Origin of the sequence: Brenneria tiliae (assembly GCF_023347575.1) — a bacterium.
Taxonomy (GTDB): domain Bacteria; phylum Pseudomonadota; class Gammaproteobacteria; order Enterobacterales; family Enterobacteriaceae; genus Brenneria; species Brenneria corticis.
The window spans coordinates 114,890-160,980 of record NZ_JAKPCB010000089.1 but is presented as its reverse complement, the minus strand read 5'-3'; the positions used below and the strand labels follow the sequence as shown (position 1 = coordinate 160,980).

Here is a 46,091-nt window from a genome sequence, read left to right as displayed (position 1 = left end):
ATGGACAATGCCGCTCCAGAACTGGAATTTGACTTTGTCGCAGTTAGCCATTTATTTTGAGGGACGGCTGAATAACGTGATTACGCTATAACGATTTTATCGTGACACGGAATTCTGAACGCTCTCGCAAAATCAGGTGCCGGGATTGGAACCCCGATGAACCTCACTGGCGACGAGACGCCAACGCGTCTTTTTTTATGTCGCGCGTTTAGCTACACCCAAATTATGGTGGGCTGGGCGGGGGCACCGCAAGGTGCGCCGGTTTCAGTGAGGCCGGTAGTTCCAACCCCGTTCAGTCCACCACCCTGAGATTGGAACCTCTGGTGGTGGTTATAAGTTAACTTCTCACTGGAGGCTGCCATTATGGCTACAACCCTCAACCAGACTCACCCGTTACTTACCCACCCTTTTAATGCCGATACAGATTTTACCGTGCTGGCCGATCATTGTGAAAAGTGCGCAGATACTCAGGCGGAAAGCTACGATCCTGTACTGAAGATGGCTCTCTGCGGTCGGCTTGCCGCCGGTCTTGCGCTGCTGAAACCGGGCCTACGCGATCCCATTCCACCTCACCTGATAGACAGCCTGACCGTTGATACCTTGCCCACAAACTCTCCTCGTTTTGCCCCTGATGCGGATACGCTTTGCGATTACTGTTTTACCCTGACTCAGCTTCTGCTTTGCCGGATGTTTCCGCCACAAGCGGAAGAACAATTGCGCTGGCTATTAGCGGAACTGGTTGATTACTTTGCTTCTGAACTGAAAGCCCCGCGCTGGATACGTACCGCCGACGGTGTGAAATGTATTAATGAGGAGGCGGCATGAATCGACAGGATTGGCACCCCGCCGATATTATTGCGGCGTTGAAAAAGCAGGGGACTTCGCTGGCGGCGGTTTCACGTAACGCGGGGCTGGCCTCTTCCACGCTGGCGAATGCGCTGACAAAACACTGGCCCAAGGGAGAACGACTGATTGCGGAAGCGTTGGGTGTTGCGCCTGCGGAAATCTGGCCTTCCCGTTACCGCAAGCCAGAGGAGCACTAAAGTAAAACAATCTCTCCCGTCCCGTTATCGGTGAATGCGGATAACGGGACGGGAGAAGGCAAGCGAAGCGCGGCAGCTTGTTATTCATAAAATGACTAAAAAATCAACAAACAACTCTATAAAAGCAAAAAACAGTTTTCCCTTTCTGCCTTGTTGCCACGGGTGTAAGTTTTCGCCTGCACAAAATGCTTCACGACCTGATAGAAGCGCCTGATGAATCAGGATGGTCAATCCCTTACCGGCGGCTACCTTTGCAAACCGCCGGGCCATCCTACCGATGGTTAAGGTCATCCTTCACTCTCTGCTCCAATCTATAAACGGCGTGACGGGCTGCGGTCAGCCTTCGCTGCCGCGTGACCGCAATCCTGCACCAGAATTTCAATTTTTAATCACTGCGCCAGTCCAGTGCGTCACTTTAACCGCATCGAGCGGGAAAGTGACGCACCAGCGCCATGTTACTGCACCAGACAATTCCACTGCGCCAGCGTGTGGCGGGATTCTGACACCTTAATTCAACTCACTTTCACTCACAGGAGAACTTGAACCGATACCGGAGGGGGATCAGGACGATCCGGGGGATAACCCGCGCCAGCGGGCGGCTGCTCAGAGAGCACAACCGAAGCCCCACAACACCTCAACGGCTGCCGCCCCGGCGCTCAGGTATCGTTCGTAGCCAGACCCATCATTCAGGGCTATCGGCCTACGCGCCGGGGAAAAGTTGTATCAGATTTTGGAGTTGCGGCAATCATGAAAGGGGGAAATGAAAAAAATGAGTTTTCTGGAGCAGGAAATGAAAACGCTGGCGCGGCAGGGCGGGATGATGTTGGGTCACCACCGGGGTCACGACGCCATCCAAATCGTAAGCCGGATTATATTTGATTACGCCGTGCTGGACGGCGTGGCGCATGATTTTGGTCAGATGCTGACGCACCCGTCCGGCGACGTCATGCACGCCTTTATCGTCGATGGTTTTAACCAACTGCGCCAGATGTCGGGTCTCAACCTGCGCGATATCCATCGCACCGATCGCGGGGAAAACGTAGCGTTTCAGGCAGATGAGAATTTTATCGGCGTGCGCGTCTGACCAGAGCTTAAGGCTGCTGGTGTGCCACGCCTGAGCGACATACTGAAAGGTGCGGGATTCCTCAACGGCGGGATTGTTCGTTTTGCGAAGCTGAGAAGGGCTGATGCCGGATGCCAGCAACTTACGCGTTGCATCGCGCTTTTCGCGGGCTTCCGCCAGCGTAGTCTGAGGGTAGGGGCCAAAGGCTAGACGGCTTTCTTTACCGTCGAGGCGATAGCGGAAATACCATAACTTAGCGCCGCTGGCGGATACGGTCAGGTACAAGCCTTGCGAATCGGTAAGTTTGTAGGATTTTGCGCGGGATTTGGCAGCGCGGATTTTACTGTCATTCAGGGCCATGTGAGGGGCTCCTTCGTTCATCGAACTGAATGACCCGCAATCTGACCCCAAATTTTCCGGATACGAAGGGATAAATCAAAACGCATCGGGAAAGATTTTTACGCCAACCTATTGAATAGCAACAACATAGGAATTGATAGGGAAGCATAAAAAAGAATAATGGTGCCGGACTCGGAATCGAACATCATCTTATTCCTTTGTTTTGAATGACTAAAAGTGATATTTGGTAGTTTTTACCAACGTATTTTTACCAACAAATAATTGATGTTGTCAATTTAAATCAATAAGTTACGTTATTAGGCGTTAGTAGACATCAGCAGACATAAAGAACACCCTGCACTGGATATTCATGAGGTTTTGGGTTAACAGCATCATCCTACCGCTTTTAGTAAAGTTATGTCACCTTATGCCGATACTAATCATGAATGAGTGATTAAAGTGCAAACACTCTTATATATATGGAATAATATCTAATGAAGAGAATAATTTTAGCCACAATTTTAACTGCCATTTCATTTAGCTCATTTTCTTCTACAATATCGAAGGGCTTTTATTGTACCTCATTTGAAAACCTCATATATTTTATGTCAGCAGGTAAGGAAGAAGATGTAAAGTCAATCAATGACATGTTAGTTCAGAGAAAATGTACGTTAGTCAAGGAAACTACTCGTATTGTTTCACCAGAGGTTTTTAAAGAACATTATGTTATCATGCATACAGGCAGCAATGAACAGGCATTTACTCTGAAAGTATTTTTAGATAACTAATTAAACATTATCATCAATATGATATATAAGAGTATTTAATATACAAAAATGCCACAGGTTAAAATAACTATGTGGTATTTTTTTTGGGGATGTATTCAAACACCATTAGAAGGGCACATCTAACATCATCCATTCAGGCCATTTGGCTATGAATCCTGCCATACAAGAATAACCCCATGTGTCTTGATGAATACGGAATTCACTATGCATGCCTTGTAGAGATAACAGCACTTTTTGCTAAAAATAATAACTAATTGTTTTCAATTAACTTAGTTGTCTTTTCTAACTCAAGTTTCATAAAAAATCCAGTATTTTTTTAAAAATGTTGTTGATCGTCATAAGCGATATTCGAATAATACATTCTATCAAATAACAAAAGGAAAAATATATGAAAGAAAAAACAAAACTGATCCGCATTTCTGAAGTAGTCGATCGTACTGGATTTTGTAGAGCGTGGATTTATCGACTGATTAAAAATAATAGTTTCCCGGCTCCCGTAAAAACAGGTGAAAGGTCTATCGCATTCATTGAAAGTGAAGTTGATCAGTGGATTGGCAAAAAATTTAGTTGGAACACTATAAAAAGTAAGGTGAAATATGACAAAGATAGAGATGATGAACTCGTTAGAAGTTTCTCAGCAAGAAAAGATGATGAACCAAATAGTATTGGACGATCATCTATTGAATCAGATTTCAATGACGATAGAACCATTATCAGAAACGATGATGATATTATCAGAGTCAGTCAGTACGGCATTAAACCAGACACAACAGACACTGACAAGAGTGAACAACTCATTGGAAACAACAACAACCGCTTTAAACTCAGCGAAAAATATAATAGACCAACAAACAAAAAGATTGGAAGAGCAACACAAAAAGCTGCACAAATACTCAACAGAGTTAAAAAACAATACAATAAAAAATCAGACTATGATTATAATCAAGGTGGCTTCAATAGTGGGAGTTCTAAATTTAGCGGCGGTTCTATTGGTAGGATACTTGATCATGCAGAAACAGCAAACGCAGCCACCAATCAATTTAGACTCAAGAGCGGTAGCCGTTTCAATAGTAGAGCCGCTAAGATCGAAGGAGTAAGAGAAAAACTTGGAATAAAGAAACCTATTATTCAACCTAAAAAAAATAAAAAGTGATTAAAGAAGAAATAAAGAAAAAACCTGTATATATTGCTGAGTATGAAAATAGATTTAAATCTAAATTGAAATCAAACTTAAAAAAAGAAACATCAAAACAACAACAGCAGGAAGTAGATCAGTTTGTTAAATATCAAGCGTTTAAACCAAAATAAAAGAGGCTTGGAACCTCCTTTATTTTTTGGTATTTAATTGTTATATATCTACATGCTTAAAACAAAAAGAACAGGGTTTAATTTCCTTCAGTCCTGTAAGTTCTTTAGCTTTTTTATAAGCAGACTCCTCTGATAAAGAGCATATTTTTTGATACTGGCCTGTTGTAAATCCAGTTTTCTCTTTATCTGACACAAAAGGGTTTATAGAGTGGCAATTTGCTCGGTGGAGGCATGTGCTATTTATGTCGGATTTCCTTTCCGTACCTTTGGCAGTTTTTAGCAGGTTAATAACGTATCCTTCTGGATTATCGTTTAACCACTCTTTGTACGCATCTTCATTGTTATTGAAAATTAAAGTATCCATAAATCCCCCTATAATATTTTAGCGAAGTCAAACGGCATAATATGCCTTTCTTTGTTTGCGTCCAGATAATCAGCCCACCATTGAAGCATTAACCGCCTTTGGGTAATATGCTTGGCTTTATGAATATAAGCAGCACGAACATCATTTTGTTCTTTATGGCTCATTTGCCTTTCTATAGCGTCTTCAGTCCATATGCCGGATTCAACCAGACTACTACAAGCCATTGTGCGGAAACCGTGGCCGCAAACGTCCTTTTGAGTATCATAGCCCATTTGACGCAAAGCCTTATTTATGGTGTTTTCACTCATTGGTTTTTTGTAATCGTGGCAGCCAATGAAAATCAAACCCTGACCGTCAGAAACATCATGGCTAATCTCTTTCAGTTCTTCGAGTATATTAATGGCTTGATGACTCAAAGGTATATAATGAGGTATCTGCATTTTAGATCCTCGCTCAGAAAATCTAACATTCTCAATCTCATCTCTTTCTGGCGGAATAACCCATAACGCATTATCAAAATCTATTTCGGGCCAACGGGCAAACCTCAATTCACTTGAATGTATGAATACTAACAAAGTGAGTTTTAAAGCTAATACAGTTAATCTACGCCCATTATAAGCATCAATACGAGTAAGTAGATCGGGTATTTTATCAAGTTCAAGCGCTGGATAATGTGTTCTTTTCGGTGTGATTAATGTACCGTCAAGTTCATTAGCTGGATTTTGAGTAATGATATCTTCTTGTACAGCATAACGCATAATAGCTGTAATACGCTGTTTTAAACGTGAAGCGGTTTCGTGTTGGCCTTTCGTCTCAATTTTACGTAAGGGTAAAAGTAGATCACGAGTTTTCAGCGTCTTAATATCTCGTGAACCTATAGCAGGGAAAAGATGATTAATAAGGCTGTTTAGAATCCGTTCGCTGTGTTGAGGTATCCAACGCTCACTGACAGACATTTTTTGTGCCAGTCTCGCGCTACAGCTTCAAACGTAAAATCTCCGCGCTCCTCAGCTTTTACAGCCTTTTTTTGCTGGAGGGGGTCGATACCACTGGCTAACAGAGATTTCATTTCTAAGAGGCTTGTACGAGCTTCTGAGAGCGATACAGAAGGGTAGGTGCCAATCGAGAACACTTTCTGCTTACCATCATAGCGATAAGCCGCTTGCCAGTATTTGGAACCGTTGGGATGCACCAGCAGATAAAGCCCCTTACCATCAGATAGTTTGATCTGCTTGTCGGAAGGCCTGGCGTTTTTTACCGCCATATCAGTTAAGCGAATAGCTGGCCTCCGGTGCTAATGCTGGTAAAAAGCTCATCGAACCGAGTTTACCAACTTTTTTACCAACAAAAAGGGGGCGCTGCCAGTAGATTTTAACTAACGGTAGTAGACGTGGGGAGAGGGATAACTTATTGACTTTATAAAGCAAAACGGACGTCTGTAGACGTCCGTTTCTAAATTATGGTGCCCGGACTCGGAATCGAACCAAGGACACGAGGATTTTCAATCCTCTGCTCTACCGACTGAGCTATCCGGGCAACGGGGCGCATTAAACCGTATTGCCCGGGCGTCGTCAACGGGTTTCTGTCACAAAGCCATGTGCCTGCTCTATTTTCAGGCAATAATGGCGTCAGGTTTTGTTCGCCCGTTTGCCAATCGGCGCGGTTGTGGTTTTTCCCGGCAATGGCGCCTTTTGCCGTCATGCCCGGCTCGGGTGCAAAATTGGGGCCGGGCGTTTCTTGAATTTGGTGAAAAAGAATGCCAATATTGCGCGGTTTTTAACTTTCAGTTCATTTGAACGCGCTGTTCATCTGTGGTTAACGGGGGCTGCTGATATGTCGGATTCATTGCTCATGGTGCCGGGTTACCGCACCGGATCTTTGATGATGTCGCGCTATGCCGCCCGTTTCAGCCGCCTCTCTTCGTCTCTTCGATTATCCTCCTTCGCCACCATGCGGTGAGGCGTTCGTACGCTCACTGTTAGGCATGATTAAAAATAGAGTTTTACTCTGATTTTACTGATGTCTATCGGATGGTGCTGGCTCCAGTTTATCCATTCTTCACCTACAGTTATGGCTGTAGGGATCCTGCGCTTGGCGTTATTGATCGGGCATTGTGATTGGTCGGGATTGCTATCCCTGCGCCGTGTCTTCCGGGCACGTACACTCATCCTTAACCGTTTGGGTTTGGTTAAATGAAACAGTTAAAAATTGCGGCTAATGCGGCGCTTGCCGGCCGTTTAATCACGGGGCGTGAAATTGTTGCGCTAAGTCAGACCGACTTTACCGATGTGGCGGCCGTGGTGGTCTCTATTGAGGAAGCGCGCTGCGGGATCCTGTCGTTATTGCATCATACCGGGTTTACCATTCCGGCTTTCGTCGTACCGAATAATGAGGCGGACTCCCCGTCCGAGATGCTGCCGGCCGGCAGCGCGTGGTTGCCGCTGGACGAGGCCGGCGAGCACGCCGCGGTGCTGGAAAGCGCGGCGCAGGCGTATCAGGATAGGATGCTGCCGCCGTTTTTCGATACCCTGATCAAGTATGTCGATATGGAGAACACCACTTTCGCCTGCCCGGGGCATCAGGGCGGTCAGTTTTTCCGTAAGCACCCGGCGGGGCGGCAGTTTTTTGATTTTTACGGCGAAAATATTTTCCGTTCGGATATTTGCAATGCAGACGTCAAGCTGGGCGACCTGCTGATCCACGAGGGCGCCGCCAAGAAAGCGCAGAAATTCGCCGCCCGCGTGTTCAACGCGGATAAAACCTATTTTGTGCTTAACGGTACCTCCGCCGCCAATAAAGTGGTGACCAATGCGCTCCTGACCCGCGGCGATTTGGTGCTGTTCGATCGCAACAATCATAAATCCAATCACCACGGCGCGCTGATCCAGGCCGGGGCAACGCCGGTTTATCTGGAAACGGTGCGCAACCCGTTCGGCTTTATCGGCGGGATCGATGCGCACTGTTTCGATGAAGCTTATTTACGTCGGCTGGTGAGAGAAGTCGCGCCGCAACGCGCCGATGAGCCGCGTCCGTTTCGTCTGGCGGTGATCCAGCTCGGCACCTATGACGGTACCATCTATAACGCGCGTCAGGTGGTTGATAGCATCGGCCACCTGTGCGACTACATCCTGTTTGATTCCGCCTGGGTGGGGTACGAACAGTTTATTCCGATGATGGAGCAGTGCTCGCCGCTGTTGCTGGATCTGAATGAAAACGATCCGGGCATTTTTGTCACCCAATCGGTGCATAAACAGCAGGCGGGATTTTCGCAAACGTCGCAGATACATAAGAAAGATACCCACATCAAAGGGCAGCGGCGTTTCTGCAACCATAAGCGCTTTAACAATGCGTTTATGCTGCACGCCTCCACCAGTCCGTTCTATCCGCTGTTCGCCGCGCTGGATGTCAATGCCAAAATGCATGAGGGCACCAGCGGGCGCCGCCTGTGGCTGGAGTGTGTGAAAACCGGCATTGAGGCGCGTAAACAACTGCTGGCGCGCTGTGATTTGATTCAGCCGTTTGTGCCGCCCAGGGTAGCGGGCATACCGTGGCAGGATCACGACACGGACATTATTGCCCATGACGTGCGCTTCTTTAATTTTGAGCCGGGCGAAAGGTGGCACGCCTTTGACGGCTATGCCCAGGACCAGTATTTTATCGATCCCTGCAAACTGCTGTTAACCACGCCGGGCATTGACGCGGCCAGCGGCGAATATACCGACTTCGGCATTCCGGCGACCATTCTGGCGAACTACCTGCGCGAGCACGGTATCATCCCTGAAAAGTGCGATCTGAATTCGATCCTGTTCCTGCTGACGCCGGCGGAAGACAGCATCAAAATGCAGCGCCTGGTCGAGGCCATCGTCTATTTCGAGCAGCTTATCGCCCGGGACGCGCCCTTGAGCGAGGTTCTGCCGAGCCTGTATCAGAAATATGAACGGCGCTATCAGGGCTATACATTGCGTCGGCTGTGTCAGGAGATGCATGATTTTTACGCCGGCCACCAGGTAAAAGACCTGCAAAAAGCGATGTTCCGTAAAGACTCGTTCCCGACGGCGCAGATGCTGCCGCAGGAGGCAAACAGCGCCTTTGTGCGCGGCAATATTGAGCTGGTGCCGATAGCGGAAATTGCAGGCCGCATCGCGGCGGAAGGCGCCTTGCCTTATCCGCCGGGCGTGCTGTGCGTGGTGCCGGGAGAAGTGTGGGGCGGGGCGGTGCAGCGTTATTTTCTGGCGCTGGAAGCCGGGATCAACCTGCTGCCGGGGTTTTCGCCCGAACTGCAAGGGGTTTACAGCGTCGCGGAGGAAAACGGCGCTAAACGTCTTTATGGCTACGTGATCGAAAGGTAAAAGCAGCAGGCCCGGTTCCGGGCCTGCTGCTTTCCGCTGCGCCATCAGACGGCGGCCGACTCCTGTTCCTGCGCTTTCGCTTCGCGAGGTTGGCTTGCCTTCTGCTTGCGCAGTCCCAACCACCCGGCAGCCAGCATCAGTCCCAGAACGGGGAGGGAGGCGATAGTCCAGGTGCCGTTGGGGTAATCAAGCGCCATCAGCACCAGAACGCTAAGCAGAAACGCCAGCGTCAGCCACGAGGTTACCGGCGCGCCGGGCATTTTGAAGGAAACCGGCTGCGCCTTGCCCAGGCGGATCGCCTTACGCAGCCTCATCTGGCAGACGATGATAAAGCCCCACGAGGAGATAATGCCCAGCGAGGAGACGTTCAGCACAATTTCAAATACCTGAGACGGGACGATATAGTTCAGGAACACGCCGATAATATGAATGCTCACGGTGATTAAAATGCCGGCATAAGGCACGGACTGGGCGCTCATCCGGGTCAGAAACTTGGGGGCGGAGCCGCCCTGCGCCAGGGAGCGCAGGATCCTGCCGGTGGAATACAGGCCGGAGTTCAGGCTGGAGAGCGCCGCCGACAGCACCACAATGTTCATGATGGTGCCGATATAGGGAACGCCCAGCTTGCTGAAGAAGGTCACGAACGGGCTTTGCCCCGCCTGATAGGCATTCCACGGCAGCAGGCAGACCAGCAGCACAATCGAGCCGACATAAAACAGCCCGATGCGCCAAATAACGCTGTTTACCGCTTTCGGCAGCACCGTTTGCGGATTTTTACATTCACCTGCGGTAATGCCGATGATTTCAACCCCGGCGAAGGCAAAAATAACCCCCTGAATCAGCACCAGCGCGGGCAACAGGCCGTGGGGAAAGATGCCGCCGTTATCGGTGATCAGGTGGAAGCCCGTCGGGTTGCCGTCCAGCGGATTGCCCATCCCCAGGTAGACCGTACCGACAATCAGAAACAGGGAAATGGCCGCCACTTTAATCAGGGCGAACCAGAACTCCATTTCGGCAAACCATTTCACGCCGATCAGGTTCATCAGGGTGACAATGGATAAGGCGCCCAGCGCAAAGGTCCACTGCGGTACGTCGGCGAAGGTTCCCCAATAGTGCATGTAGAGCGCCACCGCGGTGATATCCACGATGCCCGCCATCGCCCAGTTGAGGAAATACATCCAGCCCGCCACGTAAGAGGCTTTTTCACCTAAAAATTCACGGGCATAGGAGACGAAGCTGCCGCTGGTGGGGCGATGGACGATCAGTTCGCCCAGCGCGCGCAGAATGAAAAAAGAGAAGATGCCGCAGGTCAGGTAGACCAGCGCCAGCGCCGGGCCCGCCATCTGTAACCGCGCGCCGGCGCCGAGAAAAAGACCGGTGCCGATGGAGCCGCCAATGGCGATCATCTGAACGTGACGATTGCCCAAGCTTTTGTTGTAACCCTTTTCGTGTGAATCCAGCCAACGTCTTTGATTTGTATCCTGTCCACTACCTGTTTTTTTGCTTTGCGTCATTACTTGCCTGTATCCCTGTCAGTCATTTATGCCGAGATGAATAAGTATTTTTGAACCTGAATAGACCATGTCATTTTTAGGGTTTTTTATAAATATAGTCAGCATGGCGTTAAAGGGCGGCAGTGATGCTACCTTTTATCGGCAAAGGTAGCAAAAAATGCGTTTATGGCCGGACGGAAAAGCGGGAAATCCTGAGGTGATTTTACGCGAGCGGGCAGCGGCCGGCGAGCGTCTGGCGCTCTCTGGCCGCTGCCTGTCGGTTTACTCGCTTTTATTTTGTCCGCCGGCGTCGGCCGCGGAGGCCGTCGCCAGCAGGGTTTCGATTTCCGCCAGGCCGGCGGCGTAGGGCGCGCGCATACGCAGATTGAATTCACCGCCCGGGCTCTGCACCACCACCGCCTTGGCATGGCTGAAACGACGGAAACCGTGGATGCCGTGGTAGGCGCCAATTCCCGATGCGCCCACGCCGCCGAATGGCACGCTCTCGACCGAGGCGTGGGTCATCACGTCGTTGATCACCAGCGCGCCGGAGGTGGTGCGTTCGCCGAACCGCCGTTGACGCAGCGGATCCTGACCGAAGTAATAGGCGGCCAGCGGACGCGGATGCGCATTGATATAGTCCAGCGCTTCGTCAACCTGGCGATAAGTCTTGATCGGCAGAACCGGACCGAAGATTTCCTCCTGCATCACCAGCATCTCGTCGGTGACGTCGAACACCAGCGTCGGCGCTATCTTGCGGGTTTGCGCATCGGCGTTGACTTCGTTTTCCGGCCCTAGCCCGATGACCGTGGCGCCCTTGGCGCGCGCGTCGTCCAGCAGACCCTGGAGGCGCTGGAAGTGGCGATCGCTAATGATAGCGGTGTAGTCCGGATTACCCTGTAGCGTCGGGAAGGTGCGGGCGATAAAACGGCGGGCGTGTTCCACAAAGGCATCGCGGGCGCCTTCAGGCAGCATGACGTAGTCGGGAGAAATACAGATCTGGCCGGCGTTAAAGGTCTTGATCGTCAGCACGCGCTCGGCGGCTACCTGCACATCGGCATCGGTATCGAGCACTACCGGCGACTTGCCGCCCAGCTCCAGCGTCACCGGCACCAGGTTTTCGGCCGCGGCGCGCATCACATGACGGCCGACGCCGGTGCTGCCGGTGAATACCAGATGGTCGAAAGCCTGCGCGCTGAAGGCCGCGCCCACGTCGGCATCGCCGAGCACGGTGGTCAGCTCCAGCGGATCGAAATAGCGGGCAATCAGTTCGGCCAGCAGTTCAGCGGTGCGCGGGGTCAGCTCGGACGGCTTGATCAACGCGCGGTTGCCGGCGGCAAATACCCCCGCCAGCGGGCTGAAAGCCAGATTGAGCGGGAAGTTCCACGGGCTGATGATGCCGACCACTCCCAGAGGCTGGTACTGCACGCGGGCCTGCATTCCTGGGGCCGGGGCCGGCTGTTCGTCGGCCTGCATCCATTGCTGCAGATTTTCCGCGGCGTACTGCAACGCAGCGACGGAGGACAGTACGTCGGCCAACAGGGTCTGATAGGGGCTGCGATGACCGTAGTCGGCGCCGATCGCCGCCGTCAGTTCCCGGTGGTGCCGGGTAAGCAGCCGCGCGGCGCGGGTCAGACGGTCGCAGCGTAACTCGGCGCTGGCCGGGCCATCCTGAATGTACGCCTGTTTCATCGTGGCGACGGTTGCGGCCAGCGTTGCCGCGATAACGGAAGCGTTCATCGGTGACTCCAAAAAGTATTGCATGGGGAAAGGGTCGCTCAAGACAGCTGTTTGATTAAGGCTTCGGCCACCGCGGCCGCAATGCGCGCCACCAGCCGCGTAAAAAGACGGCTAATCTCTGCTTACTTGTGCCGCCGCATCTTCTTCCGCCTGGCGTAAAATTGCTTTGGCGACCCATTGGGTTACGTCCTGAATGGCATCGTCATCCAGATCCCAGATATCTTTTAAAACCAGAAAGACCTCCGATCCGTAAATCAGAGACAAAGCATGAATAACACGCTGGCGGGACTCCGCGGGGATTTTCCCTTCCAGTGGTTCAGTGGCTATTTTTAGCAGACGTTTACGGTTGCCGCGCTGTAGCTTTTCGTCATGAGGGCTATTTGAACGACGATCGGCCCACTGTTGGAGAGAAAGCAGCAGCGCCGCACGTAAAGCGCCTTCATGTTCCAACATCCGCGGATAAGCAAATTGCAACAGTTCGGCAACCCGCTGTTTGGCATCTGGCTGCGTGGGATGCCACGCGAGTATTGGGCCAAGACTCTCGTCGACGACGGCAGAAACCAGAGCGCTTTGCGTCGGGAAATAACGGTAGGCCGTGGCGCGTGAAACCTGTGCCGTTGCGGCGACGTCGGTAATGGAAGGAAATATGCCCTGGTCAAACATTTTCATGGCGGTATCGATCAGTAGGCGCCGGGTTCGTGCCCGCGTTGATGTCAGTTGACTATCCCGTTCAATCACATAGACCTCATTATTGCATGTCGCTGGCTGGAAAGTTCCAGGCGTGGCTGCTGTTGCTGGAACTATAACAAAATGAGCAGTTCATGTGTTACGGCAAGATTTTTTCGCTTAGAGGCGGTGTGATTTGCATTATTATGAGACTTTCGTCTCATTTGATAATTTAATGATTTGCATTTTTGATACTATAGTCTCATTATGGTTGCAAGTTAATCTAATGGTGTCTATTTTTTCATAATTTATATTTATATCATCAGGTTAATATTGTCTGATAACGGAGAGGAACATACCTTATGGGAAAGGACGTCGGCAGTATTTATATTGCAACAACATCAGATACTAAAGGAAATGAGCAGATTTATGTTCGCGATCTGATCGCGGCAACCGGTCTGAAAACAGTTACGGTGGATCTGTCCACCAAGCCGCTTGCGACAAGTACGGCGGATATTCGCGCTGAAACCGTTGCAGCCTGTCATCCACAGGGGGCAACGGCGGTCTTTTGTGGAGACAGAGGGCGGGCTATCAATGCGATGGCCGTCGCGTTTGAGCATTTTATATTATCGCGTAATGATGTCGCCGCGCTGCTTGGACTGGGCGGCTCCGGCGGAACGGCGCTGATTACGCCCGCGATGCAGACGCTGCCGATTGGTTTACCTAAGCTGATGGTTTCCACGATGGCATCGGGCGATATTTCCGGCTACATCGGCGCCAGCGATATCAGCATGATGTATTCCGTTACCGATGTCGCCGGCCTGAACCGTATTTCCCGCCAGGTACTAGGCAATGCCGCTCATCAGATTGCCGGCGCCGTGAAGTTTCAGCTACGGGAAAGTCAGGATGACAAGCCTGCGATTGGCCTGACCATGTTTGGCGTTACCACGCCTTGTATTCAGGCGGTCAGCAAAGCGCTGGAAAATGAGTTCGATTGCCTGGTGTTTCATGCTACCGGTAGCGGCGGCAAGGCGATGGAAAAGTTAGTGGACAGCGGTTTGCTTGCCGGCGTGCTCGATCTGACCACTACCGAAGTGTGCGATCTGTTATTTGACGGCGTATTGGCCTGTGCTCCTGAGCGTTTCGATGCGATAGCCAAAACGCGGATTCCCTACGTGGTTTCCTGCGGGGCGTTGGATATGGTGAATTTTGGCGCGCCAGACAGCGTGCCGGAAAAGTATGCCGACCGTTTATTTTATAACCACAATGCGCAGGTCACGCTGATGCGTACCACGATTGAAGAAAATGTGGCGATGGCGCGGTGGATTGGTGAAAAGCTTAACCGTTGTGAAGGGGAGGTGCGGTTTTTAATTCCTGAGCAAGGGTTCTCCGCTCTGGATGCGCCAGACCAACTTTTCTGGTATCCGCAAGCGCGTGAGGCTTTTATACAGACGCTGGAAAGCGTGGTTCAGCAGACTGAAAAACGGCGGCTTATCCGTCTGCCATTCCATATTAACGATCCTTTATTCGCCTGCGCCGCCGTTGATGCGTTCAGGGCGATATTTAAATAACAGGGGAAAATTATGCCAGGTATTAGTCGCCAGCAACTGTTGGTGAAATTTCGAGACATGATCGCTCGCCGAGAACCGATTATTGGCGGCGGGGCAGGCACCGGACTTTCCGCGAAATGTGAAGAGGCCGGAGGGATCGATTTGATCGTGATTTACAATTCGGGGCGCTATCGTATGGCCGGGCGAGGTTCGCTGGCCGGGCTGCTGGCTTACGGTAATGCTAATGAGATTGTGGTCGATATGGCGAAGGAAGTGTTGCCGGTAGTAAAGCATACGCCAGTTCTGGCGGGGGTTAACGGTACGGACCCATTCTGCCAGTTCGATAAATTTCTGGACGATCTGAAAGCGTTGGGATTTTCCGGCGTACAGAACTTCCCGACCGTCGGTCTGATTGATGGTAACTTCCGCGCCAATCTGGAAGAAACCGGAATGGGATACGCGTTGGAAGTCGATATGATCCGTCTGGCGCATGAGAAAGATATGCTGACCACGCCCTACGTATTCAGCGCCGAAGACGCGGTAGCGATGACTAAAGCCGGTGCGGACATCATTGTTCCCCATATGGGGCTGACCACCGGCGGCAATATCGGTGCGGAAACCGCGCTTAAGCTGGCCGATTGCGTACCCTTGATCAATCAATGGGCGGAAGCCGCAAAAGCCGTGCGCAGCGATGTGATTGTATTGTGTCATGGCGGGCCGATTTCAACGCCGGAAGACGCTCAGTACATCATGGATCACTGTCCGCAATGTGATGGATTCTACGGAGCCAGCTCAATGGAGCGGTTGCCGACGGAAACGGCATTAACCGCAACAACTAAACAATTCAAAAATATCAAACGTTAACTTTTTGACACCTATTGGCGCCAATACCAGGGAAACACCAACTCGGCCAGCATCCTTGCTGGCCGTATTTTTCGTCATGCGGTTTGAACATCTGCTAGCGGCGATAATTTTTCTGCGCGGTATTCACTTTGTACAGATAACGCCGCGACTCGCCGGACGGATGTTTGGTGGTCAGCGTGTCGTATACCTCGCCCGGTGACATATTGTTGATAACGCTTACCGCGCGGCCTCTGTCGCTGGAGAACACCCGCAGCACGCTGCCCGCGCCCCCGTTATAGGCGGTGATCACCGCATAGCGGCGCGAGGTGGGGTCGTTGATGCCGGCCAGATAGCTGTTCTTCAGAATCGACAGATAGGCGGTGCCCGCATCGATGTTGTTTTCCGGATCGAACAGATAGCTGCGACTCGGCTGCCCCCATTTCCCTTTCATTTTGAACACGTCGCGGCCGGCGCTGTGCTGCACCACCTGCATCAGCCCCAGGGCGTCGGAACGGCTTACCGCGTAGGGGTTGAAGCTCGATTCCGTCTGCATGATGGCCAGGATCAGCGACTCTTCAATGCCATAGCGCTCGGCGGCCTTACGCACCAGCGGCAGGTATTTGTGCGCGCGTTGGTCCAGATGGTTGGGAACCAGCTGAATGGTGACGGACCAGATAACGTGCAGCCCGGAAGTGCGTCTCTGCAGCCGGTTTTGCAGCAGGTAATCGGCAAAGCTGGCGGCGCGTCCTTCCCAGCGGATGGCCTGGCCGGTATTGTCCAGCACCTGGCCGTACAGCATCGGCTCCCGGCTGATCTGGATGTCGTTGGCGTCGGAATAGAGGTCGGTGTTGCTGGCGTCGTCGCCCATCAGCAGGGTGGTGATAATCGCCTGGCGCAGGCTGGCGGTGGAGTCCGTCGGCGCAATGGTTTCAATGGTGATGGTGCCGGCATCGAAGTTGATGTGGCTGCGGGTCTGATATTGATCGGTATATTTTACGTAGTCTTTCGGCCCGGCAATCAGCACCTCGTTTATGCCCCAAATATTCTCGATATTGTGGGCGAACTGCCCCATCAGAATATCAAAAGCGTTGGTATCCTTGATAAATTCTTCATTGTCGGTGCTGCTTTTGTTTCCCGAGCAGGAAACCAATAACGGTGCGATAACCAGCAGAGCTAAAATTTTCTTCATATAATAAAGCCGTGTCGGGAATAAGGACGCAAAAGGGCCGTCAGGCCCTGCAATATCAATGACTCGGAGGCGTATAACCTTCGATATGTACGTCCTTACCTTCAAACAGGAACTTGATCATTTCCTGTTCCAGCAGCTTGCGATCTTCAACGTTCATCATGCTGAGCTTCTTCTCGTTAATCAGCATGGTTTGCTTGGTTTGCCACTGCGCCCAGGCTTCTTTGGAGATTTCGTTATAGATGCGTTTGCCCAGTTCGCCCGGGTAGAGCTGAAAGTCCTGCCCTTCGGCTTCACGCTGTAAAAAAGTACAAAAAATCGTTCTGCTCATGCTTCTTCCTCATCAATGGCGCAGGAATTCAATAGTGTCGGCTGGGGCCGGGCTAACTCGCGCAGCAGGCGCTCGACCGGGGCGGCCAGCCCGACGGAAGGCGGCTGCGCTAAGTTATACCAGAGACCCGCGCCTTCATCCATGCAGGACTGTTGTTGTGAGACATTCAGCCATAACGGCACGATATCCAAATGAAAATGGCTGAACGTGTGACGGAAAGCCACCAGCTGTTGTAATCCGTCAGCGTTCAGACCACGGTGTTGCAGCCAGAGTTCCAATTCACCGCGTTCGTCGAACTGCGGAAAGCAGAACAGCCCGCCCCACAGGCCGACGGCGGGGCGCTGCCGCAGCCATATTTTGCCGCCCTGTTGCAGCAGTAAAAAACAGGCGGTTTTTTCCGGCAGCGTCTGTTTGGGTTTCTTGCCGGGATACTGCGCCCAGCTGTGATCGGCGTAGGCCGCGCAGCCGGTATTGAGCGGGCAAAGCTCGCATTTGGGGCGGCTGCGGGTGCACACCATGGCGCCCAGATCCATCATCGCCTGATTAAACTGGCCGACGTCCTGCGCCGGGGTGACATCTTCGCTGATGGCCCACAGCTTTTTTTCCACCTCTTTCTTGCCCGGCCAGCCGTCAACCGCGTAGCAGCGGGCGAGCACGCGCTTTACGTTGCCGTCGAGGATGGGGTAATGCTGCCCCAGCGACAGCGAGAGTATGGCGCCGGCGGTGGAGCGCCCGACGCCCGGCAGGTCCGCCACCTCATCGAAGGTAACCGGGAATTCGCCGCCGTGCCGGGAGACGATGGTCTGCGCCGCCTTGTGCAGATTACGGGCGCGGGCGTAATAGCCCAGCCCGGTCCACAGGTGCAGCACTTCGTCCAGCGGCGCGGCGGCCAGCGCTTTCACGTCCGGGAAGCGGGAAATAAAGCGTTGAAAATAGGGAATAACCGTGGTGACCTGCGTTTGTTGCAACATCACTTCGGACAGCCATACTTTATACGGCGTTTTCTCAAGCTGCCACGGCAGGGTTTTGCGGCCATAGCGTTGGTACCAGTTCAGCACCTGGTGCGCGAACCGTTGCGCTTGCATCATAAAAGGGATCACTATCCGGCAGGTAGAAAGTCTGACTGCGATTCCAGCACAGAGTGAATGTGCTGTAAACCGGAACTTTCCGAGGCGGCGCACTTGCTAAACCGCGGTATCCTTGCATAATGCGCGTTTCCTTAACGAAAACGGACAGACAGTAAACACTCTTTATGATTAATAACGTCATCTCTCCGGAATTTGATGAAAACGGACGCCCGCTGCGTCGTATCCGCAGTTTTGTTCGCCGTCAGGGACGGTTGACCAACGGACAACAGCAGGCGCTGGATAACTACTGGCCGGTGATGGGCGTGGAGTACCAGTCTGAACCGCTGGATATGGCGGCGCTGTTCGGCCGTGATGCGCCGCTGGTGCTGGAGATCGGCTTCGGGATGGGGGCGTCGCTGGTGACTATGGCGCGGCAGCATCCCGAGCAGAACTTCCTGGGGATTGAAGTGCATCTGCCCGGCGTCGGCGCCTGCCTCTCTTCCGCGCAGGAAGCGGGGATCGATAACCTGCGCGTGATGTGCCACGACGCGGTGGAGGTGCTGGAAACCATGATCCCCGATGACGCATTGTCGATGGTGCAGCTGTTTTTCCCCGATCCGTGGCACAAGGCGCGCCACAACAAGCGCCGTATTGTGCAGACGCCGTTTGTCGAACTGGTGCTGGGCAAGCTGAAGATCGGCGGGGTGTTTCATATGGCGACGGATTGGGAACCTTATGCGCAGCATATGCTCGAAGTGATGAGCGCCGTCGCGGCATATCGCAATCTTTCCGATAATAATGACTACGTTGCGCGGCCGGAATCACGTCCGCTGACAAAATTTGAAGTTCGCGGTCAGCGTTTAGGGCATGGTGTTTGGGATCTGATGTTTGAGAGGGTGAAATAATGGCGCAGGCTCGTAGCCGTCGTTTACGTAAAAAACTACACATTGATGAATTTCAGGAACTGGGATTCTCCGTCAGCTGGCGTTTCCCGGAGGGAACCGACGTTGCGGATATCGACCGTATGATGGACAAGTTCGTCGATGACGTGATTGAACCTAACGGTCTGGCGTTCGAAGGCAGCGGTTATCTGCAATGGCAGGGGTTGATCTGTCTGCAGAAGATCGGCCACTGCACCGACGAACACCGCCAGCTGGTCGGCCGCTGGCTGGAAGAGCAGCAGCTGACGGAGGTTAACGTCAGCGATTTGTTCGACATCTGGTGGGATCTGCCCGAGGATCTGATCTAAATTCCGCTCCGGCCGGGTAGCCTCGCCGTTACTCAGCCGTTTTTCGCCCGTTCAACGGGCGGCATGCTCCCTCATCCCCGCGGCCGTGGTTGTTTCCCTCAGGAGAAAATATGTTGCGTAAAATGACTCTGGGTTTATTGATGTTGCTGTCCTGGCAGGTCCAGGCCGCGTATCAGTGTAACGTTAATCCGCAGGACGATATTATCATCAGCCCGCAGCACGTGCAGGTGGTGGGCGCCAGCGGCAATTTGCGGATTTCGCCTGAGGGCGACATCGTGCGCAACGGCGCGCCGTTGAGCCTCAACGCAGAGCAGCGTCAGCAAGCCAAAGCCTATCAGGCAGATCTGCGTCAACAGCTGCCCTGGATCGATCAGGGCGCGCAGCAGCATCTGGAAAAGGCGCGCGTGGCGTTGGATGGCGTTATCGTGCGGGAGCTGGGCAGCGACAGCAACGTCCGCAACCGGCTGACCACGCTGAACGGCCAGTTGAAACAGCAGATGAACCGCGTTATCGAGCATCGCAGCGACGGGCTGACGTTTCACCATCAGGCGATCAAACAGGTCGAGCAGGACGGCAAGCAAATCGTCGAGCAGAGCATGGGCGGCGTGCTGCAGGACAGCCTGAATGAAATGGGCGTAAAGCAGATGACCAGCGGCGGCAATCCGCTCCAGGCGATGATGGGCAACCTCGGCGGTTTGCAGAAAGCGATTCAGACCGAATGGAACAATCAGGAAATGGCGTTTCAGAACTTCGGCGACGAGGTGTGCGGCCGGGTCACCTCGCTGGAGGATCAGCGTAAAAGCTTGCTGCAAACGCTGAAGTAATTACCCCCGTTATGCCCGCGGATACTGTGTTGAGCATCCGTGGTCAAGTCGCTCTCCTCCATCAAGCCCTGACTCTCTCGTCATGCCCGCGCAGGCGGGCATCTCCGCAACGCCGAGCGGAAATCCCCGCCTACTGCCGGGGATAACGATGGCGGCATTCGGAAAGATATAGCGCAATCCAACGGTTGTCGATTAAGGCGCCGGGATGGTAAAACGGCGGTGAATCGCTTCCAGTTCGTCCAGTATTTCCTGATCCAAGGTGAGTTCCAGACTGGCGAGGTTGGTTTGCAACTGCGCTACCGAGGTGGCGCCCAGCAGGGTTGTGGCGACGAACGGCTGCTGGCGGACGAAAGCCAGGGCCATCTGCGCCGCATCCAGGCCGTGTTTCTGCGCCAGCGCCACGTATTCGGCGATAGCCTGTTCGGTATGCGGCGCGCTATAGCGCACAAAGCGGCTGAACAGCGTATTCCGCGCGCCGGCGGGCCTGGCGCCGTTCAGGTATTTGCCGGTCAGCGTACCGAATGCCAGCGCCGAATAGGCCAGCAGCTCAACCCCTTCATGCTGGCTGATTTCCGCCAGACCGACTTCAAAGCCGCGGTTCAGCAGACTGTAAGGGTTCTGAATGGAAACGATGCGCGGCAGATCGTGTTTTTCCGCCAGATGCAGATAGCGCATCACTCCCCACGGGGTTTCGTTGGACACGCCGATATAGCGGATTTTCCCGGCGCGCACCTGCTCATTCAGCGCCTCCAGCGTTTCCAGCAAGGTTACGGCGGGTTTTTCGTCGGTATATTGGTAGCCCAGCTTACCGAAACAGTTGGTTTGCCGCTGCGGCCAGTGCAGTTGATATAGATCGATGTAGTCGGTGTTCAGCCGAGTCAGGCTGGCGTCCAGGGCGTCACGGATATTTTTACGATCCAGCGCCTGCTGCGGCCGGATCCCGCTATCATTGCCGCGCGCCGGTCCGGCGACTTTGCTTGCCAGTATCAGTCTTTCCCGTCCGCCGCGGGATTTCAGCCAGGAGCCGATATAGCTTTCGGTTAATCCCTGGGTTTCCGGGCGCGGCGGCACCGGGTACATTTCTGCTGTGTCAATCAGGTTAACACCTGCGGCAATGGCGTGATCCAATTGGGCATGAGCGTCAGCTTCGCTGTTTTGTTCGCCAAAGGTCATGGTGCCGAGGCCCAGAACACTCACTTCTAAAGAACTATGTGGAATACGATGATATAGCATTGCCAGCTTCCTTTATGTCTGAGAATTACAGATAGGCAGGCAGACGCCTGCCTATCTGAATTTGACTATAACCAAGCCGGGTCATGTGGGGAAGCGTCTTTATTGCATAGCGGTGCCGGGGACGCGCCCGCCGAAGGTCTGACGTGGAGAATCAGCGCTCGATGATCTGCGATATCTGATTGGTGTTAATCTGTTTTTTATTGCCCTGTTCGTCCACGTAGCTGAGCAACCCGGTTTCTTCATCCAACTCCGGCTTACCCTGCGTCAGCAGCATCTGCCCGTCTTTGGTGGCCATGACATAGTGGCTGGAACAGCCGCCGAGAGTGAATAATAACGCCAGCATAACCGCCATTTTTATCTGTGTTTTCATCGTCTTTAACCTGTTTTCGACCGCAAAATTAAGGCCCATCCATCACTGTAGCAAATAGCCGGTGAGGATGATGTAGGAATAATGGAGAAAATTGCTAAAGAATCAGAGCGACGGGCGGCGCTTGCGCCGCCCGCGAGGGGGTTACTCGATGGTGTTGGCTTTTTTACCGCGCAGCAGATTCAGCGTTTCCACCGCCATGGAGAAGAACATCGCGAAGTAGATGTAGCCTTTGGGTACATGAATTTCGACGCTTTCCAGGATCAAGGTGAAGCCGACCAGTATCAGGAACGACAGCGCCAGCATTTTGACCGACGGATGCCGTTCAACAAATTCGCCGATCGCCCGGGCGGAGAACATCATCACGCTCACGGCGATAATCACCGCCGCCATCATGATAAACAGATGGTCGGAAAGGCCGACCGCGGTAATCACGGAGTCCAGGCTGAAGATAATATCCAGCAGCATGATCTGTACGATCGCCCCAAAAAACGAATGCACCTGCGAGACGTGATCCGTCGAGCCGCCCTCTACCGTTTCGTGAATTTCCTTGCTCGACTTCCAGATCAGGAACAGTCCGCCGAAAAACAGGATCAGGTCGCGCAGGGAAATATCATTGCCTAGTACGGTAAACAAAGGGTGGGTCAGGCGGATAACCCAGGCAATAGAGGCCAGCAGCCCCAGACGCATCAGCATGGCGCCCATAAGGCCGATGCGGCGTGCTTTATTTTGCTGAGCTTTGGGGAGTTTGGCGACCACCAGCGACAGGAAAATAATGTTGTCGATACCAAGAACGACTTCCAGAATAGTCAGCGTTCCCAGTGCCAACCAGGCATTCGGATCAACAATCCAATCAAACATTGTATCAATGCACCTTAAACGAAATGTAAACGATATTATACGCCGCCATATTAGCGTGCAGGCAAGCGAAAGTGTGGCAGGTTACAGCAGAAAATGGCGCGCCAACAGGGGAGCGGTGAAGGTTTTCTTTAAGTAGAATCCACGGGGTAAGGTGAGAATCGGCTGCCCAAACTCACCAATCGCTTCCGTCAGGGCGCGGCTGTTGGCCGCTTTGGGGCGTAATTGTAGCACTTCGCCGTGGCGGGCGGTGATACTTTCAACCCGGCCGAGGACGATCAGGTCCATCAGCTCTTCCCAGTCGCGGCGCAGCTGCTCTTCCTCTTCCCGGCTGGGGCTCCAGATAAGCGGGGCGCCAATCCGCCGTGCGCCCAAAGGGATATGCCGCGAGCCTTCCACCGGGATCCACAGTACCCGCGCCAGTTTGTGCCGTACGTGGCTGCTTTCCCAGGTGACGCCGCTGTTGCCGGTGAGCGGGGCGACGCAGACGAAAGTGGTTTCCAGCGGTTTGCCCTGCTTGTCGATGGGAATGGTTTTCAACTCGATACCGATATCGGCGAAATCCTGCTCCGGCTTACTGCCGGCGCTGGCGCCCAGAAAACGCTCCAGCAGTATGCCAATCCAGCCTTTATCCCGTTTCAGGTTCGCCGGCAGCGGCAGCTGCGCGATCGCCGCCAGTTCAGCCAGATTGTAACCGGCAAGCGACCGGGCACGCAGCAACAGTTCCTGTTCACTATGCGGCGGCGTAGTGAAAACGGATGGTGAATTCATAAGTTAGATAGCCTGATTTTTTCCGTTCAAAAAAAACACAACGGGTGAAAAACATTAACGCACAGTCGGAAAACTTGTTGAAGGAGTCAATAATAGCATGATTCATAGCGGTTTTTCCCAATGAGTTCCTGTCGGCGGAATCTTATTTTATAAACTGTGCACCTGTAGACGCCAACAATGAACAGGATCTTACACCAGGTTATCCACAGATTTCTTGGATAACCGACATAAAGAAGCATTACTGGTTTGATTTACAGCCTTGACGCGGGGCGGTTTTGCTGTTTTTGCCGGTTTTTTGTCTGATGAACTGTCCGTGGTTGTGGATAAAGTCGGTATAGGACGATCTTTCGCCAGCGTTAAGGCAACAATAATTTCGTCAGGATCCTTTACGGCGGTTTTGTGGTTGAAAACCGAATTAACGTCATGAAAGTAAATGATTATTTATTTAGATCTTAAAGGAGGGGGTTAACGGTCGGCAACAGGTTCCACTTACTTTTTCATGGGTTCTGCACAAAGATGTCCACAGAAATAGTGAATAAGCCGCCGGGATCGGCTTTTACATGTTTATAACTTTGATGCTATCTGTGGGTTATCGCGACTTTATTAGAAGGGGGACGGCTCCAAGCAGTAGTTTACCGTCTGCCGGGAGTGTGAAACAATCAGCTCATCTTTGCATTAAAGTCTATTGAGGTAGTCCGGTGATCGATGATGATGGCTACCGCCCGAATGTTGGTATCGTAATTTGTAATCGGCAGGGACAGGTCTTGTGGGCTCGTCGCTACGGGCAGCACTCCTGGCAGTTTCCTCAGGGGGGAATTAATCCCGGCGAAAATGCGGAACAGGCGATGTACCGTGAACTGTACGAGGAAGTGGGGTTAAGGAAAAAAGATGTGCGTATCCTGGCATCTACCCGCAACTGGTTACGCTATAAATTACCAAAACGTTTGGTGCGTTGGGATACAAAACCGGTATGTATCGGCCAAAAGCAAAAATGGTTTCTGCTACAGTTAATGTGCAATGAGTCAGAGATCAATATGCAAAGCAGCGGTACGCCTGAATTCGACGGCTGGCGCTGGGTCAGTTACTGGTATCCGGTACGTCAGGTGGTATCTTTCAAGCGCGACGTTTATCGTCGGGTGATGAAAGAGTTTATCAGCCCGGTGATACAGCTTCAGGAGCATAGCGCGGCTCGGACGGCGCAGCCGCCCGGCGCCCGGCGAAAGAGAGGGTAAATCAGGCACATCATGCTCACGCGCCTGCGAGAAATTGTCGAAAAAGTAGCGGCGGCGGCCCGCCTTGATGATGCGCTGGATATTCTGGTGAATGAAATCTGTCAGGCGATGGACACGGAAGTCTGTTCCATCTATCTGGCCGATCACCACCACCAATGCTACTACCTGATGGCCACGCGCGGACTGAAAAAACCGCGCGGACGCACCGTCACGCTGGCGTTCGGCCAGGGCGTGGTCGGTCTGGTGGGCCAGCGGGCGGAACCGATTAATCTGGCGGATGCCCGTTCCCACCCCAGTTTCAAATATATTCCCGCCGTAAAGGAACAGCATTTCCGCTCTTTTCTCGGGGTGCCCGTTATCCATCGCCGCCAGCTGCTGGGGGTATTGGTGGTGCAGCAGCGCGAACACCGGCAGTTTGATAAAAACGAAGAGTCGTTCATGGTGACGCTGGCGACGCAGCTGGCGGCCATTCTTTCCCAGTCGCAGATTAAAACGCTGTTCGGGCAATTCCGTCAGGCGCGCGTTAAAGCGCTGACGGCATCTCCCGGCGTGGCGATCGCGCCCGGCTGGCGGGATTGCAGCCAGCCTTCTCTGGATCAGGTCTTTCCCGCGTCAAGTCTGGACAGCGAACGGGAGCGCGCCCGGCTGACCCAGGCGCTGGAGGAAGCCACCGCGGAGTTTCGCCGTTTCAGCAAACGCTTCGGCGCCGGCGCGCAAAAAGAGAGCGCGGCCATTTTTGATCTCTATTCCCACCTGCTTAATGATGCCCGCTTTAAGCGCGAGCTGTTTCAGGAAGTAGACGCCGGCAACGCCGCGCAATGGGCGGTCAAGCTGGTGATTGAGCGTTTCGCGGCGCGCTTCTCCAACCTGCAGGATACCTATCTGCGCGAGCGGGCCGGCGATTTCCGCGCCCTCGGGCAGCGGCTGTTATTCCATCTCGACGATAACGCGCCCAGCCTCGGACGGTGGCCCGAACGCTTTATTCTGGTCGCCGATGAACTGACGGCGACGCTGCTGGCGGAATTGCCCGCGGAGCGGCTGGCGGGGGTGGTGGTCTACGACGGCGCGGCAAATTCTCATGCCGCCATTCTGGTGCGCGCCATGGGGATCCCGACCCTGGTCGGCGCGGATATTCAGCCTGAGCTGCTTCATCAGCGCATGCTGATTATCGACGGCTATCGCGGCGAGCTATTGGTGGATCCCGAACCACTATTGGTGCAGGAATATCAGCGCCTGCTGCTTGAGGAAAATGCGCTCACCCGCCTGGCGGAAGATGATATGGCGCGCCCGGCGGTGCTGAAAAGCGGCGAACGCATGCAGGTGATGCTGAACGCCGGATTAAGCTCAGAGCATGATAAAAATATTATAAATCAGGTGGATGGCATTGGCCTGTATCGAACCGAGATCCCCTTTATGCTGCAGAGCGGCTTCCCGTCCGAGGATGAGCAAACGACGCAATATCAAAGCATGTTGCAGCTCTATCCCGCGGGGCAGGTCATATTGCGTACCTTGGACATCGGCGCCGACAAGCCATTGCCGTATCTACCCATCAGTGAAGAGAACCCCAGCCTTGGCTGGCGCGGTATCCGTATCACCCTCGATCAGCCGGAAATATTTCTTATCCAGATTCGCGCCATGCTGCGGGCGAACGCCCATAGCGGCAATCTGCATATTCTGCTGCCGATGGTGAGCAGTCTGGATGAGATCGATGAGTCCCGCCGCCTGATCGACCAGGCCGCGGGCGAAGTCGCGGAACAGCTGGGGGCCCCGCAGCCCAGGCCGCGCATCGGCATTATGATCGAAGTGCCGTCGATGATTTTTATGCTGCCGCATCTGGCCGAGCGCGTTGATTTCGTTTCCGTCGGCACCAACGATCTGACCCAGTATCTGCTGGCGGTGGACCGTAACAACGCCCACGTCGCTTCCCTGTATGACAGCCTGCATCCGGCGATGCTACAGGCGCTGAATACCATCGCCGCCGAGTGCCGGCGCCACGGTATCGCGGTTTCCGTGTGCGGCGAGATGGCGGGAGAGCCGCTGGGGGCGCTGGTGCTGACCGGGCTGGGGTATCGCACGCTCAGTATGAACGGCCGCAGCGTGGCGCGCATTAAATACCTGCTGCGCCAGATTGACTTACCCGAGGCGCAGACCCTGGTCGGACAACTGCTGACGGCCCCGAGCGCCGGCGAAGTGCGTCGGCGCGCCGCTATCTTCGCCGAAGATCGCGGGCTGGGGGGGCTGATCCGCGGCGGTCGCTGATTGACGGCTAGCCCATGCTTTACAGAACTTTTCTTATGCGGATAACCTACGGATTCGGTGCGCTATGCTATGATTCGCCACCGCGGTCGGCGGGAAAACGCCCCGCCTCGACCGATCGATAGCCCCTGGACGGGAACAATACAACAAAATATGTGGTGAACGATGACGACGAGCTATCTGGCGTTTCCTCAGTTTGATCCGGTGATCTTTTCAATTGGCCCCGTGGCTTTGCACTGGTATGGGCTGATGTATTTGGTTGGGTTTGTGTTTGCCATGTGGCTGGCGGTGCGTCGCGCCAACAAACCGGGTAGCGGCTGGACGAAAGACGAAGTCGAAAACCTGTTGTATATGGGCTTTCTCGGGGTATTTATCGGCGGCCGCTTGGGCTATGTGCTGTTCTATGCGTTGCCGTCGTTTATGGATAATCCGCTCTATTTATTTAAAGTCTGGGATGGCGGCATGTCATTCCACGGCGGTCTGATCGGCGTAATCTGCGTTATGCTGTGGTTCGCCCGGCGCACCAAACGGCATTTCTTCCAGGTGGCTGATTTTATCGCGCCGTTAATCCCTTTTGGCCTGGCGGCCGGTCGTCTGGGCAACTTTATCAACGGCGAGCTCTGGGGCCGCGTCACCACCGGTACGCCATGGGCGATGTTATTCCCCGGCTCACGCGGCGAAGATCTGGCGCTGGCGGCCGGCAATCCGCAATGGCAGGCCATTTTCAACCAGTACGGCATGCTGCCGCGCCATCCCTCTCAGCTGTATCAGATGGCGCTTGAGGGCATCGCGCTGTTTATCATATTGAATCTGTTTATCCGTAAACCGCGCCCGATGGGCAGCGTTTCCGGGCTGTTCCTGATCGGCTACGGCGTTTTTCGCATCATCGCGGAATTTTTCCGCCAGCCTGATGCGCAGCTGGGGTTATTCAGCAATATCTTCAGCATGGGGCAAATTCTGTCGATACCGATGGTCGTCGTCGGGGTTCTGATGATGGTCTGGGCCTATCGCCGTCAGCCCGCGCAGCAATAATCGTCGGTCGTCATTCTTTAATATTCGTGGTGAGGTAGTATGAAACAGTATCTGGATCTGATGAAAAAAGTGCTTGAGGAAGGGACGCCGAAAGCCGATCGCACCGGCACCGGCACCCTGTCGATTTTCGGTCATCAGATGCGTTTCAATTTACAGCAGGGGTTTCCGCTGGTAACCACCAAGCGCTGCCATCTGCGTTCGATCATTCATGAGCTGCTGTGGTTCCTCAACGGTGATACCAACGTGGCTTATCTGCATGACAACAAAGTGAGTATCTGGGACGAATGGGCGGATGAAAACGGCGATCTCGGCCCGGTCTACGGCAAACAATGGCGCGCCTGGGGCGCGGCCGACGGGCGTCAGATCGATCAGCTGAAAAACGTGCTGACTCAGTTGAAACAGGATCCCGACTCCCGGCGCATTATCGTTTCCGCCTGGAACGTGGGGGAGCTGGACAAAATGGCGCTGGCGCCGTGCCACGCCTTTTTCCAGTTCTACGTTGCCGACGGCAAATTATCCTGCCAGCTTTATCAGCGTTCGTGCGACGTGTTCCTCGGTTTGCCTTTCAATATCGCCAGCTATGCCTTACTGGTGCATATGGTGGCGCAGCAGTGCGACCTGGAAGTCGGGGACTTTGTCTGGACGGGCGGGGATACCCACCTCTACAGCAACCATATGGAACAGACGCATCTGCAGCTGAGCCGCGAACCGCGCCCCTTGCCGAAGCTGGTGATCAAACGCCGTCCCGATACGCTGTTTGACTACCGTTTTGAAGACTTTGAAATCGAAGGCTACGATCCGCATCCGCCGATTAAAGCGCCGGTGGCGATCTGAAGTTGATTGAGTGCCGGGGGCGTTTATACGGCCCTCCAGCCAGATTGCTGACGAACCCCATATTTTACCTAGGGTTCTGTTTTATGAATGTGCAGGTTGATGCTCGCCCTGAGGTGTGAGTTGTCGGAATAAAGCCCCCAGCCATTCGCCACGCCGTACGCCAGCGCCACGATATGGTCAGAAATCTGTTGGAAGACATCGCTGTGATTAAAGCGACGAATGTGGTTCTGGCTGAGCATGGAGGCATCCGGTATTTTTTCGGTGAGCTCAAGGGTGATGGTTTCAAACTGATATTGATGGGGGAAAGCACCTTGAGCATGGCGGTCAGCCCGTTTTTTGCACTGACCTTATTAGATCAAAGTCCTGACCGAAAGGTCAGGACTTTGTCAACGGTCTGAGAGCTGTGGTGCGGACTCTTTTGTATATGCTCTGTGTCTCTTCATGAGTTTAATAGAAAACACAATGAGTTGCTGTGATTACATGTAAATATGATATTTTTAAACGGTTACGTCTAGTTAAACCAGTTCTTTGGGCTTATTTCCATAATAAACAAAATTATCAAAATCTTCATGTCTATAAGTATCATGCCTTTCATAAAAGTTATACACCACAGATAATTTCTGTTCAGTGACTGTTGGTTCACTATCATGAAGAGTTTTTCTTCCTTGCATAACAAGCAGGGCTCCTTTCTTGGCATATATTTTTTTGTGCTCAATCCATGGCTCTTTCTTGCTGGGATGGCTTCTCTCAATTTGCATACGTAATGGGGCTTCTTTATTGTCCGTTAAAAATAAAAGAACTGTGATCCCATTCGTATCATAATGTAAGCCTAATGTACCACCGCCAGGAGGATATGCTTTAATATTGATATCTGATAAAGGATAAGGTGAGACTATTGCATCCGTACAAGTGATCAAACTTATCAAAGGAACTATTGCATGATAGATAGCATTTAGTTCCGGGAGATGATCTCTGATGTCCGGACCTTTAAATATGTGGTGGTTATAGTTACCACCCAAATCAGATACCGCATTATTTCCTAATCCGGAATGATTTACATGGTCTACAAAACCCTGCGCAATAATGGTATTTACACGGCCTGTGAGGTTATCACATATTTCAGCTGGAATCAGATCCTCAACAACAGTAGCCAAGTTATAGAAGTAATCGTGTCTGTGTTTTTGTATGTCGAACATTTTTTATCCGTCCTGTGGATGTGGGTACTCCTGGATGCTAATGTTTTGTTTTTGTTGTGTAAATGTTTATCATGCTACAATAGATTAGAGAATGGGGTTTTCTTGTTAAAAATTGTTGTTTAATTGTGGTGTTGGGACAAAAAATGAGCAAAAAAGTTGACTTGTTTATAGGTTTTTTAGTAACGGTGCTTTGGGGAGGGAACTTTGCTGTCATTGAACTGGGGCTAAGGGATCTTGATCCATTCATATTGACCTTTTTAAGATTTACATTCTGTGCATTGCCGTTGGTTTTCTTTATCAAACGACCGGCAGGTATATCATTATTCAGCATGGCTCTGTATGGAATCATTTTTGGTGTGGGGTTATGGTGGGTTGTTAACTTTGCGATGTTTAATGGATTATCAGCAGGACTTTCATCTGTATTTCTTCAATTTAGTGCTTTTTTTACAATTTTTCTTAGTTGTTTTTTTCTTGGGGAAAAAATTAATAAGGTTCATTTGTTAGGTATCATAACAGCTGTTGCAGGCTTGCTTATGATTATTAATTTTTCAGGGCAGGAATCTACTGTAAAAGGTATCTTTTTGGTCATTATTGCAGCTTTATCATGGGCTGTTTGCAACATCATTGTGAAAATAACCAAACCAGCGAACATGATTTCTTTCATAGTCTGGTCCAGTCTTTTTTCCGCTCCCGCTGTACTGGTTATGACAGTTTGTGTTAAAGGATGGGGGGGGATATTATCAATACCTGATGATATCACAATAGGTTCTGCTTTTTCGGTCTTATTTCAGGCTTATATAACAACAATTATTGGTTATATGATATGGAACAACTTAATGAAAAAATATCCGGCGACAGAAGTTGCTCCTTTATCACTTTTTGTTCCGATTTCCGGAGTAATTACATCTTACATATTTCTAAATGAAAGACTAAGTGTGCAACAACTGATTTCAGTGATGATTGTGATTGTTGGGATTTTTATTTTTTTAAACTCAGTAAGAATAATTAATTTCATCAATTCAAAAAAGAAGATCAGTCCTCATAACATAACGATAGATTAAATCATGATTTAACCTATCAACAACGGCCGTTAATACGACCAAATATCAGTGCATTCATATAGCCTAGCACTAGGCTTCTCGAGCACAAAGCCCGCATATTGCGGGCTCAGATTGCTGACGAAGCCCATATTTTTACCTGGGGTTCTGTTTTGTGAGTGTGTAGGTTGGGTTCTTCTTGAGGGGCGTACTGTCGGAATAGATCACCCGGCCATTTGCCATGGTGTGCGCCTGCTCCTGCTCCTGCTCCTGCTCCATGATATGGTCAATCTGCTGGAAGACATCGCTGTGATTAAAGCGACGAATGCGGTTCTGGCTGAGCGTGGAGGCATCCGGTATTTTTTCGGTGAGCCCCATGCGCTAGAACCAGCGGTAGGCGACGTTGACCTGGATTTCCTTCATTAGGTTATTTTTCCTCGCTCCCCGCATCTTTCCCCTTCCGTTGCATGGTTGCGCGCAAACATTGCGTATCTTCTCGTATAACGCCGTTAATCCCCTGTCGTTATTCAATAAAATCCCCACACTGGCGGTATGAAAACGGCTATTCGACAATCGCGGGGGATTACCTTGCTTGAATTATTGGCGGTTCTGGCGATAGCGGCGCTGCTGGCCGGCGGCGGTCTGCACGCCTGGACGGGGTATCAGCAGGCGCTGCGGCTGGAGCAGGGGGCGCGGCAACTGCTGGATTTTTTAAGCCGGGTGCAGGCTAACGCCGATTGGCGTAATGAAACCCGCACGGCGCGGCTTATACGGCAGGGTGAATACTGGTGCCTGAACGACGCGGCGGACGATAGCGCAATAAAAAGCTGCGCGGAACAAGACCCCCGCCAGTTTACGCGCGCCAATAAAGATATCTCCGTCTCGGCGTTTACCAGCGATACCCTGACTTTTTACGGCTTACGCAATACGGCGCAGGCCGGGCATATTACGCTGGCGAACGCCGCCGGAAAACTGCGCCTGGTGATCTCGGTGCGCGGCCGCCTGCGTCTGTGCAGCGAAGACCGGCAGGTGCTGGCGATCCCGCTATGTTGAACCGAGCGCAGCGGGGATTCACGCTGGCGGAGACGCTGCTGGCGCTCAGTCTGGGCAGCCTGATTATGCTGTCGGCGGCGCAGCTCTATCCGCTGCTGCGCGCGCAAAGCCAGAACAGCGCTCACTATTTCCGCCTGGATCAGGTGCTCGGCCAGGCGGTTTCCGGGATTGAAAAGGATCTCCGCCGGGCGGGGTTCTGCGCCGGTGAATGCCAGGGGCGCGCCGTCAGCATCGGCAACTATCCGGGCGAGGCGGCGCAAAGCTGCCTTAATGTGTCATACGATCTGAACCGCAACGGCGTTTGGGACGGCGGCGAACAGCAGGACGGCGAATCTTTCGGCTATCGTTTGCGCGCCGGCGCCCTGGAAGTGCAGCGGGGAACGCATAGCTGTCAGGGCGATCGCTGGGAGAAACGTTTTGATCCGCAGGAAGTGACGATCGCGCAGTTTCGTTTACAGCCGCTGACCAATCGTCCGGGCGCGGCGCTGTATCGGCTGCAACTGGCGGGCTACTGGACGAAACGGCCGGCTATCGGCCGGCAAATCACCCATTTGATCCTGGGGCGTAATCAATGAACAAGGCATGGCAGTCCGGCGGCAGTACGTTGACGATGGTGATGCTCCTCTCCATCGTCGGGCTGCTGCTGATGTCCGGCCTGCAGCGTCAGCTTGATGCGGCGATACAGACGGGGAGCGATGAGCGCCACTACCTGCGCGCGTTTAATCAGGCGTTGTCCTCGCTGAACTGGGGGATGAGCCTGCGCTGGCGCGACGCGGAGGAGGGCTGGCAGTGTCAGGCGCTGGCGCCGGAAGCGTTGCGCGCCTGCCTGAAAAAAGCGTCCGGCGAGGCGCAATGGCTATTGCGCGGCGAGGGACGGCTCCCGGCGCAGCCGCGTCCGCTGGCGCTGTACCGCAGAGTGATATTCTTAACGCCGGCGTCGGAGAATGGTACCCTGCAGCCCTTGCCCCAGGGCTGGCTGGATTTTTGTCCGGATAGGGAAAGCGCCCGCTGTGCCGATGCGCAATAGGGCGCTCCGCGGCCGGCCGTTTCAGCAGCGCGGCTTCAGCCTGCCGGAAACGCTGGCGGCGGCGCTCCTGTTTGCGGTGTCGCTGCTCGGGCTGTTGCAATACCATCAGGTTTTGCTGCAATCGTTCCAGCATCAGTGGCAGCAGCGTCAGGCGTGGCGGCTGGCTGCTCAGCAACTGGAAGCCTATGAAGCCGGAATGAAGTACCATGCAATCGTTCCGCCGCCGGAAAGCGGATGGCAATTCAGCCTGTCGGAACAGGCGCAGGGGGCGGAATGCCGCAGGGTGACGGCCACCGCGACCACGCCGCGGCGTTACCAGGCGCGGCTCACCCGCTGGTTTTGTCCGGCAGCGTGAAGTATGACGGGTATATACTGGTGACTATCGCCAATCCGTTCTACTCTGGTTTGATTTATCTATTCGACGTGAAGGCTATGGAGAAATGCATGCGTAGGCAGTTTGTCTGGATTAGCGGGTGGTTGTTGTTATTTATTTTCTGGCTTCCGTTGAGCTGGGCGCAAACCGGTTGGCAGCCGCTGGCGCAAACCATTCATAAAAGCGATAAGGACCCGCGCCAGTATCAGGCGATAAAACTGGATAACGGCATGACTGTGCTGCTGGTTTCCGATGCGCAGGCGACGAAATCCCTGGCCTCGCTGGCGTTGCCGGTAGGGTCGCTGGACGATCCCGCCAGTCAGCTGGGGTTGGCGCATTATCTTGAGCATATGGTGTTGATGGGCTCCAAACGCTATCCGCAGCCGGAGGCGCTGGCCGAATTTCTGAAAAAGCACGGCGGCAGCCACAATGCCAGCACCGCGTCGTACCGCACGGCGTATTATCTGGAAGTGGAAAATGATGCGCTGCAACCGGCGGTTGACCGTCTGGCGGACGCCATCGCCGCGCCTTTGCTCGATCCGGTCAACGCCGACCGCGAACGGCACGCGGTGAATGCGGAGATGACCATGGCCCGTTCCCGCGACGGCCATCGCATGGCGCAGGTGGGGGCGGAGACCCTGAATCCGGCGCATCCCAGCTCGCGATTCTCCGGCGGCAATCTCGACACCCTGAGCGACAAGCCCGGCAGCAAGCTGCACGACGAACTGGTGAAGTTTTATCAGCGCTATTACTCCGCCAATCTGATGAAAGGGGTGATTTACAGCAACCGGCCTTTACCGGAGCTGGCCGCGCTGGCGGCGGGCACCTTCGGGCGTATCGCCAATCATGACTCCGCCGTGCCGCCGATCACCGTCCCGGTAGCCACCGAAGCGCAGCGCGGCATCATCATCCACTACGTTCCGGCGCAGCCGCGCAAACAGCTGCGCATCGAATTCCGCGTGGATAACAACAGCCAGGCATTTCGCAGCAAAACGGATACCTATATCAGCTATCTGATCGGCAACCGCAGCCAGAACACGCTATCCGACTGGTTGCAGAAAGAGGGGCTGGTGGAGTCCATCGGCGCCGGTTCCGACCCGGTTATCGATCGCAACGGCGGCATTTTCGCCATTTCGGCCTCATTAACGGATAAGGGGCTGGCGCGGCGCGATGAGGTTATCGCGGCAATCTTCAATTACCTGCAACTGGTGCGCCGGGAAGGCATTCAGCAGCGCTATTTCGATGAAATCGCCAACGTGCTGGATCTGGATTTCCGCTACCCCTCCATCAGCCGCGATATGGACTATATCGAATGGCTGGTGGATACCATGCTGCGGGTGCCGGTGGAACATACGCTGGATGCGGTATATCTGGCCGATCGCTACGATCCGCAAGCCATTGCCGCGCGGCTGGATGAGATGCGTCCGCAGAATGCCCGTATCTGGCTGATCGGTCCGAATGAACCGCACAACAAGGTGGCCTATTTTGTCGATGCGCCTTATCAGGTGGACAGCGTGCCCGCCGCCACCTTTGCCCGGTGGGAAACACTGGGACGGAAAATTTCACTGACGCTCCCCGCGGTCAACCCCTATATTCCGGATGATTTTTCCCTGATTAAGCCGGAGACCGGCGTTACCCATCCGCAAGTCTTGGTGCAGCAGCCGGGATTACGGGTGCTGTATATGCCCAGCCGTTACTTCGCCGATGAGCCCAGGGCCGATATCACCTTGTTTTTACGCAATAAAGAAGCCCGCGACAGCGCCCGCAACCAGGTTCTGTTCGCCCTGAACGACTATCTGGCCGGTCTGGCGCTGGACGAGTTGAGCTATCAGGCGTCGGTGGGCGGCATCAGCTTCTCCACCAGCAGCAATGACGGCCTGACCATCAAGGCCAGCGGCTACACCCAGCGTCTGCCTCAGTTGCTGCTGGCGCTGGTGGAGGGCTATACCTCTTTCTCCTCGACGGAAGAGCAGCTGCAGCAGGCGAAGTCCTGGTATGCGCAGCAACTGGAGGCGGCGGAAAAAGGGAAAGCGTTTGAACTGGCCATTCAGCCGATCCAGGCGCTGTCGCAGGTGCCCTATACCGAACGCGCCGAGCGGCGCAGTTTGCTGCAAGGGATTACGCTGCGGGACATTGTGCAGTACCGTAAAACGCTGCTGCAACAGGCGGCGCCGGAAATGCTGGTGGTGGGGAATTTGCCGCCGCAACGGGTAACGGAACTGGCGCAGACGCTAAAAGCCCGCCTGAACTGCGGCGGAGAAATCCTGTGGCGCAGCGATGACATGCGGATTGATAAAACGCAGCGGGCCAACCTGCAGCGGCCCGGCAGCAGCAGCGACTCCGCGCTGGCCGCGGTATATGTGCCGACGGGCTACGGCGAAATTCAGGGCATGGCCTATAGCTCGGTGCTGGGGCAGATTATTCAGCCCTGGTTCTACAGCCAGCTAAGAACGGAAGAGCAGCTCGGCTACGCGGTATTCGCCTTTCCGATCTCCGTCGGGCGGCAATGGGGGATCGGCTTCCTGCTTCAAAGCAACAGTAAACAACCGGCCTATCTGTATCAGCGCTATCAGGATTTCTATCAGAAAGCGCAGGCGCGGCTGCGGGCGATGAGCGCCGACGAGTTCGCCCAGTACAAACAGGGGGTGATTAATGAACTGAGCCAGCGCCCGCAAACGCTGGATGAAGAGGCGAGGCGCTTTCTTAACGATCTGCAGCGGGAAAATTTCAGCTTTGATACCCGCGAGAAGCTGATCGCCGTCATCAAGCCGCTGACGGTGCAGCAGCTGGCCGATTATTTCAGCCAGACGCTGAAGCCGCAGGGGCTGGCGGTGTTGTCGCAAATCTCCGGCGATCATCACGGCAAGGCGGAGTATGCCGCGCCGCAGGGGTGGCATACCTATCCCGATGCCTCCTCGCTGCAGAAAACGCTGCCGTTGCTAAAAGCGCCGGCGAGATAAATCACTATGGCTTTGGCGAACGAGAATGCCCTACAACCCGGAATGATGGTGATTCACGGCAATCATTCCGAAGTGCTGCGCGACGTGCTGGTCTCCTGGATGTCCGCCCACCCTCTGCCGGCGCTCGAGAATGAGGTCATTCTGGTACAGAGCAACGGCATCGGACAATGGCTGAAGCTGGCATTGGCGCGCGACGCGGACGACGGCGGCTGCGGCGTGGCCGCGGCGCTGGATATCCAACTGCCGGCGCGCTTTTTCTGGCAGGTCTATCGTGCCGTGCTGGGGCGCGAGCGGGTGCCCGACTCCTCGCCGTTCGACAAGCCCCTGCTGATCTGGCGGCTGATGCGCCTGCTGCCGTCGCTGCTGGCGCAACCGGCGTTTGCCCCGCTGGCGCGTTTTCTGCAACAGGATGACGACCGGCGCAAGCTTTATCAGCTCTCCGAACGGCTGGCCGATTTGTTCGACCAGTATCAGGTGTACCGCTCCGACTGGCTGGCCGACTGGGCAAGCGGCAATGACGTGCTGAATACCAGCCGTCGCGGCCGGGAGCCTATGCCGGAGGAGCAGAGCTGGCAGCCTTTGCTGTGGCGCGCGTTGCTGGACGACGCCGGGGACGAACTGTCGGAAACCAGCCGGGCGGCGCTGCACCAGCGTTTTCTGGCGCAGGCGGAACAGCGGGGCGATGATGAACGGCCCGCGGGCCTGCCGGCTCGCGTCGTTGTGTTCGGTATCTCCTCTCTGCCGCAGCAGGCGCTGGAGGTGCTGGCGGCCATCGGGCGCTGGACCCAGGTGTTTATGTGCGTGCACAACCCGTGCGAACACTACTGGGGCAATATCATCGCCGACAAGGATCTGCTGCGCGCCGAGCGCATTCGCCAGCAGCGCAAACCGGGCATGCCCGAAGTCATCGCCGAGGAGGAGTTGCACCAGCATGCGCATCCGCTGCTGGCGGCGTGGGGAAAACAGGGGCGGGATTATATCGGCCTGCTGGATGAATACGACCAGCGCGAACGGTATGAATCGCTGCTGCTGCCGGAAATAGCGCGTATCGACCTGTTTGAGGAAAACGGCGGGGATACGCTGCTGCATCAGTTGCAGGATGATATCCGCGAGCTGCGCCCGCTGGCGGAAAGCCGGGCGCTGTGGCCGGCGGCCGATCTCCCGCGCGATCAATCGATCCGCTTTCATATTACCCACAGCCCGCAGCGCGAGGTGGAAGTGCTCCACGACCAACTGCTGGCGGCGTTTGCCGCGGACGCCACCCTGCGCCCGCGCGACATTATCGTGATGGTGCCCGACATCAACGGCTACGCCCCGCATATTCAGGCGGTATTCGGCCTGACGGACTATCAGGATGCGCGTTATATCCCCTTCAGCGTGGCCGATCGCGGGGCGCGTCAGAACAGCCTGCTGCTGGGGGCCCTGGAGCGCTTGCTGAATCTGCCGCAGTCGCGCTTCGCGGTAAGCGATCTGCTCGATCTGCTTGACGTGCCCGCCGTGCGGCAGCGTTTTGCCATTAGCGAAGAGCAACTGCCGCTGCTGCAACGCTGGATCCGCACGGCCAACGTGCGCTGGGGATTGCATGCGGAACAGCGGCAAAGCCTGGATTTACCGCAGGCGCCGGCGCAAAACAGCTGGTTCTTCGGCCTGCGCCGCATGCTGCTGGGGTATGCGGTGGGCGGCGGCGAGGCGTGGCGGGACATTGAGCCGCTGGACGAGGTCGGCGGGCTCGACGCGGCGCTGGCCGGGCAGCTGGCGCGCTTTCTTAACAGTCTGGAACAGGCCTGGAGAATGCTGTGCCGGACGGCGACCCCGATGGAGTGGGGCGAGCGCCTGCGCGATCTGCTGGCGATGTTTTTCGTCGCCGATGACGGCGACGAGGGCTTTATTCTGTGGCAACTGGAGGACGGCCTGCAAAACTGGCTGGACGCCTGCGAAAGCGTGGCGCTGGAGCAAAGCCTGCCGCTGTCGGTGGTGCGGGAGCACTGGCTGGGGCTGTTTGCGCAACCGGGGCTGACCCAGCCATTTTTCGGCGGCGCGGTGACCTTCGCCACCCTGATGCCGATGCGCGCCATCCCTTTCCGCCACGTTTGCCTGCTGGGGATGAATGACGGCGACTATCCGCGCAGCCGCATCCCGCTCGATTTCGACCTGATGGGGCGGGACTATCGCCCCGGTGATCGCTCGCGCCGCGAGGACGATCGCTATCTGTTCCTGGAAGCGCTGCTGTCGGCGCGCGAGCGGCTGTATATCAGCTGGGTGGGGCGCAGCATTCACGACAACGCCGAGCGTCCGCCGTCGGTGCTGGTGGCGCAGCTGCGCGATCATCTCGCCGCCGGCTGGCGGCAACAGGGCGGCGGCGATCTGCTCGCCGCGCTGACGCTGGAGCACCGTCTGCAGCCGTTTAACCAGGATTACTTTACCGCCGATAGCCCGCTGTTCAGCTACGCGCGCGAATGGCGCGCCGGCTTACTGCCGGAAGCGCCGCGGGAAAGCGAGACGCAGGCCTTGGCGGACTATCAGCAGGAAGGGGCGCTGACGCTGCGCCAACTGGCTGACTTTTTACGTAATCCGGTGCGCAGCTTCTTCCGCCAGCGGCTGAATATTTACTTCGAGCTGGAGGACCCGGCTAGCAACGATCAGGAACCCTTCGCCATCAATGCGCTGGAAAACTGGCGGCTGCAGGACGAGCTGATTCAGGTGCAGAAAGAGGCGGTGCAGCGCGGCATGCCGCGTGAGCCGGCGTTGCAACAGCAGTTGGAGCGCATCGCCCGCCGCGGCGAGCTGGCGCCGGGCGGGTTTTCCCGCGTACTGGAACAGTCGCTGGCCGAGCCGATGGAGGATATCTTCGCCCGCTATGCGCAGGAGCTGGCGCGCTGGCCCCATCCGCTGCCGGCGGAACAGCTGGTATTGAGCGAGGCGCCGCTCGAAGACTGGCTGGGTGAGTTACGCCGCGACGATGACGGCGGGCGTTGCCGGCTGGTGCTGGAAAGCAGCGGCCTGATGAACGAGAAAAAGCGCAGCTACCGCTGGGAGAGGCTGCCGGCCTTCTGGGTGGCGCATCTGGCCGGGCATCTCGGCGGCGAACCGATGTCCAGCGTGATTGTCAGTAAAAACGGCACCGTGCATCTGGCGCCGCTTGAAATTGAGCAGGCGCGGCAATACTGGCAGGCGTTGATCGCCGCCTGGCGCGAGGGGATGCGGCGTCCGCTGCCGCTGGCGGCGAAGACCGGCTTCTGCTGGCTGGATCGCGGCGGCGAGCCGACAACGCCGCCGGACGGCGAGGCGGGCGGCGCGGCGCGCGCCTGCTATGAAGATCACGACCCGCAGAATAACAAATTCGCCGAACTGGGCGACAACCCTTACCTGTCGCGCGCCTGGCCGAGCTTTGCCGCGCTGTGGGCGGAGGGCGAATTCGCCCAATGGACGCAACGGCTGCTCGCTCCGCTGTACCACAGCGTAAAGGCGAACTCGGCCCGCAGCCGTCAGGGAGCCCGCGAATGAACGACCAAGCCATGCCTTCCCCGCTGGATGTGCTGAATTTCCCGCTGAGCGGCAGCCATCTGATCGAGGCCAGCGCCGGCACCGGCAAAACCTTCACCATCGCCATGCTGTATGTGCGCCTGGTGCTGGGACACGGCGGCGAACGGGCCTTTGCGCGCCCCCTGACGCCGCCGGAAATTCTGGTGGTCACCTTTACCGATGCGGCCACCAAAGAGCTGCGCGACCGCATCCGCGCCCGATTGACGGAAGCCGCCGGTTATTTCCAGCGCTCGCCGCAGGAGGTGGCGCCACGACCGGCAAACGAGGATTTACTGCACGACCTGCGGGCGGAATACCCCCCGGAACAGTGGCCGGGCTGCGCGCGCAAGCTGCAGCTGGCGGCCGAGTGGATGGACGAAGCCGCGGTGTCCACCATTCACGGCTGGTGTAACCGCATGCTGGGCGAGCACGCGTTCGACAGCGACAGCCTGTTCAGCCAGACGCTGGAAACCGATCAGAGCGAACTGCTGCTGGAGGTGGTGCGCGATTATTGGCGCACCTTCTTTTTCCCTCTCGACGTCGAGGATATCGCCGCGTTGCGCAACTGGTGGAGCGATCCGGACGCGCTTTACCGCAGCCTGACGCCGTTGCTGGAGCACGTGGATTTGCTGGGCGCCGCTACGCCGCCGCGGCAGGTGTTTGCGCAGACGCGCGAGGAAAAAGCGCGGGAGCTGGCGGCGCTGAAAAGCGGCTGGGACGTCTGGTGCGGAGAACTGCGCACTCTGCTGGAAGACGCCGTGGCCGCCAAAGTGGTCGACGGGCGCAAACTTCGGGCGAGCTATTTCCTGCCCTGGCTGGAAAAATTGCACATATGGGCGAGCGGCGCGGACGACACGTTGGATATAGGCGCCGGCTGGACGCGCCTGACGCCGGCCGGGCTGCGCGAATGCTGGAAACAGGGCCAGCCGCCCGATCACCCGGCGCTGACGGCGATGGAAACCCTGCCGGAAAAACTGAAAAACCTGCCGGACGCCCGCGGCGGCGTCTTGCGGCACGCCTGCCGCTGGGTCGCAGCGCGTTTTCAGCAGGAGCAGCAACGGCGGGCGCAGATGGGGTTCAACGACCTGTTGATCCGGCTGGATGCGGCGCTGAACAGCGAGAACGGCCCGCGGCTGGCGCAGATGATCCGCCAGCAGTTCCCGCTGGCGATGATCGATGAGTTTCAGGATACCGATCCGCTGCAATATCGCATTTTCGACGCCGTTTACCGGGTGGTGGAAAACGACGCGCAGTACGGCCTGATCCTGATCGGCGATCCCAAGCAGGCGATTTACGCCTTCCGCGGCGCGGATATTTTTACCTATCTGCGGGCGCGGCGCGATACCGCCGGCCGGCACTACACGCTAACCACCAACTTCCGCTCCACGCGGGCGATGGTCGACGCCGTCAATCAGGTGTTTTCCGTGGCGGAGTCGCGCTCGCAGGGGGCCGGAGCTTTTCTGTTCCGCCGCGGCGACGGGGAAAATCAGGTGCCGTTTATGGCGGTGCGGGCCAAAGGACGGGATGAACGCTGGCGGGTGGAGGATGCCGAAGCCGGCGCCATGACGTTCCTGTGCGTTGACGAGCCGGAGCCGCTGTCGAAAACGGATTACCGGCGGCGAATGGCGGCGGCCTGCGCCGATGAAATCGTGCGGCTGCTGCGTTTGGGGCAACAACGCCGGGCCGGTTTTGCGGCGCCGGGAAACGATCTTCTGCCGGTGCGGCCCGGCGATATGGCGGTGCTGGTCAACACCGGCCGCGAGGCGCAGGCGGTGCGGGACGAACTGAAGGCGCGCGGCGTACGCAGCGTCTATCTCTCGGATAAGGAATCCGTCTTCGCCAGCCCGCAGGCCGGCGAGCTGCAATACTGGCTGGCGGCCTGCGCCGAACCGGAAAACGACCGCCTGCTGCGCGCGGCGCTGGGCACCGCCACGCTGGGGCTGAGCTGGCCGCAGCTCGACAGGCTCAACCACGACGAACAGGAGTGGGAGAGCCGGGTAGAGCAGTTTCACCGCTATCAGAAATGCTGGCGCAAACAGGGCGTGTTACCGATGCTGCGCCGGCTGATGTGGGATTTCGACGTGCCGCGCCGCCTGCTGTCCGCCAATGACTCGCGGGCGCTGACCGATCTGCTGCACCTGTCGGAACTGTTGCAGCAGGCCGGCGGGCAGCTGGACGGCGACCATGCGCTGATCCGCTATCTGGCCGAACAGCGGCAGGACGAGAATCAGGGCGGTGATGCGCGCAAGCTGCGGCTGGAAAGCGATGCGGCGCTGGTAAAAGTGGTGACGGTGCATAAATCCAAGGGGCTGGAGTATCCGCTGGTTTTCCTGCCCTTCGCCTGCTCGTTCCGCGCGGTGAGCGCCAAGGACTCGCCGCTGAAATGGCACGACGACCAGGGCAATCTGCAGCTGTCCCTGAACGGCAGCGAAGCGCAGCTGCAGCTGGCCGACCGTGAGCGTCTGGGCGAAGACCTGCGTAAGTTCTACGTGGCGCTGACCCGCGCCCGCTACGCCATATGGCTGGGAATGGCGTGGCCGAAAGGGGCGGAGAACAGCGCCGCCGGCTACCTGCTTAACGCCGGGGAGACGGTGGAGCCGGCGCAGTTGGCGGATCTATTGCTGGAGCGCTACGGCGCGACCGCCGGGGTGCGGCGACTGGCGCCGTCGGAAGCGCAGGCTTACCGCGGTGAAGAGCATACGCAGGCGCTCGCCGCCGAGCCGGCGCTGCCGGATATCCGCAGCCATCGCTGGCGCATTACCAGCTATTCCGGCCTGAAAATCGCCCCGCAGGGCAGCTACGTCGACGCGGACGCCGTCGCCGCGCCGTCGTCGGAAGTACAGAGCGCCGCGCAGGAGACGTTCAGCGAAGCGCGGGAGGTCGGCGCGAGTTTAACGCTGCCGGCGGCGGGCGACGACCTGTACGGCTTTCCGCGCGGCGCGGCGCCGGGCAATTTCCTCCATGGGCTGCTGGAGTGGGCCGGGCGGGAGGGGTTTGCCGCTCTGGCGCAGGATCGCCCGCGGGTTGAGGATCAGGTGGCGCGCCGCTGCAACCGCCGCGGCTGGCAGCACTGGATCCCGACGCTGACGAATTGGCTGCTGGCCTTGATCAACCAGCCGCTGCCGATGCCGGCGCATAAAGATGGCCATGCCGCCGGCGCGATGACGCTGGCCGGACTGAACCAATCACAGTATCAGGTTGAAATGGAGTTCTGGTTCTCGCTCAGCCAGGTGCATACCCAGCGGCTGGACGGTGACGTCAGGGCGGCGACGCTGGACGGCGCGCCGCGCGCGACGTTGCTGCCGGATGAACTGAACGGCATGTTGAAAGGGTTTATCGATCTGGTGTTTGAGCATCAGGGGCGCTATTACGTATTGGATTACAAGTCCAACTGGCTGGGGGCGGAAGCCGCCGATTACGACGAGGCCAACATGGCGCGCGCGATGCTCGATCACCGCTACGATCTGCAACTGACGCTGTACCTGTTCGCGCTCCATCGTCTGCTGAAGTCGCGCCTGGCGGATTATGACTACGATCGTCACGTCGGCGGCGCGCTGTATCTGTTTCTGCGCGGCGGCCAGGCCGCGAGCCGCGGCGTTTTCCCCCAGCGTCCGGATAAATCCCTGATTGAGTCGCTGGAGCGGCTGTTTAGCGCCGATAAGGCGGCCAAGGTATGAAAATGACCAACGAGAGCGTATTCGCGTTACTGGATCGGTGGGTTGAGTGCGGCTGGCTGCGCGAGCTGGATCGCTCGCTGGCGCTGTTTCTGCAACAGGAATCCGCGGACGTCGATCCGTTGCTGCTGCTGAGCGCGGCGCTGGTCAGCTACCAGCTGGGCCGCGGGCACGTCTGCCTCGATTTATCGGCGGCGTTGAACGACAGCGCCTTCGCGCTGGCGCTGCCGCCGGAAGGCGATCGCGGCAACGACCATATCTCCACGCCGGAGCAGGCGCTGACGGGAGTGTCGCTGGAAAACTGGCTGGCGGCGCTGCGGCGACATCCCCTGCTGGTGGCGGAGGCGGCGGGCAATACGCCGCTGGTCTTGCGCGGCCACCGTCTGTATCTGCGTCGCTACTGGCAGTATGAGCAGGACGTGCGCGCGGCGATAGAGCAGCGCCTGGCGCAGGGCGCCCGCTGGCGCGCCGAACTGCCGCGCGCCACGCTGCGTCGTTTGTTAAGCCTGCTGTTTAAGGGAAATAACGGCGGATGCACGGACTGGCAAAAGCTGGCCTGCGCGCTGGCGGCAGGCTGCGGGTTCAGTATTATCACCGGCGGGCCGGGGACCGGTAAAACCACCACGGTGGTGAAGCTGCTGGCGCTGTTGCAGGCGCTGGCGCTGGAAACCCGCGGGCAGCCGCTGCGTATCCGCCTGGCGGCGCCCACCGGCAAGGCGGCGGCGCGCCTTAACGAATCCATCGCCGGGGCGATGGCGCATCTGCCGCTGGCGGAGCTGGGGCTCGAGCTGCAGGATATCGACAGCAAAGTGGTGACCCTGCATCGCCTGCTGGGCAGCCGCCCGGATACCCGCCATTTTCGCCATCATGCCGGACACCCGCTGATGCTCGATGTGCTGGTGGTGGATGAAGCCTCGATGGTGGATCTGGAGATGATGGCGGCGCTGCTGGCGGCCATGCCCGAGCACGCCCGCCTGATCCTGCTGGGCGACAAAGATCAACTGGCGTCGGTGGAAGCCGGGGCGCTGCTGGGAGAGCTGTGCCGCCGCGCCGCCGCGGGGCACTATCTGCCGCAGACGCGGGACTGGCTGCTGGAGGTGGCCGACGCGGCGCCGGACGAGGCGATGATCGACCCGCAGGGCAGCGCGCTCGATCAGGCGATCGCCATGCTGCGATACAGCCACCGCTTTGGCGCCGACAGCGGTATCGGGCAGTTGGCGGCGGCGGTCAATCAGGGCGACGGCCAGGCGCTGGCCCGCCTCTGGCAACAGGATTACCCCGATCTGGCGCGCCTGACCCTGGATCCCGGCGACGCGGCCGCCTGGCGTCGCTGGGTGATCGACGGCGCCGCCGACGCTTTCGCCCCGCGGGCGGGCATCGCGCCGCCGGTGGGCTACGGCCACTATCTGCGGGTGATGGCGGCCGAACGGCCGGACCCGCGGGCGCCGCAGGCGGCGTTCGACGCCTGGGCCGCCGCGGTGCTGGAGGCCTTCGGCCAGTTCCAACTGCTCTGCGCCCTGCGTCGCGGCACCTGGGGCGTGGAAGGCCTGAACGCGCGCATCGCCGAACTGCTGTTTGACGCCGGGCTGCTGGACGCGTGGCACAACTGGTATCCGGGACGGCCGGTGCTGGTGACCCGCAATGATTACGGCCAGAAACTGATGAACGGCGATATCGGTATCGCGCTGGAGGTGCCCCAGCGGCTGCCCGACGGCGGGCAAAAGCCGGGCATCCGCGTGGCGTTTCCCGCCGGAGACGGCTCGGGGGCGATCCGCTGGATATTGCCGGGGCGTCTGCCGTCGGTGGAGACGGTGTTCGCCATGACGGTGCATAAGTCGCAAGGTTCGGAGTTCGCCCATACCGCGCTTTTGCTGCCGGACAATCTAAGCCCGATTCTGACCCGGGAGCTTATCTATACCGGCATCACCCGCGCCCGCTATTGGTTCAGCCTGGGCGGCGGAGAGCGGCACGACAGGGTATTGACCGACGCGGTGAGCCGGCGGGTATTGCGCTCCGGCGGATTGCTGCTCGATTAGCCGGCCGCGCAACGGCTGCCGGCTTTCAGACCAGATCCAGCACCAGTATTTTTGAGCGGCGACGGTAGTTGTACAGTTCCTGTTTTTTCTTCGGCAGCATTTCCACTTCCGCGAGTAAAAAACCGCGCTCCTGGAACCAGTGAATGCTGTGAGTAGTCAGGACGAACAGTTTTTTCAGCCCTTGCTGACGCGCCTGGGCGGCGATTCTCTGCAGCAGCATGTCGCCGCGCGAGGAACTGCGATAGTCCGGATGCACCGCGACGCAGGCCATCTCGCCGATGCTCTCTTCCGGGAAAGGGTAGAGCGCGGCGCAGGCGATGGTCAGATTGTCGCGCACCACGACGGTAAATTTGTCGATCTCCATTTCCAACTGCTCGCGGGAGCGCCGGACCAGAATGCCCTGCTGTTCCAGCGGGCGGATCAGCTC

39 protein-coding genes, 1 tRNA gene and 5 pseudogenes (1 of these 45 cut by a window edge) are annotated in these 46,091 nt (G+C 56.1%); 26 read left to right on the top strand and 19 right to left on the bottom strand.

From position 1 onward, the window contains the following. The first annotated feature begins 111 nt into the window (after positions 1–111). Genes MFP24_RS04715 through MFP24_RS04705 form a run of 3 tightly spaced genes read left to right on the top strand, consistent with a single transcriptional unit; the run spans position 112 to position 1,043 of the window. The gene (locus MFP24_RS04715) at positions 112–309 is read left to right on the top strand and encodes an ash family protein (RefSeq protein WP_438839184.1); all 198 of its coding nucleotides are present in this window, start codon (positions 112–114) and stop codon (positions 307–309) included. 54 nt (positions 310–363) lie between these two features. Continuing rightward, positions 364–825: a hypothetical protein gene (locus MFP24_RS04710; RefSeq protein WP_249229279.1), complete on the top strand. Its 462-nt coding sequence runs from the start codon at positions 364–366 to the stop codon at positions 823–825. Next, positions 822–1,043: a helix-turn-helix domain-containing protein gene (locus MFP24_RS04705; protein ID WP_249229280.1), complete on the top strand. Its 222-nt coding sequence runs from the start codon at positions 822–824 to the stop codon at positions 1,041–1,043. The genes MFP24_RS04710 and MFP24_RS04705 overlap by 4 nt, the downstream gene beginning before the upstream one ends. 84 nt (positions 1,044–1,127) lie before the next feature. Here MFP24_RS04705 and MFP24_RS04700 read toward each other — a convergent pair whose 3' ends face one another. Together MFP24_RS04700 and MFP24_RS04695 are read right to left on the bottom strand one after the other, a co-directional pair. Next, complete coding sequence (locus MFP24_RS04700) at positions 1,128–1,334, bottom strand: hypothetical protein (RefSeq protein WP_249229281.1); 207 nt, start codon at positions 1,332–1,334, stop codon at positions 1,128–1,130. Positions 1,335–1,818: 484 nt separating this feature from the next. Further along, a pseudogene (locus MFP24_RS04695) lies at positions 1,819–2,466 on the bottom strand (tyrosine-type recombinase/integrase); the annotation flags it as partial. A 473-nt stretch (positions 2,467–2,939) separates the two neighbouring features. Between MFP24_RS04695 and MFP24_RS04690 the strand changes: the two are divergent. The 3 genes and pseudogenes from MFP24_RS04690 to MFP24_RS04680 all read left to right on the top strand — a co-directional run bounded on the left by MFP24_RS04690 (position 2,940) and on the right by MFP24_RS04680 (position 4,541). After that, entirely contained in the window at positions 2,940–3,233 is a 294-nt protein-coding gene (locus MFP24_RS04690; RefSeq protein WP_249229282.1) for a hypothetical protein, read from the top strand. A 388-nt stretch (positions 3,234–3,621) separates the two neighbouring features. Further along, positions 3,622–3,795 (top strand): annotated as a pseudogene (locus MFP24_RS04685) (helix-turn-helix transcriptional regulator); the annotation flags it as partial. Positions 3,796–4,382: 587 nt separating this feature from the next. After that, positions 4,383–4,541 carry a hypothetical protein gene (locus MFP24_RS04680; protein ID WP_249229283.1) on the top strand — a complete coding sequence of 53 codons (159 nt, stop codon included), beginning with the start codon at positions 4,383–4,385 and terminating at the stop codon, positions 4,539–4,541. A gap of 40 nt (positions 4,542–4,581) precedes the next feature. Here the strand turns inward: MFP24_RS04680 and MFP24_RS04675 are convergent, their stop codons facing one another. The 3 genes and pseudogenes from MFP24_RS04675 to MFP24_RS04665 form a co-directional block, all read right to left on the bottom strand. Continuing rightward, entirely contained in the window at positions 4,582–4,905 is a 324-nt protein-coding gene (locus MFP24_RS04675) for a hypothetical protein (protein ID WP_249229284.1), read from the bottom strand. Positions 4,906–4,913: 8 nt separating this feature from the next. Further along, positions 4,914–6,184: pseudogene (locus MFP24_RS04670) on the bottom strand (tyrosine-type recombinase/integrase). Positions 6,185–6,365: 181 nt separating this feature from the next. Next, a tRNA-Phe gene (locus MFP24_RS04665) sits at positions 6,366–6,441 on the bottom strand. A gap of 99 nt (positions 6,442–6,540) precedes the next feature. On the opposite strand from MFP24_RS04665, the gene MFP24_RS04660 reads away from it, so the two are divergent. Together MFP24_RS04660 and MFP24_RS04655 are read left to right on the top strand one after the other, a co-directional pair. Next, positions 6,541–6,864 (top strand): hypothetical protein, encoded by a 324-nt coding sequence (locus tag MFP24_RS04660; RefSeq protein ID WP_249229285.1) that lies wholly within the window; start codon positions 6,541–6,543, stop codon positions 6,862–6,864. Positions 6,865–7,097: 233 nt separating this feature from the next. After that, positions 7,098–9,254 carry an ornithine decarboxylase gene (locus MFP24_RS04655; protein WP_249229286.1) on the top strand — a complete coding sequence of 719 codons (2,157 nt, stop codon included), beginning with the start codon at positions 7,098–7,100 and terminating at the stop codon, positions 9,252–9,254. A 44-nt stretch (positions 9,255–9,298) separates the two neighbouring features. Here MFP24_RS04655 and ansP read toward each other — a convergent pair whose 3' ends face one another. From ansP to MFP24_RS04640, 3 genes are all read right to left on the bottom strand, one after another. Then, positions 9,299–10,768 (bottom strand): L-asparagine permease, encoded by a 1,470-nt coding sequence (ansP, locus tag MFP24_RS04650; protein ID WP_249229287.1) that lies wholly within the window; start codon positions 10,766–10,768, stop codon positions 9,299–9,301. 261 nt (positions 10,769–11,029) lie between these two features. Further along, entirely contained in the window at positions 11,030–12,487 is a 1,458-nt protein-coding gene (locus MFP24_RS04645; RefSeq protein ID WP_249229288.1) for a coniferyl aldehyde dehydrogenase, read from the bottom strand. Positions 12,488–12,598: 111 nt separating this feature from the next. Next, positions 12,599–13,225, bottom strand: a complete 627-nt coding sequence (locus MFP24_RS04640) for a TetR/AcrR family transcriptional regulator (protein ID WP_249229289.1) — start codon at positions 13,223–13,225, stop codon at positions 12,599–12,601. A gap of 290 nt (positions 13,226–13,515) precedes the next feature. Here MFP24_RS04640 and MFP24_RS04635 point away from each other — a divergent pair, with 290 nt between their 5' ends. Both MFP24_RS04635 and MFP24_RS04630 read left to right on the top strand, forming a co-directional pair. Then, complete coding sequence (locus MFP24_RS04635; RefSeq protein ID WP_249229290.1) at positions 13,516–14,724, top strand: Tm-1-like ATP-binding domain-containing protein; 1,209 nt, start codon at positions 13,516–13,518, stop codon at positions 14,722–14,724. A gap of 12 nt (positions 14,725–14,736) precedes the next feature. After that, positions 14,737–15,567, top strand: a complete 831-nt coding sequence (locus MFP24_RS04630) for a phosphoenolpyruvate hydrolase family protein (RefSeq protein ID WP_249229291.1) — start codon at positions 14,737–14,739, stop codon at positions 15,565–15,567. 94 nt (positions 15,568–15,661) lie between these two features. Here the strand turns inward: MFP24_RS04630 and mltC are convergent, their stop codons facing one another. Genes mltC through mutY form a run of 3 tightly spaced genes read right to left on the bottom strand, consistent with a single transcriptional unit; the run spans position 15,662 to position 18,151 of the window. Continuing rightward, the gene (gene mltC / locus MFP24_RS04625; RefSeq protein ID WP_249229292.1) at positions 15,662–16,735 is read right to left on the bottom strand and encodes a membrane-bound lytic murein transglycosylase MltC; all 1,074 of its coding nucleotides are present in this window, start codon (positions 16,733–16,735) and stop codon (positions 15,662–15,664) included. Between the two features lie 55 nt (positions 16,736–16,790). Continuing rightward, a complete protein-coding gene (locus tag MFP24_RS04620) occupies positions 16,791–17,063 on the bottom strand; it encodes an oxidative damage protection protein (RefSeq protein ID WP_009114200.1) in 273 nt (90 codons plus the stop codon). Then, positions 17,060–18,151 (bottom strand): A/G-specific adenine glycosylase, encoded by a 1,092-nt coding sequence (gene mutY / locus MFP24_RS04615; RefSeq protein ID WP_249229293.1) that lies wholly within the window; start codon positions 18,149–18,151, stop codon positions 17,060–17,062. Before mutY ends, MFP24_RS04620 begins: the two co-directional genes overlap by 4 nt. 164 nt (positions 18,152–18,315) lie before the next feature. Here mutY and trmB point away from each other — a divergent pair, with 164 nt between their 5' ends. The 3 genes from trmB to MFP24_RS04600 all read left to right on the top strand — a co-directional run bounded on the left by trmB (position 18,316) and on the right by MFP24_RS04600 (position 20,203). After that, positions 18,316–19,035 carry a tRNA (guanosine(46)-N7)-methyltransferase TrmB gene (gene trmB, locus MFP24_RS04610; RefSeq protein ID WP_249229294.1) on the top strand — a complete coding sequence of 240 codons (720 nt, stop codon included), beginning with the start codon at positions 18,316–18,318 and terminating at the stop codon, positions 19,033–19,035. Continuing rightward, the gene (locus MFP24_RS04605) at positions 19,035–19,379 is read left to right on the top strand and encodes a YggL family protein (protein WP_136167100.1); all 345 of its coding nucleotides are present in this window, start codon (positions 19,035–19,037) and stop codon (positions 19,377–19,379) included. The genes trmB and MFP24_RS04605 overlap by 1 nt, the downstream gene beginning before the upstream one ends. A 110-nt stretch (positions 19,380–19,489) precedes the next feature. Then, a complete protein-coding gene (locus MFP24_RS04600) occupies positions 19,490–20,203 on the top strand; it encodes a YggN family protein (RefSeq protein WP_249229295.1) in 714 nt (237 codons plus the stop codon). 192 nt (positions 20,204–20,395) lie between these two features. On the opposite strand, the gene MFP24_RS04595 is transcribed toward MFP24_RS04600, so the two are convergent. The 4 genes from MFP24_RS04595 to mutH form a co-directional block, all read right to left on the bottom strand. Beyond that, positions 20,396–21,436: an NADP(H)-dependent aldo-keto reductase gene (locus MFP24_RS04595; protein WP_249229296.1), complete on the bottom strand. Its 1,041-nt coding sequence runs from the start codon at positions 21,434–21,436 to the stop codon at positions 20,396–20,398. A 151-nt stretch (positions 21,437–21,587) separates the two neighbouring features. Beyond that, positions 21,588–21,806, bottom strand: coding sequence for a YgdI/YgdR family lipoprotein (locus MFP24_RS04590; RefSeq protein WP_249229297.1), 219 nt, complete (start codon positions 21,804–21,806; stop codon positions 21,588–21,590). Between the two features lie 141 nt (positions 21,807–21,947). Then, complete coding sequence (locus MFP24_RS04585; protein ID WP_249229298.1) at positions 21,948–22,664, bottom strand: TerC family protein; 717 nt, start codon at positions 22,662–22,664, stop codon at positions 21,948–21,950. Positions 22,665–22,745: 81 nt separating this feature from the next. Further along, positions 22,746–23,432 (bottom strand): DNA mismatch repair endonuclease MutH, encoded by a 687-nt coding sequence (gene mutH, locus MFP24_RS04580; protein ID WP_249229299.1) that lies wholly within the window; start codon positions 23,430–23,432, stop codon positions 22,746–22,748. A gap of 698 nt (positions 23,433–24,130) precedes the next feature. Here mutH and rppH point away from each other — a divergent pair. The 4 genes from rppH to thyA all read left to right on the top strand — a co-directional run bounded on the left by rppH (position 24,131) and on the right by thyA (position 28,786). Continuing rightward, complete coding sequence (rppH, locus tag MFP24_RS04575; protein ID WP_249229300.1) at positions 24,131–24,664, top strand: RNA pyrophosphohydrolase; 534 nt, start codon at positions 24,131–24,133, stop codon at positions 24,662–24,664. A 12-nt stretch (positions 24,665–24,676) separates the two neighbouring features. After that, a complete protein-coding gene (gene ptsP, locus MFP24_RS04570; RefSeq protein WP_249229301.1) occupies positions 24,677–26,923 on the top strand; it encodes a phosphoenolpyruvate--protein phosphotransferase in 2,247 nt (748 codons plus the stop codon). A gap of 162 nt (positions 26,924–27,085) precedes the next feature. Further along, positions 27,086–27,952 (top strand): prolipoprotein diacylglyceryl transferase, encoded by an 867-nt coding sequence (gene lgt, locus MFP24_RS04565; RefSeq protein WP_249229302.1) that lies wholly within the window; start codon positions 27,086–27,088, stop codon positions 27,950–27,952. Between the two features lie 39 nt (positions 27,953–27,991). Continuing rightward, positions 27,992–28,786 carry a thymidylate synthase gene (gene thyA, locus MFP24_RS04560; protein WP_249229303.1) on the top strand — a complete coding sequence of 265 codons (795 nt, stop codon included), beginning with the start codon at positions 27,992–27,994 and terminating at the stop codon, positions 28,784–28,786. 89 nt (positions 28,787–28,875) lie between these two features. Here the strand turns inward: thyA and MFP24_RS04555 are convergent. Beyond that, positions 28,876–29,064, bottom strand: a pseudogene (locus MFP24_RS04555) (IS5/IS1182 family transposase); the annotation flags it as partial. 237 nt (positions 29,065–29,301) lie between these two features. Further along, the gene (locus tag MFP24_RS04550) at positions 29,302–29,982 is read right to left on the bottom strand and encodes a hypothetical protein (protein ID WP_249229304.1); all 681 of its coding nucleotides are present in this window, start codon (positions 29,980–29,982) and stop codon (positions 29,302–29,304) included. Positions 29,983–30,125: 143 nt separating this feature from the next. Between MFP24_RS04550 and MFP24_RS04545 the strand changes: the two genes are divergently transcribed. Then, complete coding sequence (locus MFP24_RS04545; protein ID WP_249229305.1) at positions 30,126–31,043, top strand: EamA family transporter; 918 nt, start codon at positions 30,126–30,128, stop codon at positions 31,041–31,043. A 269-nt stretch (positions 31,044–31,312) separates the two neighbouring features. Here MFP24_RS04545 and MFP24_RS24360 read toward each other — a convergent pair. Then, positions 31,313–31,454, bottom strand: a pseudogene (locus MFP24_RS24360) (transposase); the annotation flags it as partial. Positions 31,455–31,571: 117 nt separating this feature from the next. Here MFP24_RS24360 and MFP24_RS04535 point away from each other — a divergent pair. The 8 genes from MFP24_RS04535 (at position 31,572) to recD (ending at position 45,664) form a co-directional block, all read left to right on the top strand. Further along, positions 31,572–32,072: a prepilin peptidase-dependent protein gene (locus MFP24_RS04535; protein ID WP_249229306.1), complete on the top strand. Its 501-nt coding sequence runs from the start codon at positions 31,572–31,574 to the stop codon at positions 32,070–32,072. Next, positions 32,066–32,647, top strand: a complete 582-nt coding sequence (locus MFP24_RS04530; protein WP_249229307.1) for a prepilin peptidase-dependent protein — start codon at positions 32,066–32,068, stop codon at positions 32,645–32,647. Before MFP24_RS04535 ends, MFP24_RS04530 begins: the two co-directional genes overlap by 7 nt. Then, a complete protein-coding gene (locus MFP24_RS04525; RefSeq protein WP_249229308.1) occupies positions 32,644–33,099 on the top strand; it encodes a YgdB family protein in 456 nt (151 codons plus the stop codon). Before MFP24_RS04530 ends, MFP24_RS04525 begins: the two co-directional genes overlap by 4 nt. Continuing rightward, a complete protein-coding gene (locus MFP24_RS04520) occupies positions 33,089–33,454 on the top strand; it encodes a prepilin-type N-terminal cleavage/methylation domain-containing protein (protein WP_249229413.1) in 366 nt (121 codons plus the stop codon). Before MFP24_RS04525 ends, MFP24_RS04520 begins: the two co-directional genes overlap by 11 nt. An 89-nt stretch (positions 33,455–33,543) precedes the next feature. Continuing rightward, positions 33,544–36,432 (top strand): pitrilysin, encoded by a 2,889-nt coding sequence (gene ptrA, locus MFP24_RS04515; RefSeq protein WP_249229309.1) that lies wholly within the window; start codon positions 33,544–33,546, stop codon positions 36,430–36,432. Between the two features lie 6 nt (positions 36,433–36,438). After that, entirely contained in the window at positions 36,439–39,936 is a 3,498-nt protein-coding gene (recC, locus tag MFP24_RS04510) for an exodeoxyribonuclease V subunit gamma (RefSeq protein WP_249229310.1), read from the top strand. Further along, positions 39,933–43,631, top strand: a complete 3,699-nt coding sequence (gene recB / locus MFP24_RS04505) for an exodeoxyribonuclease V subunit beta (protein ID WP_249229311.1) — start codon at positions 39,933–39,935, stop codon at positions 43,629–43,631. The genes recC and recB overlap by 4 nt, the downstream gene beginning before the upstream one ends. Further along, entirely contained in the window at positions 43,628–45,664 is a 2,037-nt protein-coding gene (recD, locus tag MFP24_RS04500; RefSeq protein WP_249229312.1) for an exodeoxyribonuclease V subunit alpha, read from the top strand. Before recB ends, recD begins: the two co-directional genes overlap by 4 nt. Before the next feature lie 25 nt (positions 45,665–45,689). Here recD and argA read toward each other — a convergent pair whose 3' ends face one another. Further along, positions 45,690–46,091: the 3' end of an amino-acid N-acetyltransferase gene (gene argA / locus MFP24_RS04495; RefSeq protein ID WP_249246715.1), read on the bottom strand. The gene runs 945 nt beyond the window's last position; 402 of the gene's 1,347 nt are visible here — the last part of the coding sequence; its start codon lies beyond the right edge, outside the window — the gene reads right to left on this strand; it ends in the stop codon at positions 45,690–45,692.

What these genes read in the sequence shown, in the direction of transcription:
- MFP24_RS04530 (WP_249229307.1), top strand. Translation starts at nt 32,066, where the DNA reads ATGTTGAACCGAGCGCAGCGGGGATTCACGCTGGCGGAGACGCTGCTG.
- MFP24_RS04525 (WP_249229308.1), top strand. Translation starts at nt 32,644, where the DNA reads ATGAACAAGGCATGGCAGTCCGGCGGCAGTACGTTGACGATGGTGATG.
- MFP24_RS04675 (WP_249229284.1), bottom strand. Translation starts at nt 4,905, where the DNA reads ATGGATACTTTAATTTTCAATAACAATGAAGATGCGTACAAAGAGTGG.
- MFP24_RS04590 (WP_249229297.1), bottom strand. Translation starts at nt 21,806, where the DNA reads ATGAAAACACAGATAAAAATGGCGGTTATGCTGGCGTTATTATTCACT.
- ansP (WP_249229287.1), bottom strand. Translation starts at nt 10,768, where the DNA reads ATGACGCAAAGCAAAAAAACAGGTAGTGGACAGGATACAAATCAAAGA.
- lgt (WP_249229302.1), top strand. Translation starts at nt 27,086, where the DNA reads ATGACGACGAGCTATCTGGCGTTTCCTCAGTTTGATCCGGTGATCTTT.
- MFP24_RS04635 (WP_249229290.1), top strand. Translation starts at nt 13,516, where the DNA reads ATGGGAAAGGACGTCGGCAGTATTTATATTGCAACAACATCAGATACT.
- MFP24_RS04645 (WP_249229288.1), bottom strand. Translation starts at nt 12,487, where the DNA reads ATGAACGCTTCCGTTATCGCGGCAACGCTGGCCGCAACCGTCGCCACG.
- MFP24_RS04520 (WP_249229413.1), top strand. Translation starts at nt 33,089, where the DNA reads ATGCGCAATAGGGCGCTCCGCGGCCGGCCGTTTCAGCAGCGCGGCTTC.
- MFP24_RS04690 (WP_249229282.1), top strand. Translation starts at nt 2,940, where the DNA reads ATGAAGAGAATAATTTTAGCCACAATTTTAACTGCCATTTCATTTAGC.
- MFP24_RS04585 (WP_249229298.1), bottom strand. Translation starts at nt 22,664, where the DNA reads ATGTTTGATTGGATTGTTGATCCGAATGCCTGGTTGGCACTGGGAACG.
- MFP24_RS04605 (WP_136167100.1), top strand. Translation starts at nt 19,035, where the DNA reads ATGGCGCAGGCTCGTAGCCGTCGTTTACGTAAAAAACTACACATTGAT.
- MFP24_RS04655 (WP_249229286.1), top strand. Translation starts at nt 7,098, where the DNA reads ATGAAACAGTTAAAAATTGCGGCTAATGCGGCGCTTGCCGGCCGTTTA.
- recC (WP_249229310.1), top strand. Translation starts at nt 36,439, where the DNA reads ATGGCTTTGGCGAACGAGAATGCCCTACAACCCGGAATGATGGTGATT.
- MFP24_RS04545 (WP_249229305.1), top strand. Translation starts at nt 30,126, where the DNA reads ATGAGCAAAAAAGTTGACTTGTTTATAGGTTTTTTAGTAACGGTGCTT.
- recD (WP_249229312.1), top strand. Translation starts at nt 43,628, where the DNA reads ATGAAAATGACCAACGAGAGCGTATTCGCGTTACTGGATCGGTGGGTT.
- ptrA (WP_249229309.1), top strand. Translation starts at nt 33,544, where the DNA reads ATGCGTAGGCAGTTTGTCTGGATTAGCGGGTGGTTGTTGTTATTTATT.
- MFP24_RS04620 (WP_009114200.1), bottom strand. Translation starts at nt 17,063, where the DNA reads ATGAGCAGAACGATTTTTTGTACTTTTTTACAGCGTGAAGCCGAAGGG.
- mltC (WP_249229292.1), bottom strand. Translation starts at nt 16,735, where the DNA reads ATGAAGAAAATTTTAGCTCTGCTGGTTATCGCACCGTTATTGGTTTCC.
- MFP24_RS04630 (WP_249229291.1), top strand. Translation starts at nt 14,737, where the DNA reads ATGCCAGGTATTAGTCGCCAGCAACTGTTGGTGAAATTTCGAGACATG.
- MFP24_RS04710 (WP_249229279.1), top strand. Translation starts at nt 364, where the DNA reads ATGGCTACAACCCTCAACCAGACTCACCCGTTACTTACCCACCCTTTT.
- mutH (WP_249229299.1), bottom strand. Translation starts at nt 23,432, where the DNA reads ATGAATTCACCATCCGTTTTCACTACGCCGCCGCATAGTGAACAGGAA.
- ptsP (WP_249229301.1), top strand. Translation starts at nt 24,677, where the DNA reads ATGCTCACGCGCCTGCGAGAAATTGTCGAAAAAGTAGCGGCGGCGGCC.
- recB (WP_249229311.1), top strand. Translation starts at nt 39,933, where the DNA reads ATGAACGACCAAGCCATGCCTTCCCCGCTGGATGTGCTGAATTTCCCG.
- MFP24_RS04600 (WP_249229295.1), top strand. Translation starts at nt 19,490, where the DNA reads ATGTTGCGTAAAATGACTCTGGGTTTATTGATGTTGCTGTCCTGGCAG.
- trmB (WP_249229294.1), top strand. Translation starts at nt 18,316, where the DNA reads ATGATTAATAACGTCATCTCTCCGGAATTTGATGAAAACGGACGCCCG.
- MFP24_RS04705 (WP_249229280.1), top strand. Translation starts at nt 822, where the DNA reads ATGAATCGACAGGATTGGCACCCCGCCGATATTATTGCGGCGTTGAAA.
- MFP24_RS04700 (WP_249229281.1), bottom strand. Translation starts at nt 1,334, where the DNA reads ATGACCTTAACCATCGGTAGGATGGCCCGGCGGTTTGCAAAGGTAGCC.
- MFP24_RS04535 (WP_249229306.1), top strand. Translation starts at nt 31,572, where the DNA reads ATGAAAACGGCTATTCGACAATCGCGGGGGATTACCTTGCTTGAATTA.
- mutY (WP_249229293.1), bottom strand. Translation starts at nt 18,151, where the DNA reads ATGATGCAAGCGCAACGGTTCGCGCACCAGGTGCTGAACTGGTACCAA.
- thyA (WP_249229303.1), top strand. Translation starts at nt 27,992, where the DNA reads ATGAAACAGTATCTGGATCTGATGAAAAAAGTGCTTGAGGAAGGGACG.
- MFP24_RS04550 (WP_249229304.1), bottom strand. Translation starts at nt 29,982, where the DNA reads ATGTTCGACATACAAAAACACAGACACGATTACTTCTATAACTTGGCT.
- MFP24_RS04595 (WP_249229296.1), bottom strand. Translation starts at nt 21,436, where the DNA reads ATGCTATATCATCGTATTCCACATAGTTCTTTAGAAGTGAGTGTTCTG.